Origin of the sequence: Streptomyces europaeiscabiei, assembly GCF_036346855.1 — a bacterium.
GTDB lineage: Bacteria > Actinomycetota > Actinomycetes > Streptomycetales > Streptomycetaceae > Streptomyces > Streptomyces europaeiscabiei.
Window position 1 is genome coordinate 5106607 of the sequence record NZ_CP107841.1, and the last position, 57671, is coordinate 5164277.

The 57671-nt window shown below is 69.7% G+C and carries 47 protein-coding genes, 3 tRNA genes and 1 pseudogene (2 of these 51 only partly in view); 23 read left to right on the forward strand and 28 right to left on the reverse strand.

Going from position 1 to position 57671, the window contains the following annotated elements:
- The 10 genes from OG858_RS22405 to OG858_RS22445 all read right to left on the reverse strand — a co-directional run.
- Positions 1–421, reverse strand: partial view of an ArnT family glycosyltransferase gene (locus OG858_RS22405; protein ID WP_319267928.1) — the beginning only. It extends 1844 nt beyond the left edge of the window; the window shows 421 of its 2265 coding nt (coding positions 1–421); its start codon is at positions 419–421; the stop codon falls past the left edge of the window.
- Positions 418–2058, reverse strand: a complete 1641-nt coding sequence (locus OG858_RS22410) for a bifunctional glycosyltransferase family 2/GtrA family protein (protein ID WP_319068964.1) — start codon at positions 2056–2058, stop codon at positions 418–420. The genes OG858_RS22405 and OG858_RS22410 overlap by 4 nt, the downstream gene beginning before the upstream one ends.
- 26 nt (positions 2059–2084) lie before the next feature.
- Complete coding sequence (locus OG858_RS22415) at positions 2085–3776, reverse strand: sensor histidine kinase (RefSeq protein ID WP_086748091.1); 1692 nt, start codon at positions 3774–3776, stop codon at positions 2085–2087.
- Entirely contained in the window at positions 3773–4513 is a 741-nt protein-coding gene (locus OG858_RS22420; protein WP_020115793.1) for a response regulator transcription factor, read from the reverse strand. Before OG858_RS22420 ends, OG858_RS22415 begins: the two co-directional genes overlap by 4 nt.
- Positions 4514–4765: 252 nt before the next feature.
- Positions 4766–5206 (reverse strand): antibiotic biosynthesis monooxygenase family protein, encoded by a 441-nt coding sequence (locus OG858_RS22425; RefSeq protein ID WP_319068967.1) that lies wholly within the window; start codon positions 5204–5206, stop codon positions 4766–4768.
- A gap of 142 nt (positions 5207–5348) precedes the next feature.
- Positions 5349–6236, reverse strand: a complete 888-nt coding sequence (locus tag OG858_RS22430; RefSeq protein WP_319068968.1) for a DUF2797 domain-containing protein — start codon at positions 6234–6236, stop codon at positions 5349–5351.
- A gap of 229 nt (positions 6237–6465) precedes the next feature.
- Positions 6466–6687, reverse strand: a complete 222-nt coding sequence (locus OG858_RS22435) for a hypothetical protein (RefSeq protein WP_013002359.1) — start codon at positions 6685–6687, stop codon at positions 6466–6468.
- A gap of 479 nt (positions 6688–7166) precedes the next feature.
- A complete protein-coding gene (locus tag OG858_RS22440) occupies positions 7167–7622 on the reverse strand; it encodes a hypothetical protein (RefSeq protein ID WP_256960587.1) in 456 nt (151 codons plus the stop codon).
- A 1754-nt stretch (positions 7623–9376) separates the two neighbouring features.
- On the reverse strand, positions 9377–10384 hold the full coding sequence (locus OG858_RS48525) for a DUF6414 family protein (RefSeq protein ID WP_456243136.1): 1008 nt from the start codon (positions 10382–10384) through the stop codon (positions 9377–9379).
- 464 nt (positions 10385–10848) lie between these two features.
- Complete coding sequence (locus OG858_RS22445) at positions 10849–11838, reverse strand: pentapeptide repeat-containing protein (protein ID WP_328544547.1); 990 nt, start codon at positions 11836–11838, stop codon at positions 10849–10851.
- Positions 11839–12357: 519 nt separating this feature from the next.
- Between OG858_RS22445 and OG858_RS22450 the strand changes: the two genes are divergently transcribed.
- On the forward strand, positions 12358–12891 hold the full coding sequence (locus OG858_RS22450; RefSeq protein WP_060887352.1) for an NUDIX hydrolase: 534 nt from the start codon (positions 12358–12360) through the stop codon (positions 12889–12891).
- Here the strand turns inward: OG858_RS22450 and OG858_RS22455 are convergent.
- Entirely contained in the window at positions 12869–14209 is a 1341-nt protein-coding gene (locus tag OG858_RS22455) for a hypothetical protein (protein ID WP_328544546.1), read from the reverse strand. The genes OG858_RS22450 and OG858_RS22455 overlap by 23 nt on opposite strands.
- A gap of 126 nt (positions 14210–14335) precedes the next feature.
- Between OG858_RS22455 and OG858_RS22460 the strand changes: the two genes are divergently transcribed.
- The 4 genes from OG858_RS22460 (at position 14336) to OG858_RS22475 (ending at position 18814) form a co-directional block, all read left to right on the forward strand.
- On the forward strand, positions 14336–14566 hold the full coding sequence (locus tag OG858_RS22460) for a hypothetical protein (protein WP_328544545.1): 231 nt from the start codon (positions 14336–14338) through the stop codon (positions 14564–14566).
- A 249-nt stretch (positions 14567–14815) separates the two neighbouring features.
- A complete protein-coding gene (locus OG858_RS22465) occupies positions 14816–15259 on the forward strand; it encodes a glycine-rich domain-containing protein (protein WP_328544544.1) in 444 nt (147 codons plus the stop codon).
- Between the two features lie 69 nt (positions 15260–15328).
- A complete protein-coding gene (locus tag OG858_RS22470) occupies positions 15329–16165 on the forward strand; it encodes a protein kinase family protein (RefSeq protein WP_328544543.1) in 837 nt (278 codons plus the stop codon).
- An 804-nt stretch (positions 16166–16969) separates the two neighbouring features.
- Complete coding sequence (locus OG858_RS22475; protein ID WP_328545292.1) at positions 16970–18814, forward strand: IS481 family transposase; 1845 nt, start codon at positions 16970–16972, stop codon at positions 18812–18814.
- Between the two features lie 373 nt (positions 18815–19187).
- Here OG858_RS22475 and OG858_RS22480 read toward each other — a convergent pair whose 3' ends face one another.
- Positions 19188–19670 carry a GntR family transcriptional regulator gene (locus tag OG858_RS22480; RefSeq protein ID WP_328544542.1) on the reverse strand — a complete coding sequence of 161 codons (483 nt, stop codon included), beginning with the start codon at positions 19668–19670 and terminating at the stop codon, positions 19188–19190.
- 170 nt (positions 19671–19840) lie between these two features.
- Here OG858_RS22480 and OG858_RS22485 point away from each other — a divergent pair, with 170 nt between their 5' ends.
- From OG858_RS22485 to OG858_RS22515, 7 genes are all read left to right on the forward strand, one after another.
- Positions 19841–20191 carry an SCO3933 family regulatory protein gene (locus tag OG858_RS22485; protein ID WP_059083831.1) on the forward strand — a complete coding sequence of 117 codons (351 nt, stop codon included), beginning with the start codon at positions 19841–19843 and terminating at the stop codon, positions 20189–20191.
- Positions 20188–20400 (forward strand): hypothetical protein, encoded by a 213-nt coding sequence (locus tag OG858_RS22490; RefSeq protein ID WP_328544541.1) that lies wholly within the window; start codon positions 20188–20190, stop codon positions 20398–20400. The genes OG858_RS22485 and OG858_RS22490 overlap by 4 nt, the downstream gene beginning before the upstream one ends.
- Positions 20397–21803 carry a cell division protein FtsK gene (locus tag OG858_RS22495; protein ID WP_328544540.1) on the forward strand — a complete coding sequence of 469 codons (1407 nt, stop codon included), beginning with the start codon at positions 20397–20399 and terminating at the stop codon, positions 21801–21803. Before OG858_RS22490 ends, OG858_RS22495 begins: the two co-directional genes overlap by 4 nt.
- A 58-nt stretch (positions 21804–21861) precedes the next feature.
- Complete coding sequence (locus OG858_RS22500) at positions 21862–22554, forward strand: DUF2637 domain-containing protein (RefSeq protein WP_328544539.1); 693 nt, start codon at positions 21862–21864, stop codon at positions 22552–22554.
- Positions 22555–22705: 151 nt separating this feature from the next.
- Positions 22706–24169 carry a replication initiator gene (locus OG858_RS22505; protein ID WP_328544538.1) on the forward strand — a complete coding sequence of 488 codons (1464 nt, stop codon included), beginning with the start codon at positions 22706–22708 and terminating at the stop codon, positions 24167–24169.
- The gene (locus OG858_RS22510; RefSeq protein WP_328544537.1) at positions 24166–24348 is read left to right on the forward strand and encodes a helix-turn-helix domain-containing protein; all 183 of its coding nucleotides are present in this window, start codon (positions 24166–24168) and stop codon (positions 24346–24348) included. Before OG858_RS22505 ends, OG858_RS22510 begins: the two co-directional genes overlap by 4 nt.
- Positions 24348–25574: a site-specific integrase gene (locus OG858_RS22515; protein ID WP_328544536.1), complete on the forward strand. Its 1227-nt coding sequence runs from the start codon at positions 24348–24350 to the stop codon at positions 25572–25574. Before OG858_RS22510 ends, OG858_RS22515 begins: the two co-directional genes overlap by 1 nt.
- A 64-nt stretch (positions 25575–25638) precedes the next feature.
- On the opposite strand, the gene OG858_RS22520 is transcribed toward OG858_RS22515, so the two are convergent.
- From OG858_RS22520 to OG858_RS22530, 3 genes are all read right to left on the reverse strand, one after another.
- Positions 25639–26460 (reverse strand): PASTA domain-containing protein, encoded by an 822-nt coding sequence (locus OG858_RS22520; RefSeq protein WP_330346564.1) that lies wholly within the window; start codon positions 26458–26460, stop codon positions 25639–25641.
- 317 nt (positions 26461–26777) lie between these two features.
- Positions 26778–26850, reverse strand: a tRNA-Arg gene (locus OG858_RS22525).
- Positions 26851–27049: 199 nt separating this feature from the next.
- Positions 27050–27140, reverse strand: a tRNA-Ser gene (locus OG858_RS22530).
- Between the two features lie 212 nt (positions 27141–27352).
- Here OG858_RS22530 and OG858_RS22535 point away from each other — a divergent pair.
- Both OG858_RS22535 and OG858_RS22540 read left to right on the forward strand, forming a co-directional pair.
- The gene (locus tag OG858_RS22535) at positions 27353–27919 is read left to right on the forward strand and encodes an SSI family serine proteinase inhibitor (RefSeq protein ID WP_319068983.1); all 567 of its coding nucleotides are present in this window, start codon (positions 27353–27355) and stop codon (positions 27917–27919) included.
- Positions 27920–28288: 369 nt separating this feature from the next.
- Positions 28289–33550 carry a PAS domain-containing protein gene (locus OG858_RS22540; RefSeq protein ID WP_328544534.1) on the forward strand — a complete coding sequence of 1754 codons (5262 nt, stop codon included), beginning with the start codon at positions 28289–28291 and terminating at the stop codon, positions 33548–33550.
- 73 nt (positions 33551–33623) lie between these two features.
- Here OG858_RS22540 and OG858_RS22545 read toward each other — a convergent pair whose 3' ends face one another.
- The 6 genes and pseudogenes from OG858_RS22545 to OG858_RS22570 all read right to left on the reverse strand — a co-directional run bounded on the left by OG858_RS22545 (position 33624) and on the right by OG858_RS22570 (position 39642).
- Positions 33624–35282 (reverse strand): long-chain fatty acid--CoA ligase, encoded by a 1659-nt coding sequence (locus OG858_RS22545; RefSeq protein WP_319267938.1) that lies wholly within the window; start codon positions 35280–35282, stop codon positions 33624–33626.
- 217 nt (positions 35283–35499) lie between these two features.
- Positions 35500–36156 (reverse strand): SigE family RNA polymerase sigma factor, encoded by a 657-nt coding sequence (locus OG858_RS22550; protein ID WP_179201009.1) that lies wholly within the window; start codon positions 36154–36156, stop codon positions 35500–35502.
- 218 nt (positions 36157–36374) lie between these two features.
- Positions 36375–37541, reverse strand: a complete 1167-nt coding sequence (locus OG858_RS22555; protein ID WP_319068988.1) for a lipid-transfer protein — start codon at positions 37539–37541, stop codon at positions 36375–36377.
- Positions 37542–37660: 119 nt separating this feature from the next.
- Positions 37661–38044: pseudogene (locus OG858_RS22560) on the reverse strand (MaoC/PaaZ C-terminal domain-containing protein); the annotation flags it as partial.
- A complete protein-coding gene (locus OG858_RS22565) occupies positions 38041–39072 on the reverse strand; it encodes a bifunctional MaoC family dehydratase N-terminal/OB-fold nucleic acid binding domain-containing protein (RefSeq protein WP_327748685.1) in 1032 nt (343 codons plus the stop codon). The pseudogene OG858_RS22560 and the gene OG858_RS22565, both read right to left, overlap by 4 nt.
- Before the next feature lie 264 nt (positions 39073–39336).
- Positions 39337–39642 carry a hypothetical protein gene (locus tag OG858_RS22570; protein WP_327744324.1) on the reverse strand — a complete coding sequence of 102 codons (306 nt, stop codon included), beginning with the start codon at positions 39640–39642 and terminating at the stop codon, positions 39337–39339.
- A 353-nt stretch (positions 39643–39995) separates the two neighbouring features.
- Here OG858_RS22570 and OG858_RS22575 point away from each other — a divergent pair, with 353 nt between their 5' ends.
- On the forward strand, positions 39996–40856 hold the full coding sequence (locus tag OG858_RS22575) for a bifunctional DNA primase/polymerase (protein ID WP_319267946.1): 861 nt from the start codon (positions 39996–39998) through the stop codon (positions 40854–40856).
- Positions 40857–41153: 297 nt separating this feature from the next.
- On the opposite strand, the gene OG858_RS22580 is transcribed toward OG858_RS22575, so the two are convergent.
- Together OG858_RS22580 and OG858_RS22585 are read right to left on the reverse strand one after the other, a co-directional pair.
- On the reverse strand, positions 41154–41363 hold the full coding sequence (locus tag OG858_RS22580; protein ID WP_319068996.1) for an antitoxin: 210 nt from the start codon (positions 41361–41363) through the stop codon (positions 41154–41156).
- Positions 41364–41599: 236 nt separating this feature from the next.
- Positions 41600–41684: transfer RNA gene (locus tag OG858_RS22585), tRNA-Ser, on the reverse strand.
- Positions 41685–41921: 237 nt separating this feature from the next.
- Between OG858_RS22585 and OG858_RS22590 the strand changes: the two genes are divergently transcribed.
- On the forward strand, positions 41922–42317 hold the full coding sequence (locus OG858_RS22590) for an AAA family ATPase (RefSeq protein WP_256961066.1): 396 nt from the start codon (positions 41922–41924) through the stop codon (positions 42315–42317).
- A 153-nt stretch (positions 42318–42470) separates the two neighbouring features.
- Here OG858_RS22590 and OG858_RS22595 read toward each other — a convergent pair whose 3' ends face one another.
- Positions 42471–44213, reverse strand: coding sequence for a S1C family serine protease (locus OG858_RS22595; RefSeq protein WP_328544533.1), 1743 nt, complete (start codon positions 44211–44213; stop codon positions 42471–42473).
- A gap of 251 nt (positions 44214–44464) precedes the next feature.
- Here OG858_RS22595 and OG858_RS22600 point away from each other — a divergent pair, with 251 nt between their 5' ends.
- The 3 genes from OG858_RS22600 to OG858_RS22610 all read left to right on the forward strand — a co-directional run bounded on the left by OG858_RS22600 (position 44465) and on the right by OG858_RS22610 (position 47395).
- The gene (locus OG858_RS22600) at positions 44465–45274 is read left to right on the forward strand and encodes a glycerophosphodiester phosphodiesterase (protein WP_086753574.1); all 810 of its coding nucleotides are present in this window, start codon (positions 44465–44467) and stop codon (positions 45272–45274) included.
- A gap of 434 nt (positions 45275–45708) precedes the next feature.
- Positions 45709–46251 carry an ATP-binding protein gene (locus OG858_RS22605; RefSeq protein ID WP_234440962.1) on the forward strand — a complete coding sequence of 181 codons (543 nt, stop codon included), beginning with the start codon at positions 45709–45711 and terminating at the stop codon, positions 46249–46251.
- Positions 46252–46405: 154 nt separating this feature from the next.
- Positions 46406–47395, forward strand: coding sequence for a DUF5926 family protein (locus tag OG858_RS22610; RefSeq protein WP_319069000.1), 990 nt, complete (start codon positions 46406–46408; stop codon positions 47393–47395).
- A 254-nt stretch (positions 47396–47649) separates the two neighbouring features.
- Here OG858_RS22610 and OG858_RS22615 read toward each other — a convergent pair whose 3' ends face one another.
- Together OG858_RS22615 and OG858_RS22620 are read right to left on the reverse strand one after the other, a co-directional pair.
- Positions 47650–48327, reverse strand: a complete 678-nt coding sequence (locus tag OG858_RS22615) for a hypothetical protein (protein ID WP_408059482.1) — start codon at positions 48325–48327, stop codon at positions 47650–47652.
- Between the two features lie 184 nt (positions 48328–48511).
- Positions 48512–49177, reverse strand: a complete 666-nt coding sequence (locus tag OG858_RS22620) for a bifunctional DNA primase/polymerase (RefSeq protein ID WP_086749314.1) — start codon at positions 49175–49177, stop codon at positions 48512–48514.
- 512 nt (positions 49178–49689) lie between these two features.
- Between OG858_RS22620 and OG858_RS22625 the strand changes: the two genes are divergently transcribed.
- Both OG858_RS22625 and OG858_RS22630 read left to right on the forward strand, forming a co-directional pair.
- Positions 49690–51213: a PP2C family protein-serine/threonine phosphatase gene (locus OG858_RS22625; RefSeq protein WP_319267954.1), complete on the forward strand. Its 1524-nt coding sequence runs from the start codon at positions 49690–49692 to the stop codon at positions 51211–51213.
- A gap of 369 nt (positions 51214–51582) precedes the next feature.
- Positions 51583–53070, forward strand: a complete 1488-nt coding sequence (locus OG858_RS22630; protein WP_319267957.1) for an aminopeptidase P family protein — start codon at positions 51583–51585, stop codon at positions 53068–53070.
- 252 nt (positions 53071–53322) lie between these two features.
- Here the strand turns inward: OG858_RS22630 and OG858_RS22635 are convergent, their stop codons facing one another.
- Positions 53323–54153, reverse strand: a complete 831-nt coding sequence (locus OG858_RS22635; protein WP_319069005.1) for a triphosphoribosyl-dephospho-CoA synthase — start codon at positions 54151–54153, stop codon at positions 53323–53325.
- A 9-nt stretch (positions 54154–54162) separates the two neighbouring features.
- A complete protein-coding gene (locus OG858_RS22640; protein WP_319267960.1) occupies positions 54163–55113 on the reverse strand; it encodes an intradiol ring-cleavage dioxygenase in 951 nt (316 codons plus the stop codon).
- A gap of 380 nt (positions 55114–55493) precedes the next feature.
- Between OG858_RS22640 and fxsA the strand changes: the two genes are divergently transcribed.
- Positions 55494–55691: an FxSxx-COOH cyclophane-containing RiPP peptide gene (gene fxsA / locus OG858_RS22645; RefSeq protein WP_086747428.1), complete on the forward strand. Its 198-nt coding sequence runs from the start codon at positions 55494–55496 to the stop codon at positions 55689–55691.
- Between the two features lie 26 nt (positions 55692–55717).
- Positions 55718–57671: the 5' portion of an FxsB family cyclophane-forming radical SAM/SPASM peptide maturase gene (locus OG858_RS22650; RefSeq protein ID WP_086747427.1), read on the forward strand. 578 nt of this gene lie beyond the right edge of the window; only the first 1954 of its 2532 coding nucleotides appear in the window; its start codon is at positions 55718–55720; its stop codon lies off the right edge, out of view.

Genomic DNA, 57671 nt, shown 5'->3' on the forward strand with positions numbered 1-57671 from the left:
AGTTGAGGCCGAAGAGCCGCACCGACAGCGCCATCGGCCACAGCGAGGCCGGGGGCTTGTCGACGGTGATGGCGTTGGCGGAGTCGAGCGAGCCGAAGAAGAAGGCCTTCCAGGACTGGCTGCCCGCCTGCACGGCCGCCGAGTAGAAGGAGTTGGCGTAGCCGGAGGCCGTGAGGTTCCAGGTGTAGAGGCCGCCGATGAGCAGGAGGGTGAGGAGGAAGCCGGGGCGGATCCAGCGATTGTCCTCCGGCCGGCCTCTCCACAGCCGCTTCGTGAAGGGCTGCTCGGGTTCACCGGCTCCGGGGGCCGGAGGCTCGGCGGGTGCCTCCGGAACCACCGGTTCCTGGTGTGCCGTCGTCGACGGATCCCATCCGGGACCGGGATCCCCCGGCCGGCTCGTCGTCTCGAACTGCGTGGTCATCGTGCGTTCCTCGAATCCTGATCGTGCGGGCGCACCGGCCGCATCTGCATGGTCGCGTCCCCCCAGGTGCGGTCCGCGGCTTCACCGGCGCGGAACTGGGTCGTGGTGTACGGGGCGTTGGCGTATGGGGCGTTCCCGTACGGGGCGTTCCCGTACGGGGCTCCGGGCGCCGTCGCGTACTCGGCGCGGTCCGTCGCGTACTCGGCGCGGTCGTTCTGGGGCGCCGTCGCGCGCTGCGACATCGGGTGGAACCGGTCCTGGTGGCCGTAGGGGCCGGGCCGGCCGGGACGCACCCCCGTCGACGCCGTGTACGCGGGCGTGGGCGAGGCCGCGTGGGCGGGCTGGTGCGAGGCCACGACGGTCGAGCCCGAAGCGGAAGGAGAGGTGGGCGACCCGTCGCCCCGGTCCGGGAACACCCACGCCCGGAAGAGCAGGAACCGCAGCACCGTCGCCGCGAGGTTGGCGGCGACGAGGACCGCCAGTTCCGTGGAGTGCGCGGGGTCGGAGGTCGCCGCGTTCAGAGCGGCCAGCGAGCCGCTGGTGAGGGCCAGGCCGATGCCGAACACCACCAGGCCCTGCGCCTGGTGCTTGACGGCACCGCTCCGGCCGCGGACACCGAAGGTCAGGCGCCGGTTGGCCGCCGTGTTGGCGACCGCCGAGACCAGCAGGGCGAGCGCGTTGGCGATCTGCGACCCCGAGAAGGTCCGGAAGCCGCTGTAGAGGACCAGGTAGAAGAGGGTGGAGAGGCCGCCGACGACGCAGAAGCCGAGGAGCTGGCGGGCGAGGCCGCGCGGCACGTCCTGGATCTCGCGGTCCCGGGGGTCGTCCCCGAACGGCCGGGCGAGCCGGTCCAGCGTGAGCGATCCGGTGGCGAGTGCCTTGCCGACCCGCCACACACCCTTGAGGTCGTCGGTCGCCGTCTTCACAATGTGCACGGTCGAGTTCGGGTCGTCGACCCAGTCGACGGGCACCTCGTGGATCCGCAGCCCCGCCCGCTCCGCGAGCACCAGCATCTCGGTGTCGAAGAACCACCCGGTGTCCTCGACCAGGGGCAGCAGCACCTGGGCGACGTCCCTGCGTATCGCCTTGAACCCGCACTGCGCGTCCGAGAAGCGGGCCTGGAGCGAGCCGCGCAGAATCAGGTTGTACGCCCGGCTGATGAACTCACGTTTGGTGCCGCGCACCACCCGCGAGGAGCGGGCGAGCCGGGAGCCGATCGCGAGGTCCGAGTGACCGGAGATCAGCGGGGCCACCAGCGGCAGCAGGGCGTTCAGGTCGGTGGACAGATCCACGTCCATGTAGGCGAGGACGGGCGCGTCGGACGCGGACCACACGGTCCGCAGGGCCCGCCCGCGCCCCTTCTGCTCCAGCCGGAAGGACCTGACCTCCGCAAGCTCCGCCTCCAGCCGCGCGGCCACCTGCGGGGTGGTGTCCGTGGACGCGTTGTCCGCGATCGTGATGCGGAAGGCGTACGGGAACGTGCGCGCGAGGTGCTCGTGCAGTCTGAGGACGCACGGCTGGAGGTCCTTCTCCTCGTTGTAGACGGGGATCACTACGTCCAGGACAGGCGTACCGGCGTTTCCGGCCGGGAGGTGCTCCCGCGCCGGCAGGGTGCCGGGAGAAGAGTCGGTTCGCATGACAACCACATTCGCGAGCCGCTCTGTTATGCCCGTGTGCTCACACTGTGCTGTGCCTGTGAGTCCGATTGCCAGTTCGTTGCGTCGCTCACCACGTCGGTTCCGTCGAACTCGCCGTCGTGCTCGCCGTCGTACTGCCCCTCGTCGAGCTGCCAGTTCGCGGCGTCGTCGAGCGGCGGCACATCCCGTCCGAGGGCCGGCAGATGCACCGTGAACACGGTCCTGCCGGGCACGCTGTCGACGGTCACGGCACCGCCGTGCGCGTCGGCCACGGCCTGCACGATGGCGAGCCCGAGCCCGGTCGACCCGGATGCCCTGGACCGCGACGAGTCACCTCGCGCGAACCGCTCGAACACGTGCGGCAGCAACTCCTCCGGAATGCCCTGCCCGTCGTCCTCGACATCGACGCACATCCACGGCCCACGCCGCTGGACACGCGCGGTGACGGTCGTACCCGGCGGAGTATGCGTACGAGCGTTCGCCAGCAGGTTGACGAGCACCTGCTGAAGCCGTGCCGCGTCGGCCGACACGAGCGCGGGCATGTCCGGCAGGTCGAGCCGCCAGTTGTGGCTCCGCCCGGCGACGCGCGCATCGCTGACGGTGTCCACGACGAGGGGGATGAGGTCGGTCTGCTCGAACTGCAGCGGCCGCCCGGCGTCGAGCCTCGCGAGCAGCAGCAGATCCTCCACGAGCATGGTCATCCGCGAGGACTCGGACTCGATCCGCCCGAGCGCGTGCCGGGTGTCGGGCCCGATCTCCTCCCTGCCGCGCCTGGTCAGCTCGGCGTACCCACGAATGGACGCGAGCGGTGTCCGCAGCTCGTGACTGGCGTCCGCGACGAACTGCCGTACGCGCGTCTCGCTCTCCTGCCGCGAGTGCAGGGCGCCGTGGATGTGGTTGAGCATCCGGTTGAGCGCGGCTCCGACCTGCCCGACCTCGGTGTGCGGGTCGGTCTCGGAGGCCGGCACCCGCTCGTTGAGGGTCACTTCACCGGTGTGCAGGGGCAGCTCGGAGACCCGGGTCGCGGTGGAGGCGACCTTGCGCAACGGCCGCAGGGCGACCCCGACGAGGACGGAGCCGGCAATGCCTGCGGCTATGAGGCCGGCGCCGGTGACGCTGAGTTCTACGACGATGAGGGTGTTGAGGGTGCTGGTGACGGAGTCGGTGGGGAGAGCGACGTAGAAGTTGCCCCTGTTGCCCTCTACGTACTTGACCCGGTACTCACCGAGGCCGGGAATCTCCACGGTGTGGATGCCCGTCTTCGACACGTCGGCGAGAGCGGCCACCTTCTCGACGCCGAGTGTGACGGCGCTCATGCCCTGGAAGCCCTCGCTGTCGGAGGTCTGCTCCTTGGCCACCGCTGCGTTGGTGATCCCGCCGGAGGTGTTCACCTGGGCGACGACGGTGTTCTCCTCCGTGCCGCCCTTCGTGACGAACCCGAACGGGCCGTCCGGCGGGGGTTCGCCGATGTCACGGCCCCCGGGCTTCATCGGGCCGCCGGAGGCGCGGCTGGCAACCTCCTCCACCTGGCTGTTCAACTGCTTGTTCAGATGCGTGCTCAGCGCGATCGTGGTCACCGTCCCGATCACCGCACACACCACCGCGATCAACGCCACCGCGGAGACGACGAGCCGCGTACGCAGCGTGCGCGGCTGTCGTCCACGCCCTCGGCCCAGCTTCGGCAGCCTCTGCGTACGCGTCCGTCGTCGCCCGCTCATGACGCGGCGGGCTTGATCAGGTAACCGGCCCCACGCCGGGTGTGGATCATCGGCTCGCGCCCGGCGTCGATCTTCCGCCGCAGGTACGAGATGTACAGCTCGACCACGTTGGCCTGGCCACCGAAGTCGTACGACCACACACGGTCAAGGATCTGCGCCTTGCTGAGCACCCGCCGCGGGTTCCGCATAAGGAACCGCAGCAGTTCGAACTCGGTGGCGGTGAGGTGGATGTTCGCCCCGCCGCGCGACACCTCGTGGCTGTCCTCGTCGAGCATGAGGTCACCGACGACGAGCACGGAGTCGGAGCGGCGGTCGGCCGCACCGGAGCGGCGGATGAGCCCGCGCAGCCGGGCGACGACCTCTTCGAGGCTGAACGGCTTGGTGACGTAGTCGTCGCCGCCGGCGGTGAGCCCGGCGATCCGGTCCTCGACCGCGTCCTTCGCGGTCAGGAAGAGAACCGGCACTTCCGGCAGCTCGCGCCGCAGCCGTCCGAGGACGGTCAGCCCGTCCATGTCGGGCAGCATCATGTCGAGGACGACGGCGTCGGGCCTAAAGTCCCGGGCGGTCTGGAGGGCACCCGTGCCGTCCCCCGCACTCCGGATCTGCCATCCCTCATAGCGCAGGGCCATGGACAGCAGCTCGGTGATCGACAGCTCGTCGTCCACCACAAGCACTCGGACGGGGCTCCCGTCCGGCCTCAGCAGTTCGGTGCGCCCCTGGGGCGAGGTCGTGGTCATGCTGGACACCTTGTCGGGGCCCCCTGAGAACACCCTTTCCGGAACCTGTGATTTTTCTGAGAAACGCACAGGCGCCTCTCAGGCAACCCCTGGGTAGATCCCCGACTTCTCGGACACCAACCCCGCCGACCAGCACGTTTCTGATCGTTCCCACGGCGTTTCCCGGGCCGCCTCACCGCGACCCCACAGCTTCTCGGCCACAGGAAGCCCGCCCCGTACCCTCGCCCTGACCCCGTCTTTATGCAAGCGCCGTCATGCTTCGCCTCCCCCTCTCACGAAGCTGTGACTGCGCTCGACCTTGGCGATGTGCAACGAGTAGCTCTCGTACCACTCGGCCCGCCCCCGCGCCTTCGCCGCACGGTGCTCGACATTGACCCGCCACTCCTCCACGGCTGCGGCATCCCGGAAGTACCCCACGGTGATGGCCGGCCCGCCGGGCGTATGGGCTTGATCCATCCCGAGGAACCCGGGCACACCCTTCACCAGCTCCTCCATCCGCTCGGCGGTCTCCCCGTACCCGCTCTGGTCCGCGGTCCGCGTGGAGGTGAAGACGACGGCGTAGTACGGGGGTTCATGGGCGGGGACGGGCGCGACGACAGCCGCGTCGTCCGCTGCGTCACCAAATGCTTCACCAAATGCGTCGTCACGTGCTCCGCCGGGCGATCCGTCAGGTGCTATCCGCTGATCACTCATGGCATCACTCTCGGGCCAAGCCGTGACCGACGTCCACAGCCTTTCCGAACGGGATCCAAAAGGGATCGAAGTCTTTACCCGCCGCGCCCGTGCAGCGCGCCCCACCGCGCCTGTGCACCGCGCCCCGCCGCCCCAAGGCTTCTCAGAACAGCCCGTCCTGCACGCTTCCGTCCCCCGGGCTCTTCACCTCCCGTACGGGCACGGTGAGGGCGTCATGGGCTCCCTCACCGAAGGGAGCGGTCAGCTCCCAGCCGGTCATGAGCCGCGTATCGAGAACGACGACCCCTCGCCCGGTGGTCAGATGCAGATCGGGCCCGGCGACGGCGAGGACCGCACCGCCCACGGCACCGCCCGCGACCAGCTCACTCACCACACCGTCCGCGGCCGGCAACCCGTCGAGCCCGAACACCTCGAAATGATCGACCGCCTGGAACGGCACAGGCTCCAACGACTCGGGCCACCCCGCGAGCCCCAGGGCCCGCCCGTGCAGCACCGCCAACTCCCCGGCGCGCTCCTCGGCGGGCGGCAGGTCGGCCCGCACGGCCCGCTTCTCGGCATACGGAATCCGATCGGGCACCTTGAGCGCGGCCCGCATTACCTCCTCCGCCCGCCGCGCGGCCATCAGCGGCCCCCGGCCGAGCCACCCGAAGGAGACCGCTCCCTGCTCCAACAGCCGCGCCGGCCCCCGCTCGACCGCTGTGATCCCGACCTTCACCATTCCGGGCCCGAACCACGCGAGGTACACGTGATACGGCCGTGGATCATCGGCGATCGTGTCGGCGGCCACGGAATGCGCCCGGTCGAGCCGCGCGCACTCCTCACACCGGCCCCCGGTGCTCCGCCCCGGCACTCCCGCACGCAGCGGACACGAGTTCCCCCGGGCTCCGGCACACGTCCGCCGCCCCTCGCTCACGACCGCGAAAGCCACCGCCTTCCCCTGCGGCAACGGGCTCCCGCGCCCGCCCGCCCACCCCAGCAGCGGCCCGTCCGCACCCCACCGCAGCCCCGTACATCTCCACACACGTGCCATCCCCCACGACATTAGAGGGCACCACTGACAACGCCTCCGCCCGGCGGTCCGGGGCCTGAAACGAGGTTCGTCGTCGGAGGCGGCGATGCCGCGCCGGCATGGCGGGGCGGGGGCGACGTTGCGGAGCCGGAGGCATGGCAGAGCGCGCCCCCTCCGGAGCGAACCCGCCGTCGGCCCTGGCCCTGGTTCTGGGCCTGGTTCTGGGCCTGGTCCTGGTCTTGTTCTGGTCCTACAGCTTGCTCATCTTGGTGTACGGGCTCAAGATCCGCTGTCGCGCCGATCCGAAATCGACGAGCGCGGCGATCCCGTCCTCGATGCCGATCACCCGGCCGAGGCCGTACATGTCGTGCGTGACCTGGTCGCCCACCGCGAAGTGCTTGGGAGGCGGGGCGACCGGGGCCTTGAAGGGACTGGTGGGCAAATAGCGCTTCGGTGCACCTGGCTTTGTCATCTCGACCAGTATGCGCCCACTCGTATCCGGCCGTCCGCCCCGTTCCGACCCCAGCCCCTCCGCCGACCGCCTCCGAGCCCTCCCGCGGGCCTGCGGTCAGCACCGACGCCGAAGGCCCCGGATCTCTCCGGGGCCTCGGTCGACATGCACTCGTCAGGCTTCGACCGCACCGGCACCATGCTGCGGAACGCGCACGCCGGAGCCCTGTGGGCACGCTTGACCGGACCGCGCGCTTCCTGCTGGTGATCCTCCGTGCCGCCCTCCAGACGCCGTGCGTGAGGACGAGCCACCCCGCGACGTGGCCCGGAACGTGGAGCTGAGCATGGACACGAAGCGCGAGATCGAACCGCTCGCAGCGAAGGAGGAAGGCCGGCTCCTCGCAGCTGTCGGAAGCCATGGGCGGCGCCGGCTGAGCTCCCGGCACCCGTGACCTGCTCCCCGGGAGACCCCGAACTCGGGGTCTCCCGCGCGTCTTTCGCCTACGCGGCATCCACGGTCAGGGAGTAGTCCACACCAACGGAGAAGTCCTGTGCCTGACCGCGAATGGTCAGTGTGTGCTTCCCGGGTTTCAGCGGGGGCAACTGGACCCAGAGGCCGCACCCGGTAGCCGTGAAGCGCTCGTCCGTGCCTGTGACGGGGTTGTCGGCGACACCCTCCACAGAGATCGTCTCTCCTCGGATGGTTTCGTAGTCGGCCTTCTTGCCGTCCAGCACTGCGGACCCCTTGGCCGTGCTCATGAAGTCTGCGCAGTCCGCCGAACCACCCATCAGGTTCACCAGGGGAAACGCGACAGGGACCCCGTCAGGGATGCTGCAAGTGCGCTCGGCCTGAGTGCCGAATGTGCCCGCCAGGAACCACATGTCCTGCGACTGGTTGCGCTCGCAGTCGCTTCCGTCCTCGTCGGCGACCGGGTTGGTGCCTTCAGGCTCCGACATCGCCCATGTCCACCATCGGCTCTGCAGATCCTCGGGAGAGAGACGGGCTTGCGCCGACGCCGGTGCACCTGAAGCAGGAGCTGCCGAGTCCTCTGACCCCCCGGCTGGGCTGCCCCCGCATCCCACCAGTGCCGCCAGGACCATGGTCGTGAGTCCCGCTCCGCCGGTCCTGATCTTCATGGATACCCCTCCCGTGCCGCACACGTGCCACGACCCCCCGGTCGCCGTGCGATATGCGCGGACACCCTATCCGCGAGCCGGCCGAGCCCCTTGGGCCACGGTTGCTGTACTGCGCTGCTGTACGCCCCTGAAACGCAAGAGGCCCCGGATCTCTCCGGGGCCTCTCACCTGTGTGCACTCGGCAGGATTCGAACCTGCAACCTTCTGATCCGTAGGATCGGGCAAGGTCCCAGGTGAGAGGCTGCCATCCTCTGATCTCGCTCGCTCAGGTAAGCGATCATGCGCGACTGTGTGCCGTCGTTGCCGTCAGAGCTGCCGTCAACCTGGACTCCGCCTCCAACTGGCTGTACCCATCGCGCCCCATTGCACCCGTGTGGCTGCCTCGACCTCATCAGTCTTCAGCGGGCGAACCGAGCGGGGCCCTCGTGCGAGTTACGACTTTCTCTGCCGGGGTTCAAGCCCCGGCTGGGCTCCGCTCCGCCGGGCGCGCTTCCCGGCTCTGGCCGCGCCCGCGCTCCTGCCTCCGGCCCGCTCGGCGCCGCCGACGCCGACGCGCGCCCTGGTCAGGGTTGGCCGGCGGCATGGGGTCAGAAAACGTCGTGGCTGGGGCGGTCGGCTCCACGACTTTAGGCAGCCACTTTGGGGCGAGCCTCGAAGATCATGGCCCCAACGTCGTGCTTTACGGGCAGGTCCACTGACTGCCCGACTCGCCATGAGCTTACGGGGCCATGATCACTCGCCCCAAAGCAGCTCCAGCCCAAAGTCGCTACGCCGACCTCGGATCTTCGTCAGACTGTGGTCGTGTCGTATCTCAACAGCCCAGCAGCGGCCGCGCTGGTCGCAGCATTGGCCACTCTCGGTGGAGCAGCTCTCACCGGATGGATGGGGCTCCGCCTGCAAAATCGACAATCGGAGCGCCAAGCTGCTATAGCCGCCGAGGAGCGTGCAGAACTCCTGAGGGAGAGTCGCAGGGAAGAGCGGAAGCTCGCTTACTCAGAGTTCATCACCCAGGCGGTACGCACGGCGAACGCAAGCCTCGCCATGTGTCGGTCGGATGCTGCCGATCCGACTGTCTTCGATCACGCAAGAGCGGAAGCCCAGGCTCATCTGGCCGAACTCTGGCCGATGCTCGCTTTGGTCAACATCCTCGGGCCCACGGACATCGCAGCGTTGGCGGACAAGGTACCGCTCGCACTTCAGCGCGAGATGAGAGCAGCGGAGCGGCACCCAGGGGGCCCGCTCTCAGCCATCGGGAATCTGTCGGACGCGCGTCAACAAGCCCAACGAGCTTTCGCAGTCCGTGCTCGAATGATTATGGAGCACGTCCCCGAACCGAGGCGCGCACAGATGCTCCCCCAAGCACTGAGGCCGGGCCCGTTTGGCTAGCATTCGGGCCGTCTCGGGGCCGTCGAAGGGTGCTCAACGACGACCAACGCTGACAACCACCGACAGCTAAGTCGCAGGTCGCAGCGTTGATCGATTGCACAGCCGCAGGTCAGCGACCCGGCCCCGCACTTCTTCGACTACTGATTGCACTCGACGGCCCTTGACTCGCTCAGCGGGACTCCGCCGACCTATCGCCCAGGCAGCGCGACTGTGCCGGGAATGCGCGGAATGGACCGATAGACGGCGAACGGAATCACTGAGAAACCGGGATGCTGAGGAAGGTCCACGAAACCTAGACCCCCCAAATGCTTCATGAGTGCATTAATCCCTTCAGCGAAACTCCCTCGATTCACGGCCCCATCGGGACGTACAAAGTCCTGGTCCGGCATCGAAGTGTCTTCAGGCCCGTAACTACCGATGCTGCCAACCAATGTCCACTCCTGTCGCTCCATACCGTAGCGGGCGAACAGAATATCGGCCTCGGTGTCTAGGTACTGCCGCCCTTCCTGTAGGCGAGCTCCAATCATTACGCCTCCCGAATCAATCGGGAATAGGTTGAGATGGAGGCCAGGGGAGAATACGCCCCTCGCTATGCGAGTGATCGCGCGAAGCGTCTCCCCATCAGCGCCGATAGGTCCTTTGAAGTCGGGGATAGCATCCTCTAGGTTTCGTTCGCTATCTGCCGTGAAGCCTTTTTTCGAGGGTCGTGGTGCGGAATTATTCGCTTTCCCTTTTCCTCTAGGGGCGGGTGCGACAGCAGTCCCAAAGTCGACTCCCAAGCCCTGTAGGCCGAGAGCGACTGAGGCGAAGCCAGAGAAGACACTCGCCGCGTAGCGAGCGTCGAAGAGTGAACCCATCGCTGTGACGCGAACCAGGGAACCCGGGCGGGCAACTCGCTTCAAGTTTCCAGAAGTCCACTCCGATTGCTCGGCCACTTCCTCCGAGATGTCTCGAAGTAGCCCCTGTGACTCTAATTCGTCTTCGAGGGTGGGGAAAATAGCATCACCCAGGGATTTCTGGGTGTATCTCTCCTCTCCAGTTACGTGCAGGTGTTGCGCAACACTTCTGGGGCCAACCGTATTTCGCTTCTCCTGTCGACTCGTTTCGCGCTCTTCTTCTGCGACCCCTCCGGCGAGTTGGGCCAACATCGCCCTTACCTTATCGGTATCCACATAAAGGAATTCACGCAGGATCAACTGTCCCCCTCAGGCGAGTCTGTAGGGGAGATGATATCTCTCCCGAGGGCACCCTCTCGGTGGTTCACGAAGACTGACACGCGATGCCCACATAGATGCTGGACCGGCACGGCAGACCGCAGTCGAGATATGCCGAAGACCTCGCAGCCACCGCAGCGACTGGCCTGCGTCCCGCCAGCGATCATGTCTGCTTTTTCACAGCAGTGATCACGGCATCCGCGGGCACAGCTGGGCCGTGCGAGGCCGACCAAAGCTGACAGACGCGGCCCACGGGTGACCACCCCCACCCCGCTCTGGCCTGGGCTACCGGAGTTGATCAGCGACACTGGGAGGGTTATGCCTGCACCCGCACGCCACCCGAGTCGCTCCCGTTACCATTCTCACCACATTTCTGTTGTGCCGTTAACAGATGTGCAGGGGGTGCGGGTAGTCACGGTTAAATTCTCAGCTTAAAAAACAATCATTTATCGATCCTGCCTCTTCGAGCGCGCCCTATCCCTACTGAAGACGCGGATATTTTTCACAGGATCTACCTTGACTTGTGGATGGTTCGTTAGATGCAGTGGAAGTTTCGTTGACGCGTCGAACTCGGTCTCAAGGAGTTGCTCGACTGAAATCTGAGCAGCGATCCGGTCGCCAACAAGGTCCGCTGCCCGTAGATCCGCATTCGTCAGACTGGCGCCAGTAAAGTCCGCCCCTGATAGGCATGCGTATGCGAGAACAGAATTAGATAGGTCGGCCCGGTCTAGTGCGGCCCCAATTAGGTTGGCGCCCCGCAGATATCCGCCCGCCAGATCGGCCCTCCTGAGGTCGGTGAACGATAGATCAAGCGACTGCTTCTCTTCTCTGGTGGGACGTCGCATAAGTACCGTCAGGGCAGCCTGTACATCATCCTTCGGCGCCGGCATCGGGACGTCTCGTTCGTCGGGCACTGGAAGCTCTGGGTCTGGAGCAGGCGCATACTTACGAACGAAGGCCGCCAGCACATGAACCGCTGTGTCGTGGTCCTTCTCCGAGTCCCGCATGATTCGTTCGAGGGAGTAGATACCTCCCAGCCGTGCCATCATTCCGTCGTCGCCTTCTGGTGTCGACAGGAGCTTGATAGCCTCGACGTACTGTTCGGTGACCTGACCTTCGCGGGTCAGCTGAGCAAGCTCTTGGTCCTTTTCTCTGGCATACGCGAACTGATCCTGACTGTGCTTATACAGCTTCTCAGCATGGCGGTGCCCACGATGGGTGTAGTACAAGCCGAGAGCTGCGACGACTCCGGCCCCCAGAGCGACTAGGGTGGTTCTGACACCCGTGATGACGACACCATCGGCAGGCTGGAGGTTCTTAGTACGGAGATGGTTCCCGTCGATCCACCACGGGCCCTCCCAGAGGAGGAGAGCATACGCAGCGACTAGAGCCACGGAGGCTACTGCGAGAGCAATCGTCTTCAGCTTCCCATTCATGGGATACAGCCTGGCCTTTCCCACGGTGTTCTACCCAGAGAACATGTTGTTTCAGAGCAGAAGTTGAGGTTCGAGGCACCGCTGGCGGTGAGACAACTACGTGTAACACGAATCTGCACGGGACCTTGGCGGTGCGGTTGATCAGCGGCGGGTGTGCTGGTCACTGCCGAAGCCCGAGTCCAGGCGGCCTCGGCCATTAGCGCGGTGAGCCGCACTGCGGCCACAGAGTTACGTGTCGTGCCAGAACCGTGCCAGATACTGCGGGAAACCACGGGGAACAGCGGTCACCCTCCCAGAGACGCCCTCAGGCCATGACGCCGCTCAGGAGCAGGCCAGCGGGAATGCCAGCCCGTAGAACCCAAGCTTCCCAAGCCGAGGCTTCAGTGACTCCTTCCTGGCGTTCAACCGCTTCAACCGGGACACGAGGCATCTCGTCAATGTGACGCGAAAAACGTCGAACTTGCGCCCACCTCCGGAGCGGTCTGAGATCCTGGAGTCCGATCGAGAGGGGCCGAAGGCATGGAGTGGAAGACCCACGGTGAGCGGCAGATCTACACGAACAAGTGGGTGAACCTGTGTCTGGTCGATGTCCAGCAGCCTGACGGGCGCAGGTGGGAGTACCACGTCGTTCGCCTCCGGCACCTGGCCGTGGCCGCCGTGGTCAACGATCGGCAAGAGGTGCTGATGATGTGGCGGCATCGCTTCATCACGGACTCGTGGGCCTGGGAGTTGCCCATGGGTCTGGTCGAAGAGGGCGAGTCCCCTGAGGAAGCGGCAGCCCGCGAAGTGCTGGAGGAAACGGGCTGGCGGCCTGGCCCCATCAAGCCTCTGATCTACGCCGAGCCGGCCAACGGCATCACCGACTCTCAGCACCACGTCTTCCGCGCGGACGGCGCGACCCACGTGGGACCACCAACCGAGAAGAACGAGTCAGACCGCATCGAGTGGATTCCCCTCAGCGAGGTGCGCGGAATGATCGACCGCCGCGAGATCGTCAGCAGCGGAACCCTCGTTGGTCTCCTCTACGTGCTCATGGATGAAGCGATCCGCTGACCGGCGGGAGGACTGCCCGTAGCCGTGCCTCGAAGGCCAGGGCTACGGGCTCCTGCCTGTGTGGGGCCAACTGGTCGTAGAACTCCCTGAGATGGCCTGACACCCGCTCGGAAGCCACCGCCGACGCGGACTCCAGAGCCTGCGTGGCGGTGCTGCACGCCTGGTCAACCTTCCCTTGTTCCAGCTGCGTACGGGCCAGCCAGAAGGCGTGAAACGCCCGTCCGCGCTGATTGGTGCGGGCCTCCCGACGCAACGCATCCGCGATCAAAGGCTCAGCCGTCGCCGCCTCGCCCAGACGTCCGTGGGCAATGCCCGTGTCCACTATGAGCTTCAGCTCGTCGAAGTAGGTCACCCATGACGGGTCCGGGTCGCTCGCCTGGATCTTCTCGAACTGACGGTGCGCTTCCCCGATCGCCCGGTGCGTCGCCGTATGGCTGCCGAGCGTGGCATGGGCGAATGCCTCTCGCATGGAGAGCATCGACAGGACTCGCGGCGTCGTGCCGAAGGCTGAGCGGGCCTGGTCCTGGGCGGCGGTCACAAGCGCCAGTGAATCCGCGGGCTTGTCCTGGTAGGTCGCCTGCAAGCTCATGCAGGCGAGGACGTTGGCCATGAACTGACGGTCGTCGATCTCCTTGGCCAGGTGCAGAGCCTCGGTGAAGTAGGCGCGGGCCTGGTTGTACTGGCGGGCGTCGAAGTAGGTCCAGCCGGTGAGGCGGGCCAGTTCGGCCGCGATCCCGTACAGGCCGTTCTGGATGGACGGCGGTCGGCTCTCCTTCAGCAGTCCGGCCACGTAGCGGAGCTGGCCGACGACGGCCGGCCGCAACGCCTCGCCGCCGTGCTGGTCGTCCCGTCGCCAGTAGTCCTCGATGGAGGAGCGGAACGCTTCGAGGGTGGCCGCGCTGAGATTGGTCCGCGTGGCCAACGCCAGGATGCTGTCGACGTCCGGGCCCGGCAGGGACGCGGGTGACTGCGCCTGGGGCTCCGATACTTGAGGTGCCTCGCGCTCGGTGACTACGAGGGCCTGCGGCGTCTCCCAGGAACGGCGGGCAAGCCCGAGCATGCCTCCTGGGATGCGCAAGCCGTCCGAGATGCGCTCGATCACATCCATGTGGAGCAACTGGCGTCGCCCTGCGATCACTTCGCCGACCCGGCTCGGAGTCAGGTCGCAACGCCTCGCGATCATCGACGGATAGATGCCCGCACGGGCCTTCACCAGCCGGAAGACTCTGGCAAAGTCCCGCACCCGACACGCATGGATCATCTCGGGGTCGGTCAGCAGCCTGGCAGGTAACTCCTGCGGCCGGTCGGCGTCGGGCATCGGGCCAGCTCCCACACTGCGAGGGCTACGCAACGTCGTGGATTCTCTACTAGCCGCGATGTTACCCAAGTTGGGTAATCAGCCTGGCCTTTTGGCAGGGGTCCCCTGATCGCGATGCTCCTCTGCATGGCGAGCAATCAGCAGACCAGACCAGGCATCGGTGCGCTGGCGAAGGACGGTGCCACCGGGCGTATCGGCGTCGTCATGGGTGAGGTCGGTGGCCGTGTGCAGATGCGGCCGGTCCGTGGCGGCAGGGAGTGGGATGCCATCCGGGACGACGTGGAGGCGCTCAGCGCACGGGAGGAGCTGAGCGTCCGGCTGGCCGCTAGGAACGGCAACAGTCGGGTCGGGCTGTGATGCGCGCCGTCGGCCGTTACGCCGGGGTCCTGTTCATCATCTGCATCAGCGGTTCGTGCGGATTGGTGATCGGTGTGGCCCTCGCCACCGGCCAGTAGACCGGCCGCCCCGAACGGGTGGTGTCGTTACGGCTCCCCCGTCCCCGTTCGGGGCCGGCCTCCAAGCCCGCTCGCGATTGTCTTCGAGCAGTGCTCGCTGATCGCGACGGCAGGTAAGTGCCCTGCACCACCTCACACCAGGAGATTGCAGATGACGGCAACAGCGAACGATCAGAAGAGCGGTCGCACGGTGGCGGGTGAGGAGCTGTTCCAGAGCCTCGCCCACTTCGTGATCACCCACAACGGGCAGTCGCCCGAGCGTGCCGAGCGGATCGCGGACCAGGCGGTCGCGTTCGTCGTCACGGCGGCCACCGCCACGGTCCCCATGGTCCCTTCGGATGACGTGGACCTCGGCCTCCACGCGCTCATCCTGCACACGAAGGAGTACGCCGGGCTGTGCGAGCAGTTCGCGGGGCGCTTCCTCCACCACAACCCGAAGCCGGGCGGGGGAGCGCGCGACCCTGAGAGGGTCGCTGCCTCGGCTCACGCCATGAAGGCGGCCGGATTCATGGTCTTCGACGACCTGTGGACCGTGGACGGCACGAACCTCGCGCAGTGCGACTCGGACTGCGGCCGACCCTACGGTCAGGACTGACCCACCCCACAGCGACGCGACCGGCCACGACTCGTGGCCGGTCGCGTGCGCCCGGAAGGAGAAGAGACGTTGTCCGGCCCAACCCCTGAACTGCCGATCGTGGTGCTCGACGCGCTCATGCCCACGGCTCACCACCTGGTCGTCAACCGCCGGGGCTCCACGGTCTGGGAGCTGGAGAGCCCACGGGGTCACTACGCCGTGAAGCTCGGCCACCCGATCGAGGCCACGGCCGACTGGGCCGCCCAGCCCTGGACCGCGCTCGCACCGGCGCGCGAGGGTGCCGTACTGCATCGTCTCGGCCTCGACGAGATCGCCTACGGCGAGTGGGAGCGCGGTACCTGGAACTTCCAGCCGTGGCACGAAGGCCCGGACCTGTACCGGCTGTGGGAACCCTGCCGTCGACCGGGATCCTCCATCGCGCCCCACACGGATGTTGCCCTGGGGTGCGTCGAAGCACTGGCCGAACTGCACGCGAAGGGCTGGGCCCACGGAGACGTGCAACCCGCCCACTTCATCATCGGGCCCGAACGGACGCACCTGATCGACCTCGCCCTCGCCCGTGGCGGGAGCGTGCCCGAGGGATACGACTTCCCCTTCCGCGGCTGCCTCGTCCACTACGAAGCACCCGAGATCGCCCGCAGCGTGCTCGCCACCGGCGAAGCCGAGCCGACACCCGAAGCCGATATCTACGCCCTCGGCGCGTCCCTGCTCATCTCCGCCACCGGCTGGCGAGCGGTCGAATACCCGGACGACGCTCCTCGACCCGTACAGAGACAAGCCGTGGCGAACGGGCGGCGCCGCCCCGTAAAGGCGCCCGGTGAGCTGGGCGAACTGATCGACGCCATGCTCAGCCACGCTCCCGGAGACCGGCCGACGATCTACGAGGTGGGCAAAGCCCTGAGCTGATCCCGAAGCCCGTGCGCCGCGCCTTGCTCGTGCGGTGGCGGCCGACAACAACAGACCGGACCACCCCTCAGCCTGGACAGCATTCCGGGTGGTCCGGTCGTGGAAGCCCTGATCAGGACCCCGGTGCCGATGGTACCGGGGTGGTCGCCGTGCCCGAATGCGGGTGCGACCACAACCTCGGCTTCCTGTTGTCGAGTTGGAGAAGTCACTGGTGAAGTCCCGTCGAGGAACGCAGTTCTGGCCTCAGCCACCGAAAGTCAGCCACGGCGGCGGGTGCGCCGAACGAGCACCCGTCACGTGTGCCTCCAGCAACCCCGTACGGGCCTCAGCCACGCTGCCCGAATGCGTCACGGACCGCACGCCCTCCAGCCTGGGCGTTGTGTACGTCGGGACGCTGCTCAGGTCGGCTTCGAATCTCTCGGAGCGAATCGGCGGCCGATGGCACGGTGTGGTCGTCACCGGCGCGCTTCGGTCTGGTTCTGGCGCTCGGACTGGTCGGGTTACTTCCTGGTCTGGCTGCCCACCCTGGCGGTGTTGCGCGCTGAGTGGGCGGGGGCCGCCGCAGCGGTGGCGGAGACATGGAGCGGCGGCGGCCCGTGGCCGCCAGCGCGCGCGGCACGCCGTAGGCGGGCCGCCTTGATCCAGTAAAGAAACTCTGAACAGCTCCGTAGGCCAGGGGAGTGTCCGGTCCCGGGAGATGCTTGACACTTCGATCCCAGCTGATGGTTGACGGTGGCCGTGATCGGCTTTTCTGTGCACGTTGTTGTGGCGTGTGGCGGGAGGCCGGGATTGGCTCTGGTGGAGTTGTCGGTTGTCGAGCAGAGATACCGGGCTGTGCTCGCGGTGCTGGCGGGTGCGACGGTGACGGAGATCGCCGCGTCGCTGGGGGTGTCGCGGCAGACGGTGAGCGGGTGGAAGTCGAGGTATGCCGCCTCGGGCCTGGCGGGGCTGGCGGACCGGTCACGCAGGCCGGCCTCGTGTCCGCATCAGGCCTCCGCCGAGGTGGAGACGGCCGTGTGCGAGCTGCGGCGCAAGCACCCTCGCTGGGGTCCGCGGCGGATCGCTCATGCGCTGGAGCGGTCCGGGGCGGTGAGCCCGCTGCCGTCACGGATGACTGTGTATCGGATCCTGGTCCGTCACGGTCTGGTGGAGCCGGGGGTGCGGCGGCGGAAGCGGTCGGATTACAAGCGCTGGCAGCGGGACCGGCCGATGCAGTTGTGGCAGATGGACATCGTCGGCGGCGTGATGCTGGTCAACACGGTGACCGGTGAGCTGACCGAGGCCAAAGTCGTGACCGGGGTGGACGATCATTCCCGGTTCTGCGTGATCGCGTCGGTGGTGGAGCGGGCGACCGGTCGGGCGGTCTGTGCGGCGTTCGCGGGGGCCCTGCGGAGGTTCGGGGTGCCGGAAGAGGTGCTGACCGACAACGGCAAGCAGTTCACCGACCGGTTCGGGCAGGGCGGTGAGGTGTTGTTCGACCGGATCTGCCGGGAGAACGGGATCGCGCATCGGCTGACGCAGCCGGCGTCGCCGACCACGACGGGCAAGGTGGAGCGGTTCCATCAGACGCTGCGGCGTGAACTCCTCGACGACTGCGGCGCGTTCGAGAGCATCGAAGCGGCCCAGGCGGCACTGGATCGTTGGGTGCAGGAATACAACTCGATGCGTCCGCATCAGGCCTTGGACATGCAGTCTCCGGGAGACCGGTTCACCCCGGTGCCCGAGGAGGAGCGGGACATGCTGGGGCTGAAGATTCCCGGAGTGCTGGCGCTGGTGCCGCAGCAGCGGACACCTCCAGCGGACCCGGACCCGGACCCGGACCCGGCTCCGGCTCCGGCTCCGGCTCCGGCTCCGGCTGAAGCCTCGGCTGTGCCCGCCGCCCTGCCTGAGGTGGTCCCGGCCGCGGCGGTGGAGCCCGGTGGGCCGGTGGAGTTCGATCGGGTGGTGCCTGCGAGTGGGAATCTGCAGGTGGCGGGCAAGCAGTTTTGGCTGGGTCCGGCCCGTTCGGGGCTGACGGTGACGTTCTGGGCGGACACGTCGGTGATCCATCTGCTGATCGCTGGGACGCGGATCAAGAGCGTGCGGTCGCACCTGTCGGTGGCTGACCTGGGACGGCTGGCTGTCCGGGGCGGCCGTACGGCCGGACCGGCCCCGCTGCCTGCCGGTGAGGGGATGGCGTTCGAGGTGGACCGGGTCGTGAACAACAGCGGCCTGGTGGGCCTGGCCGGGCGCCAGGTGCTGGCCGCGGAGATCCTCGGCGGCCGCCAGGTGGGCATCCGCCTCGACGACGAGACGCTGTCGTTCTTCGACCCATCCTCGCGAGAACTCCTGCGGGTGCGGCCCAACCCGCTGACCGGAGAGGAAGTGCGTCGGCTGCGGGGCCTGCGTCCGGCCGGACCGCCACCGCGGCCGGGCATCGAGCCGGTGCGGGTGCAGCGGCGGATCAGTGCTGTGGGCACGATCATGGTCTGCCGCCAGAGCGTCTCCCTCGGCCGCCCGTACGCAGGCCAGACGGTGACCGTGCACGTGTCTGAGACGACGATCACCGTCGAGCTGGACGGGCAGGTCCGGGTCATCCGGCGCACGACCGACATTCCCGTCCGCCACGTCAAGGCGAACAAGCCCTACAAGGTTTCCGATGTTGTCTAGGCCCACCGTCAAGCATCATCTGGGACCAGAACGTCAAACATCACCTGGGACTAGACACGTAGGCCAGGGGAGCGGCCGAGCAGCGTGCGAGGAACACATGGGCACCGTGGACCGGCCCCGGACCTGCGAGAGAGGTCGTCGGACAGCCGATCAACCATGCCTCGCCGCTTCGAGCAATCGCGATACGCAACGACGGCACGGCGGCAAGCGGGAGCAATGACCGAGCACATACCGGACAACGAAATGGGGTCGACCAGCATTCACGTCGGGGACACGGAACAGGTGGCCGCGCTGGTCAGAGAGATGCGCGCCATGGTCGGCCGCCTCAGGAGGGAGACGATGGAGTTGCGAGAGGAAGTGGCCCGGCTCAGGACTACGGCTTCGGCTGCTGAGCTGCCTTCAACTCCTCGACCTCACGGCGCAGTTCCTGATGATCAGCGCTGAGTGCGCGGATTTCGTCGCGTAGTGCTGTGAGCGTCTCAGCGAGGGTGGCCCCGGCGGCATCGGCGTCGTCGGGTCCTCCCTCCCCTGGCTCTGCCTGGCCCGGCCTCTCGCCCTTCTTCGACAAGTACCAGGCTGGCGCGGTGTAGTTCGCAGAGAACTCGCCCCCACCGTCATGGTCTGCGACGAAGCTCCCCCGACCATGGATCGTGTAGATCAAGCCCTCGTCGCGCAGCACGTTGAGCGCGGACCTCATGGTCATGTTGGCTACGCCGAAGCGCTCCTGCAGCTCGCGAATGGCCGGCATCTGCTCGCCGGGCTTGATCCGCCCCTGCAAGATGTCGCGCCGAAGCTCGTCGGCAGCGTGCTGATACGGCGGCCGGCGGTCCTGCTTGCTCTCTGGCGCGGGGCTCATGGCCCAAGAGTAGCGATTTCTAGCACCCCTAGCACACCCCACTGACATAGGTGACCCATGTCAGTTGATACCTAGCTCACCCGATTCACTTGACACTGCTAGGTCAGCTATGTTCAATGGTGATCACGCCCACCGCCCCGGTGAAGCGCAATCGAAAGGACCCAACTCTCATGGCACGCATCCGTGTTGGCCTGCTCCCCACCTCCTCGTTCATGGTCGGCACCCTGCCGGTGCCCAAGTACGCGGACCAGGAGAAGACGCAGTTCGCCACCGACCGTGAGACCGGCGCGAAGCTCTACACGATCACCCTCTTCTTCATGGAGGAGGACCGTGCCGAAGCTCTGAAGATCACCGTTCCGGAGACCGGTCTGCCCAACGGCCTCCGGCCCGGTGTCCCGGTCATGCCGGTAGAGCTGTTCGCCACTCCGTGGGCGCGCATCTTCAACGGCTCGCTCTCGGACGGCATCGCCTACCGCGCGGGTCGGCTGGACCTGGTGGCCCCCACCGCTGAGGCGGCGTGAACGACACCGATCTCCGGTCCGGCGCTGAGTGCGGCTACCCGCTGCCTCACGCCGGGCCGGATGCCCGGTTCACCGAATTGCTCGTGCACTCGGCGGCGGCCGTACTCGTCGGCTACGGCTATCCCCGCATCGACGCCCCGCCAGATCGGGCGGCCCTCGAATCGGCCCTCATGGCCTTCCTCTACAACCCGTTGGAGAACCGCACATGAAAGATCCGAACACCCCGGCGGAAGGCGTCCTCGGTCACATCCCGCTCGTCGTCGCCCTGGCGCTCGCCGTGCTGGCCGGATGGTCGATCTGGTGGATGGTCCGCTACGCGTGCGCCGATGCCATGACCCGGCAGTCCATACGGCAGGCCATACGCGTGCGGTGGGGCTGGAAGCGGCTCGCGCCGATGCTCAGGCTGTCGGCCACGGACAAGACCCCGACCGCGCTGGCATCGATGGCGAACGCCAACGGCAAGCCCACCAAACCCCGTGTCCTCATCCCCACCTTGAAGGTGAAGCACGACGCGTACGGGGTGATCGCGCGGGCACAGTGCCTGCCCGGCGTCGGCCTCCAGCAATTCCAGAAGGCGGGCCCGCACCTGGCCGATGCCTGGCGGTGCACACGGGTCGCGGTCACCCAGGACAAGCCTGGGCAGGTGCTCATCCGGGGTGTGCGACTGGACCCACTGAAGTTCCCCACCGAGCACCACCCCACGGGTGAGCCACCGGAGGAGACTGCCCGGTGGGATCTGGGCCTGGACGAGTACGCACAACCGGTGTCCGTGAACCTCACGCAGGTGCCCGGCGTGACCGTGGCCGGCCTTCCCGGCTTCGGCAAAACCAGCCTGATCAACCAGCTTCTCTCCGACTGGGCACCCTCGCCCGCAGTGCAGTTCGCCTGCGCTGACGGCAAGGTGTCGGCAGCGTACGAAGGCGACTACGCCGACTGGGTCCAACGCATGTTCGCCTTCGTCGGCGATGACCTGGAAGAGGCCAACAAGCTGTTCCGGCAGCTGGTGGAGCTGCGCCGCGCCCGCTCGGCCTCGGTGCGCCAGGTGCTCGGAGTGAAGTCCGTGTGGGACGTCGGCCCCTCCGAGAGCTGGCCCCTGGTCGTGCTGATCGTCGACGAAGCCCACACCTACTTCCGCGACCACAAGGGCAGCGACCAGCAGACGAAGAAGCTGGCCGCGCTCGCCGCCGAGAACGCCCGGCTCGTGGAAGACCTGGTGAAAAAGGGCCGGTCCGTGGGACTGCTCGTCATCCTCACCACGCAAAAGTCCACCGGCGACGCGATCCCCACCTTCATCCGCGACGTGTGCCCCGTGGGCCTGAGCTTCGCCCAGAAGACTGCCGAAGCCGCGGTGGCCGCGCTCGGCGACGAGATCCGGGAATGGCCGGACGCCAACCCCATCAACCTCCAGGACCCCACATACGTCGGCGTCGCGTCGATGAACCACCAGTCGCAACCCGGCTTCACCCGCATCCGCACCCCGTACGTACCCGACGCGGAAGCGGCTCGCATCGCCGAAGAGACAGCGAACCTCACCGCCGACCCCTCCGCCCTGCTGGAAGCCTTCCTTGGCCCTCGCGTGGCGGACGTGGATCTCACGAAGCTCGACGCCTGAACAGCGCGCCCCACCGCCCCCGCACGTCCCCGACACCCAGGAGAGGAGGTGAACACTCATGACAGAAGACCGGATCACTCAGCGCACCATCACCGCCGTCATGATCGTCATTGCCGCGCTGGCGTTCGTCTTCTCCTTCGGCAACGTCTGGTCCCTCGCCCTGCGCCTCGGCGTCCCCGGCCCGATCGCACCGCTCATCGCCCCGATGGTGGACCTGTCCGTGGTCGGCCTCCTGGTCGCCCTTCGCTACCTCTCCCTGCGCGGCCTGCCCGCAGACCAGATGACGGCTGCGACCCGCCTCATGCACTTCTCCGGACTGCTGACCCTCGCCCTCAACGTCGCCGAACCGATCGTCGCCGGACACTACGGCCGCGCCGCCGTCGACGCGGTGGCCCCGCTGCTCCTCCTCGGCTGGGGCTCCGTCGGCCCGCAGCTCCTGCGCGCCTTCCACACCGTTGCGCGCCCCGCCGTACCGGCACCGCTGCCGGACGAGATCGAGTCGGAGCCCGCGACTGGCCCCGAAGCCCCCAGCCCTGCGGAGCCGCCCCCGGCCCCGGTCGCTCCTCCGATCGCCCCGGCTCCCGCTCCCGCTTCACCCGTGGTCAAGGTCCCTGAGCCGCTGCTGACCGAAGCACGCTCCATCGCGACATCCCACCGCACCGAGCACGGTGAGCCGATCACGGCGGTCCAGCTCAAGACGCGACTCGGGATCGGCCTGCCCATGGCCACCGCGCTGCACGCCGCTCTGTAGGGCCATCCCTTCCGCCGGCTTTCCCGGCACCCACCACCGCCACCGCCCCCTGGGCCCGACTCGCCATGCCTGCGGGCAGCAGCCCGAGCGCACTGAATCGCTGCTGCCCGCAGGTCCTCACCCTCGCGCCAGAGAGGACACCCCGCCACCCATGCGCCGCCCCCTCGACCTGCGCCACGTCATCAGCCCCGGCCTGCGGGACCTGGTCGAACTGGCCAACACCGACGACTTCGACCGCGTGACGGAACAGGTCCGCGACCTGCGCGGCTGCACCAGCCCCGTCAACCTCCACGGCTGGACGATCACCACCGACCAGACCACCAAGCAAGTCGTCCGCTCCTACCGCTCCGAGGACGAACCCTCCGGCCGCCTCCTCACCACCTGCGGCAACCGCCGCGCCTCCCGCTGCCCGGCCTGCTCCCGCCTCTACGCGGCCGACACCTACCACCTGATCAAGGCCGGACTGTCGGGAGGCAAGAACGTCGCCGAAGCCGTCCGCGACCACCCCCGCGCCTTCGTCACCCTCACCGCCCCGTCCTTCGGCCCCGTCCACAACCGCCCCACGACCGACGCGGTCAAGCCCCGTCCCTGCGCGTGCGGCGAAAGCCACTCCCAGGACGCACGCGAACTCGGCACCCCGCTCCGCCCGGCAAGCTACGACTACACCGGCGCCGTGCTGTGGAACGCCCACGCCGGGGCCCTCTGGGCGCGCTTCACCACCTACCTGCGCCGCGCCCTCGCCGAGCACCTCGGCATGACGCAGAAGGCACTCCACTCGGCCCTCCGCGTCTCCTTCGCCAAAGTCGCCGAGTACCAGCAACGCGGCCTGGTCCACTTCCACGCGGTCGTCCGCTTCGACGGCCCCGACGGCCACACCACCTCGCCCCCGGCCTGGGCCACCTTCGATGCCCTTCGCGTCGCCGTCGGCCTGGCGGTCGAGCGCGCCCGGCTCACGGTCGAGTCGGACGCGGTCGGCGAACGCGTCATCCGCTGGGGCGACCGCTACAAGGTGGACCAGATCTCCGCCCTGGGAGACGGCGAACTCACGGACGCCAAGGTCGCCGGATACGTCGCCAAGTACGCCACCAAGAACGCCGAAGGCGCGGGCACCGTGGACCGCACCCTCGTATGCCGCCCCTGCTCCGGACGCGGCTACGTACGCGGCCCCGACGGCTTCCGCGACCTGTGCGAGGACTGCGACGGCACCGGCCAGGCCGAACCCCTCACCGACCTCCCCGTACAGCAGCACGCCCGCCAGATGATCCGCACCGCGTGGGCGCTCGGCCACCTCCCCGAGTTCGCCGACCTCAAGCTCTGGAAGTGGGCCCACATGCTCGGCTTCCGCGGCCACTTCTCCAGCAAATCCCGCGCCTACTCGACCACCCTCGGCGCACTCCGCGACGTACGCCGAGCCTGGCGCACCGCCCAAGCCGAAGCCGCCCGCATCCGCGCTGGCCTCCCCGTCGACGACGAGACCACCACCCTCGTCACCGCTTCCTCCTGGACCTACCTCAGCAGCGGCTACCGCCCCGGTGAAGAACTCCTCGCCGCCCAGGTCCGCCACGACCTCGCTTGGAGCCAACAGCTCAAGCACGAAAGGGCTATGCCTGCATGACCACCGCCGTGCTCACCGTGGACCAGGTCGCCGAGCGTCTCGGTATCAGCCGCTGGAAGGTCCACGACCTGATCCGCTCCCGCGAACTCGCCTCCTTCAAGATCGGCCGCTGCCGACGTATCAGCGCAACCGCCGTGGACGCCTACATATCCCTCCGCACCAAACAGGAAGCTGCCTGATGGCCCAGTCGAAGAAGAACGCCAACAACGAAGGCACCATCTACCTCCGCAAGGACGGCCGTTGGGAGGGCAGCGCGTACGTCCTCGCGACAGACGGCACGTACAGGCGGCGCAGTGTCTACGGCAAGACCTGGGACGACGCCCACGAGAAGCTCACCAAGCTCAAGGCCAATTCCCTCAGCGGCCTCCCGGTCGCTACCAACAAGATGACCATCGCCGAGTACCTGACGTACTGGCTGACGAACGTCGCACAGAGCAAGGTCCGCAGAACGACCTACGTCAACTACGAGTCCCTCGTCCGCAACTACGTCACCCCAGATTTCGGCAAGAAGAAGCTCGTCCGGCTCACCGCTCGGGAGATACGCGCCTTCTTGGCGAAGACGGCCGCCACCTGCCAGTGCTGCGCCCAGGCTAAGGACAAGAAGCGCGCGGAGCACAAGCGGCGATGCTGCGCCCTCGGCAGGTGCTGCAAGAAGCTCCCCTCTGACCGGACCGTGCGCTTCCTGCTGGTGATCCTTCGTGCATCCCTCCAGCACGCCGTGCGTGAGGACGAGCTGCCCCGCAACGTGGCCCGAAACGTGGAGCTGAGCATGGGGACGAAGCGCGAGATCGAACCGCTCACGGCCAAGGAAGGACGTCAGCTCCTCGCAGCTGCTCGGGAGAATCGGCTGTGGGCCGCGTACGAGCTGGCGGTCCGCATCGGCCTACGACGCGGTGAGCTGCTCGGGCTGCGCTGGTCGGACGTGGATCTCCACGAAGGCGTCCTCACCGTCCGGCAGGCTCTACAGCGGGTCGGCGGCGAGCTGTTGATCGTCGCACCGAAGACCCAGCGCTCGGCCCGCCGCGTGGCCCTGCCTGCCGAGTGCGTGACGGCGCTCCGGGCTCAGCGCGCGCAACAGATCGCCGACCGGAAGGCGGCGGGCAACAACTGGAAGGGGACGGGGCAGGGGCTCGTCTTCACCACGCGGAACGGAACCCCCGTCGAGCCGCGCAACCTGAACCGCTCCTTCGAGGCGCTGTCTGTTCGGGCCGGCGTACGCAAGGTCCGCTTTCACGACCTGCGGCACACCTGTGCGTCCCTCCTCCACGAGCAAGGAGCCGACGCCCGCATGATCATGGAAGTCCTCGGCCACAGCTCGATCCGAGTGACCATGGACATCTACACCTTCGTGCGACTCGACTCCCAGCGCTTGGCATTCGACCGCGTCGGGGACGCCCTGAGGTGATTTGGACAGCTCACCCCGCCTACGAGGGCCCGCGCCAGAGCAACATTGGCGCGGGCTTTGCGTTCTACCGGCAGCCTCCGGGCGGACACGGGTTGTAGCAACCGCCAGGCGGGCATCCACCCTTGTCACCGGGGTAGTAGTCCTCCTCGCTGCTACCGCCGCCCCCGCTGCTGCTGTCGTCCCCAGACCCTCCGTCGTCGGGGTCGACGTAATCGGGGTCGACGTAGTCCGGATCGTTCGTGGGGTCCTTGTAGAGCCCCTTCGATGACGGACACGCCTCACCCTTCTCCACGGCATGCAGGGTGACATCTGGTTCATACGGCAGGGCAGTCCCAGCCTTGACGCTCTGGAAGCACACCTTCCAGTTCGCGTAGTCACCATCTTCGTTGTCCGTGTCGTAGGCCACCTCGTCCTTGTAGGCGGCCTCGATGTCTACGTCACCGACGGCATCTCGCAGCTTCTCCACGGCCTTGGCATACGTGGTGCCCTTCACGTTCGGCATCTTGGGCCAGGGAAGGCGTCGACCATCCTTCTTCGGGCACGGCGCCCCGTCTGGCACGGCAGCGAAGTCGACCTTGCTCAAGGTCGCTTTCTCGAAGCACACCGTCCAGTCCCCGCCTGGAGCCTCGTCCTGATTGCTGGCGTCGTGGACCGCAACGCTCAACCCGCTCTGCCGTGCTCTCTCCGATGCACTGTCGACGCTCTTCCCGACCTGACTCCCAGCCGGGCCCGGAGTGGCCGTGACAGTGGCCGTGACAGTGACCGTCGCACCCGGCGCCGCCGCCACGTCCTCACAGTCGTCGCCACACGAGCTGAGTAGCAGCAGGAGCAGCACCACAGCCAAAGCGCTTACGCCGCTGAACCATCCCTTTTCACCTCTAGTCATTGCCAATGCGGTGATACCCCCCTGGTTCACATGATCGATCCCCGGGAGCCCCACCGGGGGTGCGGGACTGCCGTCCAGCCGAGGCATCCGCCAGAAGGACGACGTGCGCACGCCACCTTCAGCAGCGGCCAGGCCATGATGATCCGCGCGTATCGGGTTCTATCGGAATGAGAGAGGTGATGGCAACAGATGGGACGAAAGGCGACGGTCCGAGCGCTTGCCCTGTCACCGTGCGATCCAGGGTTGCCGTCAAACACTGCCGTCAACGCAAAAGCCAGAGGCCCTGTGGATCACTCCACAGGGCCTCTGGTCTGCTGTGCACTCGGCAGGATTCGAACCTGCAACCTTCTGATCCGTAGTCAGATGCTCTATCCGTTAAGCTACGAGTGCTTGTTTTGTTTTCTGCTGCTCCCGGCCCTTTCGGCCCGCTCGCGGCGACAGGAAGAACATTACATGACTGCCGTCGTCCTGTGAAATCCGTTATCCATAGCCCTTGTGACCTGGGAAAAGACCCTGTGGGGGCACTCTCGGGGCGGGGCGGGAACGACGAAGCCCCGGTCGGGTGGACCGGGGCTTCGGTGATCAAGCGCGGAGGCGGAGGGATTTGAACCCTCGATGGGATTGAAGTCCCAAACCGCATTAGCAGTGCGGCGCCATAGACCGGACTAGGCGACGCCTCCAGCACAACCGCCCGCGCGAGCGCGAATGGTGCGTGCAGATGATGACACAGCCGAGTGGGCTGTCACCAATCGGCTCCCACGGTACTAGGCGGAGAGGCCGCAGGGCAAAGCCGTATGGCACGTCGGAAGCGGTGCGTCGGGCTGACGGGACGAGGGGGAGACGGGGCGCCGCGGCGCCGCAACCGTGGGCCGGGCGTGGCGTTAGTCAGGTCATGTCGCAGACTCCTCCCGCCGCACGCCCGCAGTCTCCCGCCCGCACCCCGGCCGCACGCCCGCTCCCTCTCACTTCGCCCCCCGGCCGCCCCGCCGCCCTGGGTCGGCTGATCCTCGGCGCCGTCGCCTCGCTCGCCGCGGCCGCCGCCGGCACGCTCGCGCCGGTGGCGCCGGACGCGTACGCCGCCGAGGCGGTGTCGCGGGCGTCGCTGCCCACATCCGTCGCCGCCGTCGAGCCCGGGGACCGGTTGACCGTGACCGTGCGGGATGCCGGCGGCGGAGCGGACGGCACGTTCGAGCTGCGGTGCCATCCTCAGGGGGGCAGCCACCCGGACGCGCGTGAGGCGTGCGGGCGGCTCGACCGGCGGACGACGTGGGGGACCGATCCGTTCGCGCCGGTCGGATCCGGGACCGTGTGCACGATGCAGTACGGCGGACCGGCCACCGCCCACGTCACCGGGACCTGGGCCGGGCGTCGCGTCGACGCCCGCTTCGACCGCGGGAACGGCTGCGAGATCGCCCGCTGGGACGAGCTGGTGCCCGTACTGCCGGACGTCCACGCGTAAGTAGAGAGAACGCACGCAAGAGGGAGAACGCGCGTAAGAGGGAGAAGAGGATCCGCGCGTAGGAGAAGGCGAAGGCGACAAGGGAAACCAGCCATCCGACCGGCGGCGCGGACAGGCCTCTCGCGGAGTGTGCACAGCCCGTACATATGTGCCGCAGGCAAGGCCCTCCGGCAAAACGCACGGTCACGGCATCCCCGTCCGCACAGTCACCGCATCTCCAGATGTTCGGTGTGCGACCTCCCTCTCATCCGGCGTCGCGAGCGCAACCTCTGCCCGTAGACTCCCTCGCGTGACACGTTGCGGACCGGTTGGCAAGATGGCCACGGGCCCGGCGGTCGGCAAGGTGCGGTAACAGGGAGGAAGCGTCTCGTGAGCAGCAGGCCATCCCGAGGCGCTGCTCGCCTCGCAGCCATACTGGACGCGCTGCCCGATGCGTTGGTGCTGGTCAACGCCAATGGGACCGTCGTCAACGCCAACACGATCGCGCTGGAGGCCTTCGAGGCCCCCGGGACCGCGTTGGTCGGGCGCGGGTTGTTGGACCTGCTGCCGGAGTTCGACTCCCGGCTCATCCCGGGCTCCATGCGGCGGCCCGACACCATGGACCCGACGGGACGGACCAAGCCGACCCGTATGACCGCCCGTCGCACCGACGGCAGCGAGTTCCCGGTCGAGGTCACAAGCGCGAATCTGGAGAACGGTCAGCAGGCGTACGACGGTTACGGCTCGGCCAATGACGAGCTGCTCATGCTGGTCGTACGAGATCTTTCGGGCACCGTCGACACCGAGGCCGAACTCGCGCGTTCGCAACGGCAGACCGAGATGATCCTGCGGGCCGCGTCCGAGGGTGTGGTCGGGACCGACACGGACGGGCGGATCGTTCTCGTCAATCCGGCCGCCGCCCAGATACTGGGTTATCGGGCCAGTGACCTCGGTGGACGCGAGCTGCACACGCTCGTGCTGCACTCGCGCGAGGACGGCGCTCCCTTCCCGTACGGCGAGTCGCCGCTCGCGGACACCCTGCGCTCCGGGCGCAAGCACCGGGTGCGCGGGCAGGTGCTGTGGTCGAAGAACGGCGAGAAGGTGTCGGTCGACCTGACGACCGCGCCGGTGCGTGACGGGGATCAGCTCGTCGGTGCCGTGATGACGTTCACCGACCGGCGGCCGTACGACAAGCTCGCCGAGGAGAAGGACACCGAGGCCGAGACGCACGCGGAGGAGCTGGAGCGGCTCGCCAAGGAGCACGCGGCGGAGCTGGCGGGCGTCCGGGAGGAGCACGCAGCCGAGCTGGCCGAGCTGAGCGAGCAGCACGTCGAGGAACTCGCTGCCGGGGACGAGCGGTACGCGGCGCTCGGGGAGCGCGAGAAGGACCGGTACGAGGCGCTGGCCGCGCGGCACGAGCAGCTGCTCGCCGTGCTGGGCACCTCGCTGCGCGGCCCGCTGGACCAACTCCGCAGTGAGCTGGGCACGCTCGCGGCCGACGACGCCGGGCAGCTGTGGCCCGAGGCCAACCAGGTGCTGCATCACCTGACCGCCGGGTACTCGCGGATCACGACGCTCATCGACAACGTCCTCGGCTACCAGCGGATCGACGCGGGCGAGGACGGCCTCGTGCGTACGGCCGTCATGCTCGACGCGGTCGTCGCGGCCGGTGTCGACGGGGCCGTGGAGCTGGTCGGGCCCGGGCGGGTGCAGTTCGCCGTGCACGCGCCGCCCATCGAGGCCGAGGTGGACCAGGTGCGGCTCGCGACCGCGCTCGCGCATCTCGTCGCGGACGTCGCCGGCGTCGACGCGACGGGCAACGCGCCCATGTCCACCGGCGGCTACATGGACAACACCGTCGTCGTGGCGGCCGCGCAGCGCGGTGAGGTCGTCCGCATCGAGGTGCGCGGGCCGTACGCCGGGGGAGACCCGGTGCACCAGCCGATCGTCCAGGGGATCGTGCGGGCGCACGGCGGTGTGCTCCAGACGGTCGAGGTTCCGGGGATGAGCGGCAGCGCGTACGTGCTGGAGGTGCCGCTGGGTGGCGGTGCCGGGGCCGTGCCCGCCGCTGCGCCGCCCGCCGTGACGGGCGCCGGCACCGACTCCGGGCCCATGGCCACCGGTGCGGAGGTCGCCCTGCCCGAGCAGGCCCCCGTCGGCGGCGGGCGGAGGCGTGCGCGGCGGTCGTCGGTGGACGCGTTCCTGGAGAGCGAGGACGCTCCCGAGGGCCAGGAGGTCGAGGCCGGTGTCGCCCCCACCGGGCGGCGCAGGCGGAGGGCTGAGGACACGGCGGTCGCGGCTGGTGCGGCTGGTGCGGCTGGTGCGGCTGGTGCGGCTGGTGCGGCTGGTGCGGCTGGTGCGGCTAACGGGGTCTCGGCCGCTGCCGGTGCGGGTCCCGTGCCCGTGCAGGGCGTCGAAGCCGAAGACGCCGGGGGTGCCGGGCGGCGGCGCGGGCAGGTCACCTCCGCCGGAGCCGCCGGTGAGCCCGTGGCCACCGAGGGCGCGGTCGTCATGGCGGCCGAGCACGCGGCGGGTGCCGCTGCCGCCGCCAACGGACTGGGCGGAACGGTGCCGCCGCAGGGCGTGCCCGCGCCCAGCGGGCGTCGGGCGCGCCGGGAACCCGCCGCACAGAACGCTCTGCCACCGGCGCTGCCCGCGGGGCCGAGCCCGGCCGGCGAGGCGACCGCCGACGACGCCGGCTCCGGCGGGGCGTCCGGCGCCCAGCCCACGGGACGCCGTCGTCGCGCCCTCGCCAGTGCGGAGGAACGACCCACCGCGCCCGAGCCGGGCGCGCGCCCCGTCTTCGCCCTGCCGCCTGCCGAGGCCGACCGGGGACCCGAGTACGCGCAGGCGGCCGGACTCGGTCCTGTGCCCCTGCCCGCGGGGCCGGGTGCGCCCGGCGCTCCCCTGCCGATGCCTCTGCCCGCCGGTAACACCGCAGCCTCCGTGCCCGCCGCACCCGGCGTTGCCGACGTGCCGGTGCAGGGCGGGGAAGGGTACGACGGTGCCGGCAGCCAGGGTGCGGTCGGCACGGGCGGGGGCCTGGTCCCTGCCGCTGGAGGGCAGCCGGTTCCCACTGGGCAGCCGGTTCCCGCCGGGGGGCCCGTGCAGGCAGGGGGAGTTGTGCCCGCCGGAGGGCCCGCGCTCGCCGGAGGGCCGGTGCCTGCCGCCGGCATCGGGCAGCAGGTCGCCGGGGTCGGACAGCAGATCCCGCAGGGCGGCGCGGTGGCGCCGGGTGGCATCGCCGGTCCGGGTGCGGCCCAGGTGGTCGGTGCGGGTCAGGCGGTCGGTGCGGCCCAGGTGGTCGGCGCCGGTCAAGCCGCCGGCGCCGCGCAGGACCTCGGCGCTGGTCAGGCCGTCGGCGCCGGGCAGATCCCCGGCGTGGGTCAAGTGGCCGCCGCCGGCCAGACGTCGGGTGCCCCCGCCGGTGGTGTCGACGACGGTCGTCATGACGCCGCGCCGCACCATCCCGCCGACGACCACACACCGCCGCAGCCGCACCCGGTGCCCACGCCGACGGGCCGCCGCCGGGCAGTACGGCAGCCCGCTCCCCAGCAGGGTGACGGCGTGGCCACGATGGCGCCCGCGCAAGGGGTGTCGGCCCAGGGTGCTCCCGCGCAGGGGATTCCCCCACAGGGAGGCCCGGGTCAGTCGGCGCTTGCGCAGGGCGCAGCGGTGGCCGCCGCTCAGCCCGTGTCCGCCCAGGGTGTCCCGGGCGGCCCGCAGCAGGCGCCCACACAGGCCGTTGCCGCTGCCCCCGGTCAGCCCGTCCCGGCCGGGGTCGCGGCCGGACAGCCCGTCGCTCCGCAGGGGGTTCCAGGGGGCGCCGTCCAAACACAAGCAGCCGTCGGACAACCCGTCGTTCCCCAGGGCGCCGTCCCGCCGCCAGGGGTCCCCGGTAACCCGCAGCAGGCGCCCGCGCAGGTCGGAGCCCTCGGCCAGTCCGTCCTCGTACCAGGAGTTCAGGGCGTACAAGGGGTTCAGGCCGTGCAGGGCGTACAGAGCGCGCAGCCGGTGCAGGGCACCGCCCAGCCCGTGCCCGCCCAAGGCGTGCCCGGCGCACAGCAGCCCGTCCCCGCTCAGGCCGCGCCCCAGCCCCAGACCTGGCCGGACCCCCGCCACGAGACCTTCGGCGCCGGCATCCCCGTAACGGCTCCGCAGGCGCCGCTGCCCCCGCAGTCCACCCCCTCCTCGGGCACCCCCCTGCCGCCGGAGGTCGCTGTACAGCAGCAGCCACGCGTCGCGCAGCCGCTACCCGCCGAAGCCACGGCCCCTGCCCCTGCCCCTGCCCCTGCCCCTGCCCCTGCGCAGGTCGCCCCGGCTACCCCGGCCCCCTCCCCCGTCGACCCCAACTCCACCCACGGACGGGCGATCAGCGTGCGGACGCTCGGCCAGGGCGTCCCGTTCTCCCGCCAGGGCGGCCCTCAGGCCCAAGCTCAGGCAGGCGCACAGACGCAGACGCAGACCGGAGCCACGCCCGCCCCGAACCAGCCCGGTGGTTCCGGCAGGCGCCGCAAGCTCGGGACACCGCCCCAAGCGACCGGCGACCGCCCCGAGACCGGCGCGCGCCCCCACCCGCAGTCCACCCCGACCAGCGGCACCGGCCTCCGTATCGGCACCGGCCAGACCACGCCCTCCGCCCAGGCGGCGGCCCAGCTCCAGCAGGCACCGGCGCAGGTGTCGGGGCCCTCACTCGCCGGGCAGGCCCCGTTGCCCGCGCAGCCCTCGCTCGCCGGGCAGGTTCCGCTCCCGCCGCAGCCGTCCCTCGCCGGGCAGTCCCGGCTGACGGGCCGTACGGAGGGTGCCGGCCGCTCGTACGCCATAGGGGCGCCCGACGAGAACGCGGCCGAAGGTCCCGAGCCGCTCGACGGGCCCGGCGGTGCGGTGGAGGTCCCCGACCGGCCGCATCCACAGCCGATGGACGACGAGTTGCCCCCGGAGCCGCTGGACAACCCGCGCCGGCTGCTGGTGTGGCCCGCGCCGGACGCGGCGACCCACCAGGCGCTGAGCGACCGCGGCTACCGGCCCGTCATCGTGAACTCCCGCGAGGATGTGGACGCGCAGATCGCGGCCTACCCGGCCGCCCTGTTCGTCGACCCGCTGACCGGCCCCATCACCCGCACGGCACTGCAGTCGCTGCGCCAGGCCGCCGTGGCCGCCGAGGTCCCCGTCCTCGTGACGGCGGGGCTCGGCCAGGCGACGCGGGAGGCGGCGTACGGTGCCGACCCGGCCATCCTGTTGAAGGCGCTCGCGCCGCGCGATTCCGAGCAGCACCCGCCGCGCGTCCTGCTCATCGAGGAGCACGCGGAGATCGCGCTCGCCCTCACCGCGACGCTGGAACGGCGTGGCATGCAGGTCGCGCGGGCCGCGTCCGACGCGGACGGCGTCACGCTGGCCGCGCAGATGCGGCCCAACCTCGTGGTGATGGATCTGCTCCAGGTGCACCGCCGCCAGGCCGGAATCATCGACTGGCTGCGTACGAACGGCCAGTTGAACCGCACCCCGCTCGTCGTCTACACCGCCGCCGTCGACCAGTCCGAACTCCCGCGCCTGGCCTCGGGGGAGACGGTCCTCTTCCTCGCGGAACGCTCGACGAGCACCGAGGTACAGACCCGCATCGTGGACCTGCTGGCACGAGTCGGCACGAACTGAGCCCACAAGGCATGGATGTGGGGCGGTGTTTCACGTGAAACACCGCCCCATCATCACGTGACCACGACGCGTCCTAGATCTGCGTCACGTCCAGCGTGCCCTCCGCGTACTGCCTCCGCAGCACCTTCTTGTCGAACTTGCCCACGCTTGTCTTCGGCACCGACTCGATGATCGTCCAGCGCTCGGGCAGCTGCCACTTGGCGATGTGGCCCTCGTCGGCGAGGAAGGCGCGCAGGGCGGCGAAGTCGGTGGTGGCGCCCTCCTTCAACACCACCGTGGCGAGGGGGCGTTCGCCCCACTTCTCGTCCGGTACGGCGACGACGGCGGCCTCGGCGACGTCCGGGTGGGCCATGAGGGCGTTCTCCAGCTCGACGGAGGAGATCCACTCGCCGCCGGACTTGATGACGTCCTTGGCGCGGTCGGTGAGGGTCAGGAAGCCGTCGGGGCTGATCGTGCCGACGTCGCCCGTCTTCAGCCAGCCGTCCTCGCTGAACTTGTCGTCGGGACGTACGGGTTCGGCGCCCTGACCGCCGAAGTACGCGCCCGCGATCCAGGGGCCGCGGACCTCCAGCTCACCGGCGGACTCGCCGTCCCAGGGGAGGCGTTCTCCGCCGGGCCCGGTGAGGCGGGCCTCGACGGAGGCGGGAAAGCGGCCCTGGGTGAGGCGGTAGGCAAGCTCCTCCTCCGAGCCGGCCTCGACATGGGCCGGCGGCCGGGCGATCGTGCCGAGCGGGGAGGTCTCCGTCATGCCCCAGGCGTGGCAGACACGCATGCCCAGCTTGTCGAAGGCCTCCATGAGGGAGGGCGGGCAGGCCGAGCCGCCGATGGTGACCTGGGTGAGCGAGGCGACCTCACGCGGGCGGGCGGACAGCTCCGCGAGCAGGCCCTGCCAGATGGTGGGAACGGCGGCGGCATGCGTCGGCTTCTGCGTCTCGATCATCTCGGCGAGCGGACCGGGCTGCAGGAACCGGTCCGGCATCAGCATGTTGACGCCGGTCATGAAGGTCGCGTGCGGCAGGCCCCAGGCGTTGACGTGGAACTGCGGGACGACGACGAGCGAGAGGTCCGCGTCCGTCAGACCCATGGACTGGGCCATGTTGACCTGCATGGAGTGCAGGTAGATCGAGCGGTGGGAGTAGACGACGCCCTTGGGGTCGCCGGTGGTGCCGGAGGTGTAACACATCGCCGCGGCGGAGCGCTCGTCCAGCTCGGGCCAGTCGTACGTGGTCGGCTTGCCGGCGATCAGGTCCTCGTACTCATGCACCTGGACGCTCGCTCCGGCGAGCAGTGACCGGTCGCCGGGCCCGGCCACGACGACGTGCTCCACCGGCTTGAGGTGCGGGAGGAGCGGCGCGAGGAGGGGCAGCAGCGAACCGTTGGCGATGATCACGCGGTCGGCGGCGTGGTTGACGATCCAGGCGAGCTGCTCGGGGGGCAGGCGCAGGTTGAGGGTGTGGAGGACGGCCCCCATGGAGGGGATCGCGAAGTACGCCTCCACGTGTTCCGAGTTGTTCCACATGAGAGTCGCGACCCGCTCGTCGCCGTCGACTCCGAGGTCCTCGCGCAGGGCGTGGGCCAGCTGCGCGGTGCGGGCGCCGATCTCGGCGTAGGAGCGGCGTTCGGGCTCGCCCTCGCCGGTCCAGGTGATCACCTGCGACGTCCCGTGGATGCTCGACCCGTGGGTCAGGATCCTGGAGATCAACAGCGGTACGTCCTGCATGGTGCTCAGCACGGCGTCCTCCCGGGGCGGCTCTGCCTACGCGGTGGTAACGGTCGCGCCGATTCTGCTCACATACCGATCGGTATGTCACTAGGGGACAGGATGATCGATCAGACAGAGTCGCCCGCCGAGCCCAAGTCCGAGACGTACAGAACCGAGACGTACGAGTCCGAGACGTACGAGTCCTGGTCCGGGCAGACGGGAACCACCTGACAGGCCAACGAACGAGTCAGCGCACCGGTTCCAGTTCGGGGTCCTCGCGCAGCTTGCCCAGCGCACGCGACACCGCTGACTTCACCGTGCCGACCGAGACGCCGAGGACCTCGGCCGTCTGGATCTCGCTCAGGTCCTCGTAGTACCTGAGGACTACCATGGCCCGCTGCCGCGCCGGCAGCTTCATGATCGCCCGCCACATCGCGTCGTGCAGCACCTGCTGCTCGGCCGGGTCGGCGGCCTGGACCCCGTCGGGCTCCGGCAGTTCGTCGCACGCGAACTCGTCGACCTTGCGCTTGCGCCACTGGGACGTGCGGGTGTTCAGCAACGCCCGGCGTACATAGCCGTCGAGGGCCCGGTGGTCCTCGATGCGCTCCCAGGCGACATACGTCTTGGCCAGCGCGGTCTGCAGCAGGTCCTCGGCGTCGCACGGGTTCGCCGTGAGCGACCGGGCGGTCCGCAGCAGCACCGGCTGGCGGGCCTTCACGTACGCCGAGAACGACGGGTACGACAGGTTCGTCAGGCCCGACAGGGCCGGCCGGGTCGAGGCCGAACGGACCGGGGTCGATCGCGCCGAGGTCGACAGGGCCGAGCTCGACCGCGGCGAGGTCGACAGGGTCCGCGTCACGGGTGCAGCGGCCTTCGAAGCGCTGGTGCAGACGGGTGTGGTCATGGCTCCACGCTAGGAGCGGGCCCTGCCCGGCGGATCGGCCGCAGGTCCCGAAGACGAATCCCCCTCAGGTTGTAGAAGTGGGGCAGGCCCCACCTACTGGAGGTGGATGAACAGCCCCCAAGTACTGAGGGTGTACCCCTGAGAAACACCTGCCCGGGTTGTACGGCATCGGGCCCCAGAGTGCCCGAAACCCCCCTCAGACACCACATCCGGACCGCTCACCCGTCCGTCCCCAGCACCAACCCCGAGGTCGGTACCCCGGTCCCCGCGGTGACGAGCGCCCGCTCGGCGCCGGGAACCTGGTTCACGGAGGTGCCCCGCAGCTGCCGTACCGCCTCCGCGATGCCGTTCATCCCGTGCAGATACGCCTCGCCGAGCTGCCCGCCATGGGTGTTGAGCGGCAGCCGCTCCTCGGCGACGAAGTCCGCCGCCTCTCCCGGCCCGCAGAACCCGAACTCCTCCAGCTGCATCAGCACGAACGGCGTGAAGTGGTCGTACAGGATGCCCACGTCGATGTCGTCCGGCCGCAGCCCCGAGGTCCGCCGCAGCTGCCGGGCGACGACGCCCATCTCCGGCAGCCCGGTGAGATCGCTGTCGTAGAAGCCGGTCATCTGCTGCTGCGCCCGGCCCGCGCCCTGGGCGGCCGCCACGACCACGGCGGGCGGCTTCGGGAGATCCCGCGCGCGCTCCAGGGAGGTCACGACGAGCGCCTGGCCACCGTCCGTCTCCTGGCAGCAGTCCAGCAGCCGCAGCGGCTCGACGATCCAGCGCGACGCCGCGTGCTCGTCGAGGGTGATGGGGCGGTTGTGGAAGTACGCAGCCGGGTTCGTCGCCGCGTGTTTCCGGTCGACCACGGCCACGTGCCCGAACGCCTCGGGGGTCAGCCCATAGGCGTACAGGTAGCGCTGCGCCGCCATCGCCACCCAGGACGCGGGCGTGAGCAGCCCGAACGGCAGCGTCCAGCCCAGCGCCACGCCCTCCGCCGACGGCTCCCGGTGGCGTACGCCCGACCCGAACCGCCGCCCCGAGCGCTCGTTGAACGCCCGATAGCAGACCACGACCTCCGCCACACCGGTCGCGACCGCGAGCGCCGCCTGCTGCACCGTCGCGCACGCGGCGCCGCCGCCGTAGTGGACGCGCGAGAAGAAGGACAGCTCGCCGATGCCGGCCGCCTGCGCGACCGTGATCTCCGGGCTCGTGTCCATCGTGAACGTGACCATTCCGTCCACGTCCGCCGGGGCCAGCCCCGCGTCGTCGAGCGCCGCCCGCACCGCCTCCACGGCCAGCCGCAGCTCGCTGCGTCCCGAGTCCTTGGAGAAGTCGGTCGCGCCGATCCCGACGATCGCGGCACGGCCGCCGAGCCGGTCCTTGGTTCGTACGCTCATTCGACGTCCCCTGTCGTGCGGGCGGGGACGCTCCCGACCGCGTCCTCGACCGACGACGATGCGGCGCCCTGTGCTTGTGCGTGTGCTTCTGCGTCCACGTCCACGTCCACGTCCACGTCCGGCAGCGTGACCGTGACCGTTCCGGTGACGTGTCTGCCGATGCCGTTCTCGCCGATGATCCTGACCGTGACCGTGCGGCCGTCGGCCGTCTCGACCGTGCCGGTCAACACCATCGTGTCGCCCGGGTAGTTGGGCGCGCCGAGCCTGATGGCCACCTTGCGAAGGACGGCAGCCGACCCGAAGTGGTCGGTGACATACCGCCCCACCAGCCCGTTCGTCGTCAGGATGTTCATGAAGACATCCGGTGACCCGCGCCACCGCGCCAGCTCCGGATCGTGGTGCACGTCCTGGTAGTCGCGCGAGGCGATCGCCCCCGCGACGACGAGCGTGCGGGTGATCTCGATCTCCAGCGGCGCCAGCACGTCACCGGCCCGGGTCCTCATACGTGCGTCGCCTCCTCCTCCACTCGGAACACCGGCAACTCCAACCCCTCGTCGTAGCGCGCGAATTCGAGCCGTACGGACATTCCGATCCGTACCTTGTCGTACGGCACCCCGATGATGTTGCTGACGATCCGCACCCCTTCCGCCAGCTCGACCAGCCCGACGGCGTACGGCGGCTCGAAGGCGGGGAAGGGCGGGTGGTGCATGACGACGTAGGAGTAGACCGTGCCGTCGCCGCTCGCCTCGACCGTGTCCCACTCCGGCGAGCCGCAGGCGTTGCAGCCCGGCAGCCAGGGGAGGCGGAGTGTGGCGCAGTCGGAACAGCGCTGGATGAGAAGGCGGTGGAGCGCGACGCCTTCCCAGAACCCGGCGTTGTCACGGTTGACGACGGGGCGGGGGCGCTGCGGCTGTTGCTCCCGGGGCCGTTGTTCGCGAGGTTGCCCTTCCCGAGGTTGCCCTTCCCGAGGTTGCCGTTCCCGAGGTCGGGGCGCGCGCTCGCCGTGATCGTCGGCCGGGGCGCGCTTCCCTGGGACGTCGACCGGGGCGTACTTGAGGATCCGGAAGCGATGGGTGCCGACGAGTCCGTCGTCTCCCTCACCGACCCGCACGTCCATACGGGTCGTGACGAAGTGCCCCGTACCGAGCCTGGTGGTCTTCCGCTCCGACACCGACTCGATGACCGAGTCGAACGTGATCTGGTCCCCCGGCCGCAGCGCCCGCAGATACTCCTGCTCGCAGTCGGTGGCGACGACGGAGGTGTAGCCGGCGCCATCGAGCAACGCGAGGAGTTCGTCGTACGCCGCCGAGCGGGTCTCATGCCCGCTCAGCCCGCCCATCGTCCACACCTGGAGCATGGTGGGCGGGGCGATCCCGTCCGGTCCGGTGTACGCGGGGTTGGTGTCCCCCATTGCCTCGCACCAGTGCCGGATCATCGGCGAGTTGACGGGATCCTTGCCACGGCCGCCGATGACGGCCGCCCTCCCCTCGTAGGCCTTGAGCCGTGCGGACAGGTCCTCGGTCACCGCCACCGTTCCCCCTCCGAAGATTTCTGACTACCCGTCAGATTGAAGGAACTGATGCCGGAACTGTCAAGGTTGCCGAGGCACCCCGTACGCATACGCGCGAGATCACCGAAAACGCCTGTGCGGCGGTGCCGAAGCACCGCCGCACAGGCGTGTCACACCCCACAAACATGTCCCACACGTCCCACACCCGAGGGTCGGACCCCGGGGCCTCAGGGCCGGGCGACCTCATCCGCCCACCCTCGGACCCCTGGCCCGCCCTCGATCGGCTCACCAGAGGTCGGCGAAGCCGACGACGGCGTTCTTCTGGTCCACGGCCGTGAAGCCGGAGCCGTCGACCTGCGCGGTGTTGTTCTGGTTCGAGGCACCCGAGCCGTTCGCCTGCTGCTGCGAGGTCGACGAGTTGCCGTTGTTGTCACGGCCGACACCGCTGCCGACGATGTTCGCCACGCCGGCGTTCGACGAGTCGTCCGCGAAGGAGCCGTTGTCGGCCGCCGCCACGCCGGTGAAGAGGGCAGCGGCGAGCGGGAGCGCCGAGACGGCGGCGAGAAGGCGGGCGGTATGGCTGCTTGCCATGTGCATTTCCTCCAGGGCTTTCACACAAGTACGGGTTGCCCCGAGGCAGTTGGCCGACCGCCTCGCTGCTGGTCTTCGACGTCGCGAAGCAAGAGTTGCCCACCGAATCCCCGGCGAACCACCGCGGAAGCTCTCATTCCCCCTGAAGCGTGATGACAAGTCGATAAACCCCTTTGGATCAAGGAACTCCCAGCTCAGCCGCGATAAGCCCAGCCAGCGGCAGCAAGATCAGGTGAGACAAGGGGCGAAGCGTTCCGGCACGTTTCCAACCAACCCGCGAACAGACCCTCGACGGCCGAAAGCACACCCCGAACCCCCTTCCCTTTATCGAACACGCGTACGAACATGGAGGCATGGCCACCACAGACCGGCAGACCGGCACCCTGGCCCTGGCACACGCCCTCTCCGCCGCCGAACGTGGACTGGCGGTGATCCCCCTCTCCCGCGCGAAGCTCCCGGCCCTGCGCTCCCCCCACCGTGACGAGCCCACGCCCCGCCCCTGTCACGGCGAGTGCGGCCGCTTCGGCCACGGCGTCCACGACGCCTCCACCGACCCCCGCCGCGTCCGCGAACTCTTCGCCGCCGCCCCCTGGGCCACCGGCTACGGCATCGCCTGCGGCCTCCGCCCCCACCATCTGATCGGCGTCGACCTCGACACGAAATCCGGTACGGACTCCTCGGCGGCCCTGCGCGAACTGGCCCTGCGCCACCTCTTCACGATCCCCGAGACGGTCGTCGTACTGACCCCCAGCGGCGGACGCCACCTCTGGCTCACCGGCCCGCCCGACGTCGTCGTCCCCAACTCCGCCAGCCGACTCGCCCCCGGCATCGACATCCGCGGCGCCGGCGGCTATCTCGTCGGCCCCGGCTCCCGCACCGACCACGGCGTCTACGGCACGGCCCCCGGCACCTCCCACCTCCCCCCGGCCCCCTGCCCACCGGCCCTGCTCCGCCTCCTGCTGCCACCGGCCCGCACGAACCCCTCGGGCTCGACCGGCGGCCACGGCCACGGCCTGGTCCACTTCGTCCTGACCGCCCAGGAGGGCCAACGCAACACTCGCCTCTTCTGGGCCGCTTGCCGCGCGTACGAGAACGGCCTCGGCCCCGACCTCACGAACGCGCTGGTCGAGGCAGCCGTACGCACCGGCCTCACGGAACGGGAGGCCCGGTCGACGGTGGCTTCGGCGGCACGGATGTCGGGCCGGGGGGCGTGAGGCCGAGGCCCGCCCCTCACACGGACGACCGGCCGGCGCCCGCGTTTCCGGGCGCCGGCCGTGGGAGCTGGCTCGCGGACCGTCATGGCGGATCGGGCTGGGCCGGTCGTCGACTGGTCGTGCACCGGTCACGGAGACCACCGCCGACGAGCACGCCACGCCGCGCCACGCCACGTCTCGGAACCCGCTGTCGTGCCCTACCTGAACCGTGGCGCGATCGTCGACCGAGGACGAGGACGAGGACGAGGACGAGTTGGACTGACGGATCCCGCAGGCCGCGGCGTCACCACGGCACCCCTACCGGGGCGGGTCCTCGCGGCCGGGGTCGCCCTGCCCTCTCTGCTCCGAGCCCATCTGCCGCCTGAGCCTCTCCTGCGCGGAGTCGACCTGACCGCTGTACTTCCCCTGCGTCCTGTCGTCGGCGTAGTCGCCTGCCTTGTCGACGCCCTGCCCGGCCTTGTCCTCATGGCCCTTCAGCATCTGCTTGAGCTTGTCCATCACAGACATGGCGGCTCCTTCCGCTGGCTAAACCGTCCCCACCAGAATCAGCGCCCCTCCCACAGACCGCATCTCGTAGCCCCGCCGAACACGACAAAGGCCACCCCACAACACCCACGAACAGCGATGCCGACCACGCCCAGAGACGAACACCGACACCGGCCCGCACCACCGTCAACTCACCCCACCAGCCGTCAACACAACGACCCCTGACCGTCTTGCCTGGTCAGGGGTCGTTGCACTTGCGGTGGGTGTGGGATTTGAACCCACGGTGACTCGCGCCACGACGGTTTTCAAGACCGTTCCCTTAGGCCGCTCGGGCAACCCACCTACGCCCCTGCCCACCAGGGACGGAGCGGCTACAGACTACCGGCTGCGGTCATGATCATGGGATGGCGGTCCGCAACAGGTCCACGGTGGCGCGGTGACCGGCTACAACTGTGGTCGAGGGAGGGGCCCATGAAGCCGGAGACCGTGATTTCTGTGTCGGCGACCGTGATCGCACTCGCTTCGCTCTGGGTGAGTTTCACGGAATCGCGAAGCATCCGGTCGCACAATCGTCAGTCGGTGAGACCGCTCCTGCAGATCCGGCGGGTGCTGAACTTCGAAGGGACGAGGACGGGGATCCAGCTCGTCAACGCCGGTCTCGGTCCGGCCATAGTCACCACCAGCGTCGTACGGGTGGACGGCGAAGTGGTGGGTGAGTGGGACCTGAGGACCTACAGGCGCCTGACGCAGGGGCACTCGCTCCACCCGAAGGTGTCGACGCTGCAGCCAGGTGTCCCCGTGCTCGCCGGCCAAGTCGTGCACCTGCTGTTCTTCGACGACTTCGACCGCGCTGAGCACGCCTGGTTCTGGACGCTCGTCAGCGAGCGCCTGATGGTCGAGATCTTCTACGAGTCGATGTACGGAGGCGAGAACTTCAGGGCCGTGTTGATTCCGCCCTGGGAGACCCCGACCTGATGGCCACGGTGGCGCTGCCCACCGAGGAGCCGATGGGCTGCCGACATGCCGACCCGCCCCAATTCTCAGATGCCGACCCGTCCCCGTCCCCCCGAGAAGAGGCTGAGGGGACGGGGACAGCGGAGCGGCGGTGGGGCTGCGGGGAGGGCGGGGTCAGCTGTCGCCCTGGCGTTCGCCGAGGGTGACGTCCGCCGTGCGGGTCTTGCCGTCGCGGGTGTAGGTCAGGGTGACCTTGTCACCGGGGAGGTGGGTCCAGATCTCGCCGATGAGGGTGGGGCCGCTGTCGATGACGTGGTCGTCGAGCTTGGTGATCACGTCGCCGGGCTTGAGGCCGGCCTTGGCGGCGGGGCCGCCCGCGGTGATGGAGTCCGCGCCGCCCTCACCCGAATCCGTGATCTTCGCTCCGCCCGTGCCCTCCTCCAGGGAGACCGATGCGCCGATCACCGGGTACACCGGCTTGCCCGTCCTGATCAGCTGCTGGGCCACGTTCTTGGCCTGGTTGATCGGGATGGCGAAGCCGAGGCCGATGGAGCCCGCCTGGCCGGAGCCGAAGCTGCCGTTGCTGGCGGACTGGATGGCCGAGTTGATGCCGATGACATTGCCGCGGGCGTCGAGGAGGGGGCCGCCGGAGTTGCCCGGGTTGATGGACGCGTCGGTCTGCAGGGCGCTCATGTAGGAGGCCTTGCTGCCGGAGGAGCCGTCGCTGGAGGCCACCGGGCGGTTCTTGGCGCTGATGATGCCCGTCGTGACCGTGTTGGAGAGGCCGAAGGGCGCGCCGATCGCGATCGTCGAGTCGCCCACCGCGACCTTGTCGGAGTCGCCGAGCGTCAGCGGCTGCAGGTTCGGCGGGGCGTTCTTCAGCTTGATGACCGCCACGTCGTAGCCCTGCGCGTGGCCGACGACCTCGGCGTCGTACTTCTTGCCGTCCGGGAAGCTGGCCGTCACCTTGCCGCCGTCGACGGCCTCCGCCACCACGTGGTTGTTGGTGACGATGTGGCCTTCCTTGTCGAACACGAAGCCGGTGCCCGTGCCGCCGTCGCCGTCGCCGTTCGACGCCTCGATGGTGACCGTGCTCGGCAGCGCGGAGGAGGCCACGGCGGCGACCGTACCGGCCGCGCGCTTGACGTCTCCGCCGTTCTGGGAGGCCGAGATGGTCGTGGAACCGGTGGAGTTGTCGTTGCGGTCGGCCAGCGTGTAGCCGATGCCGCCGCCGACCCCGCCCGCGACCAGCGCGGCCACGAGGATCGCGGCGATCAGACCGCCCCGCTTGTTGCCCGCCGGCTTGGGGGCCGGCTGCTGCGTCTGCTGCCACGAGGAGCCCCAGCCGCCGTCGCCGGGGCCACCGGAAGCGCCGGGGCCACCGGCTCCTCCGGCCGCGCCCGCGTCGCCGTACGCGCCGGCGCCCGCGTACGCGCCGGTGCCGTTGTCCGCGTACGACGGGACGGCGGGCGGTGCCGGAGGCGGCCAGGCGGCGTCGGGCGCGGAGGATCCGGCGCCACCGGGAGCCTGTCCGTAACCCCCGCCGGGCGCCTGGCCCATGCCGTATCCCTGCCCCTGGCCCGCGGCCGCCGCGTATCCGGGTGCCCCGGCGGACACCAGCTCCGGGTGCGGCTGGTGGGCCGTCGGCTGCTGTGCCGTCGGCTGCTCCGTGTGCGGAACCCGCGGCTGCACCGCGGTCGCGCCCGTCTCCGGGGCCGTCGGCGGGACCGGCGGGAGCTGGGTCGTCGGCGCGTTGTCGGCGGTCGTTCCGGCCGGGGTCGCCGGGGCGGTGGACTCCGCCGGGGCCGCGCTCGGCTCGTGCGCCGGGGCCGGCGCGGAGGCAGCGGGAGTTTCCACCGGCACGGGAGGTGCGGACGGGGCCGGGGGTACCGCGGTGCCCTCGTTCTCGGTGCTCACAGCTTTTCTCCTCGGTCCACGGCTTCACCTTGTCGGCGGTCGACTGTTCTTGGTCGCACATCGGGCTGTGCAGTTTTGTATGAGGTCAGCTTTTCCCACGAGCCGTCAGGGCACCATAAGCGGTGCCTGTGGGTCCGGGACCATCCTTTATATAGGACCTATTGGACTAATGGTGCATACTGTGCGTACGAACCCGGTCGTCCACGGTCACCACCCCCACGCGTACCCCGTCACGGTGGCACCATGACGCGGTGACCCACGTACGACAGCTCCCGATTCAGGTCGTTGCCCACCGGGGAGCCTCCGAGGCGGCCCCCGAGCACACCCTGGCCGCGTACAAGAAGGCGATCGAGGACGGCGCGGACGCCCTCGAATGCGATGTCCGACTGACGGCTGACGGCCACCTCGTCTGCGTTCACGACCGACGCGTCAACCGTACGTCGAACGGCCGGGGCGCGGTCTCCGCGCTGGAGCTCGCCGACCTGGCCGCCCTGGACTTCGGCTCCTGGAAGAGCGGCGACGAGGCCCCCGACTGGGAGGTCACCCCCGAGGACCGGGCGGACACCTCCGTCCTCACCCTTGAACGTCTGCTCGAACTCGTGGCCGACGCGGGGCGCCGGGTGGAGCTGGCCATCGAGACCAAACACCCCACACGCTGGGCGGGCCAGGTCGAGGAGCGGCTGCTGGTCCTGCTGAAGCGGTTCGGCCTGGACGCTCCGGAGACGGCCGCCGAATCGCCGGTACGGATCATGAGCTTCTCGGCGCGCTCGCTGCACCGCGTCCGCGCCGCGTCCCCGACGCTGCCGACGGTCTATCTGATGCAGTTCGTCTCGCCCCGGCTGCGCGACGGGCGGCTGCCGAGCGGCGTCCGGATCGCGGGCCCCTCGATCCGGATCGTGCGCAACCACCCCGCGTACATCGAGCGCCTGAAGAGCGCGGGACACCAGGTGCACGTGTGGACCGTGAACGAGCCCGAGGACGTCGACCTCTGTGTCGAGTTGGGCATCGACGCCATCATCACCAACCGCCCCCGCGCGGTGCTCCACCAACTCAGCCGCTGACCGCGCCCCCTCCGGCACCCTCCGGCACCAACGGACGCACAGTCTCCGCCACCACCGACGCACGGCCTCCGACACCACCGAGCGCACGGCCTCCGACAACTTCGAACACACCGATTCCGACAGCTTCCAACACGCCGTCCGCGACAGCTTCGAACACGCCTCTCTTCACACCTGTGACCATCACGCCGACCCCCGTCGGCGCGCTCGCGCGGCCCTTTACGGAGGTAAGAATTCCGCCAAGGCGGCTGGACCACACCCGAGGACAAGTCGGTATATCGAGGACGAAATTCAGCCACTCGGCTACAAGGAGTGCACCGGCGCGTTCGTTCCGTGTTCGATCGTTGCGAGTGCGTCAGAGCACGTGTTCCGGCCGGTTTCCAGTCCAGTCCAATGGGGCATTCACACCGTGGCGTGGGGCGAAGGAGGTCTCGGGGGTGGCGTTGGTGGTGGCACAGGAGGTGCCCACGTCGTCGAGCATGGCCGTACCCCATGGCCCTGCGGGCGTGGGTGAAGCGAGGCACCGGGTGCGCGATCAGTTGCGCGACGGTGGAGTGGCGGAATCGGTCATCGACGACGCCCTACTGATCCTTTCCGAACTGCTCAGCAATGCCTGCAAACACGGCAGGCCGCTCGGCGACGCGCTGGCCGGTGACGGCGATGTGCGCTGCGCCTGGCGCATGGATCCCACCGGGCGGCTCACTGTCGAGGTCACGGACGGCGGTGGTCCGACCCGCCCGCTTCCGTCCACGCCCTCGGTCACCGCACACGGCGGCCGCGGGCTGAACATCGTCACGGCACTGGCCGACGACTGGGGCGTGCGCGACGACGCCCGCGGTGAGGTCACGGTGTGGGTCGTCGTCCAGGACGACGTCTACCGAGCCCACCGACGGGACGACTTCGCGAGCCGTGTGGTCGCTCCCTCGGTCTCCACCGTTCCCGACCTGGACTTCGCGGACGCGTTCGAAGACATGGACTGACCCGACGGTGGTTCGGGCCAGGCGTGCACAACCTGGCCTGAACCACCGGTTACGGGACGACTCGGGTGCGTTGCCCACAGGGTCCCGTCGGGCGTCGTACGAGCGGCTAGGCTCGCGCGAGTACGAGACGAGCCGTGATCGGGAGACACCCACGATGGCCAAGAAGCGACCCCAAACGAAGGCCAAGCGCCCGCAGGGCACCGGCGGAGTCGGTGCCGCAGGCGCCGATGGGCAGGTTCCGGTTGTCGGCGCGCGCGAGCAATGCCCCTGCGGCAGCGGCCGCCGCTACAAGGCCTGTCACGGCCGGGCCGCCGCCCAGGCGGTGACCGAGCTGGTGCAGCGCCCCTTCGAGGGCCTGCCGGGCGAGTGCCACTGGATCGCGCTGCGCGAACTGGTGCCCGCCGCGACCGTCGAGCTGAAGCTGAAGGACGCGCTCCCCGAGGGCGTCCCGTCGGTGACGCTCGCCACCGTCCTGCCCATGGCGTGGCCCGCGCTGCGCCGTGACGACGGCTCGGTGCTGCTCGGCCTGCAGAACGACACGGCGTCCGGCGACATCAGCCGCGACCTCGCCGACACCCTCCAGCGTGCCCTCGTCGCCGAGCCGGGCACTCCGGTTCAGGGCCGGCGCGCGCCGGCCGACGGTCCACGCCTGCAGGACCTGCTCGACCCCGAAGGTGAGTTCGAGCCAGTTGTGCACACGGGCTTCGAGTTCTGGGTCCCGGACACGGAGGGCACGACCCCGGAGGTGACCGCCTCCCTGGAGCGCGCCAACTCCGCGGCGATCCCGACTGTGAAGCTCGCGGGCGTCGACGCGGCGTACTGGTGCGAGACCCCCGAGAAGAACCATTTGCGATGGGTCATGCCGCACGCCGAGGAGCGGCTTCTGGACGCTCTCGCGCGACTGCACGCGGCGGGGCGCTCCAGCCTCGGCGAGGGCACCCGTCTCGTGGGCTCCTTCCGTGCTCACGGCCTCACCGTGCCGGTCTGGGACCTTCCCAGCGGAATGGGCGCGGACGACATCGAGAAGCCGGCGGCCGAGTTCGCCGAGCGGCTCGCCGCCGCCCTGGCCGACGAGTCCCCGCTCACCCCGGACGAGCGCCGGGCGCGCGGCGGGCTCACCAACCGGCAGGTCACGCTCAGCTGACCGTGCGCGCCGGGCTGACCGGACGGTCAGCTGATCGAGTGCGTTCGAAATGTGGTGACTCCTGTCACAACTCCCCTACGTGACAGGCAAATTCGTGTCCGAATAGCCGAGATCGAATTTGCGAAGCGCCGATCTCTTGTTACGGTTTCATTAGCCCGGTTGCTGGTGCATCCCCCGTCGCCAGCAACCGGGTTTCTTCATGCCCGGGATCCGGGGCGCCTCCGCTGTACCGATCCCGCTCGGCGCCAACACCCTTACGAACGGCCTGAGTTGCTCCCTGAGCGCAGCAACAGCGGCCCACCGCCGTCCGGTGCCGCGAACTCCGCCACGGCCGTGTACGCCCCCATTGCGCCCCGCGTGCGCCCCCTGGGCGTCTCGCACACCCCAGGCTCGTCGTGCGCGCCCACGGCGCACCGCATCCGTACGGTGTGCTCGCCGGGCGCCATCATGCTGAGGACCGAACTGAGTTCCCGCCCGGTGGCGTTGCGGTAGTACGTGCGGGCCCAGGTCTGCTCGCCCTGCGTGAGGACACACGTCTGCGCCTCGATGCCGTCGGGGGAGGTGAGTTCGGGGCCGCAGCGGGCGGCGGTGGCGAGACCGAGACCGAGCGGCCGCCGCGGGGAGCGCGCCGCGTCGTCCGCCGCGTCGGCGCCGCCGCCCACTGTCCTCCCGTCCGACCCGCCCGCCTTCGGATCGACGTGCCCGGAGGACTTCTCGGTGAGCTCACCGGCCCCGTCCGCACGCCCGTCCGCCCGCCCGTCGGCTCCGCTGCCGAGTCCGGCGACTTCACCGGCGCGGTCGACGCCACGGTCGAGGTCGGAGGTGAGAACCCGCTCGGACATGGGGGCGCGTTCGGACGTACGTACGTTGCCGAGCGGGCCGGCGGAGGCGGCGAGGGGCAGGCCCAGCGCGACCGCGACCGCGGCCGTCAGCCCCGCGAGGCGGAGCCGACGTGGATCCGGCCCGCCGCGCTCCGACTTGGGTGCTCTACGGCTCCGGGGCGGGGGAGCGCTGTGGCGGCCGCGCGATGGGGCCCCGTGGCCCCCGGGAAGACGCTGCATGTGCGGAAGATAACGACCGACCGGGGGCGCCCGGCCCCCCGCGCGCCGGGCGGACTCAGAACTCGGGCGCGCTCACACCCGTACGAGTGAGGGCGTCGACGACCGCGTCCACGACCGCCTCGACGTCGGGCACCCACGGCGCGGCCGAACCGGGCAGCGGTGCCCGCTCCCAGCGGATCAGGCCGTGACCGGTCTCGGAGGGGGGCAGAGCCAGATAGCCGCCCTCGCTGTGGAAGCGGAGCGAGCCGGGGACGAAGTCCTTGGCGTAGAGCAGCTCGCCCAGCTGCTCCATGGAGTACGGCGCGACGAGGATCGCCCAGCGGTGCGGGGCCGCGACCACGGGGCCGAGGCGCATGCCGGTGCGGTCGAGCGCGGCGAGGGCACGGGAGGCGGCCAGGGCCGGCAGGCTCACCGCGCAGGGGGCGGTACCGCCGGTGGCCAGCACGATCGGTGCCGTCGGCCGGTTGCCCCACCACCAGCGGACCATGCGCTCGTCGGTGGTGGCGGCCAGCAGGCCGGGGTCGAAGGGGTGAGCGCCGGGCACCACGCACTCCGGGTCCGGGCATCCGCAGCGGGCACTCCCCTGCGGGTCCGGCGCCACCCCCGGGAGTACGGGCCACTGCCATTCCGTCGCGAACGTCAGGGCCTGCTCAAGAAGCTCGGGCCTCCCGCCGTTGCGCCTGGACAGGAGCCTGCGTCGCTTTCCGGGGATCTCGCGCATGAGCGCTCGTCCTTTCCGTTGCACGCATGGCAACACCGTGGGTCACATCACAACATGTGTCGTTCACTGCACTGTGCGTACCTGCTGGCGCATCACACCCCTGTCACGAACAAGGGGAACCCTGCGGGCCGAGCTCGGTTACGTCCGCGTCCATCGCTTGCGTCGACTTGCGTCTGTCAAAAGCATGGGCATGGCGTAGGGGTGGCGGCGCCTGGCGTTTTGCTGTCCCGCATGTGCTCGCCGCCTCCGCCACGGGAGGATGGGGCTCGGTCGTCGGTGGATAGGACGCCCGGTTCCGTCGCCAGGTTCCGGGCGGCCTCCGCCGCCCCTGGTCTTCACCGAGTACGTACCCATCACGACCGCTGTGACGCTCTGTTGAACAAGGCCAGTCGACCTCAATACACCGTTCACCACAACACTTTTAAGTCAACTTTCCTGTTTCCGAAGGACTGGACAAGAAGTTGACAGGTGTCCAACAGGGCCGCACGGACACCAGATGTCCCAGCAGGACAATGCTGGACATCCCCTCACGAGTGCGTGTACATGTGGAGAGACTGCTAGCGGCGCAGAATGACATGGGGGTTTGCGATGCTTTTGAGCAATACGCACCGGTCGGAAAGCCGGAAACCATGAACGCCCCTCACCCTCCGAAAGTGGCTGGAATCGATTCAACGGTTCCCTCCCCCGCACACACTGTCGCGCCCGCGCCCGTCGCCTCGGGTGCCTCACCGGCCCCTTCCGCCACAGGAGCGGGCACCGCTCCCGGGACCGTTCTGCAGGACAGACTCGCGGGCTGGGTCTCGGATCTCACGACGCTGCACGAACTCACCGAACGTCTGACCCGCACGGACTCACTCGACAGCGCGCTGAAGGAGACCCTGCACGCCGGAGCCGCCCTGGTCGGCGCCCGCCGCGGTCTGCTCGTCCTGGAACCGGGCGACGGACTCGGCCCGGACACGACCATCGGCCTCGGCCTCGGCCGCGCCGACCTCGGGCACATCGAGACCGTGCCGCGCAGTTCCCTGCCGTACGGCCGCATCCTCGACGGACTGCCGGGCGGTGACGGCGAGATCGCCCAGCCCGACCTGTTCGCCGAGGACGGACTCGATCCCCGCCACCGCGAGGTCGCCGCCCGGCTCGGATACGCGGCGAGCTACGCGCTCCCTCTGTCCACCGAGGGAGCCGGCCCGCTCGGCGCCGCCGTCTGGCTGTACGACGAGCCCGCGGAGCCGGTCGAGCGGCAGCGGCACCTCGCCGGGCTGTACACGCGGTACGCCGCCGAGCATCTGGCCCGGCTCGTCGAGGTCGAGCGCACGCGCGCGTGCATGGCCACCATCGCCGAGGAACTGCTCCCCTCCCGGCTGCCCCGCGTCGCCGGCGTCCAGCTCGCCGCCCGGCACCGCACCGGACCGCGCGGCGGCGGCGACTGGTACGACGCGCTGCCGCTGCCGGACGCCGCGCTCGGCCTCGCGGTCGGCTCGGTCACGGGGTCGGGCCCCAGCGCGATCGCCGCGATGGGGCGGCTGCGGGCCTCGCTGCGGGCGTACGCCGTGATGGAGGGGGAGGACCCCGTCGCCGTCCTCTCCGACCTGGAGCTGCTGCTACGCCTGACCGAGCCGGCCCGCTCCGCCACCGCGCTCTTCGCCTACGTCGAGCCCGCGCTGCGCAAGATCACGCTGGCCGGGGCCGGACACAGCCCGCCGCTGGTGATCGGCGAGCGGCGCACCGAGTTCGTGGAGACGTCCCTGTCGGCGCCGCTGGGCATGCTCGCCTGCTGGGAGGCGCCGAGCGTCGAGCTGACCGCCGAGCGAGGAGAAACCGTCCTGCTCTACACCGACGGCCTCCTCCAGCGCACCGGCGAACCCGTCGACCGCGCCTTCGCCCGCCTCCATGCGGCCGCGGCCTGCGTCCCCCGGGCCCTGCGCACCGACCCCGGCGCCATCGCCGACCACGTCCTGCGCACCGTCCTGCCGGACAGCCTCGGCGAGGGCGACGGCACGGAGGACGTGGTGCTGCTGGCGGCACGGTTCGAGTAGGACCGGCAGCCGGGCTCCGGTGGACCGCCGCGCCGGGCTCCGGGCTCGCGGCACGTGCGTCGCCGCGCCGGGCGCCGTGTGTCGTGGCACGTGCATCGCCGCGCCGGGCGCCGTGTGTCGTGGGCGGCCGCGGGCTGGCCCGCCCGGCGTCTACGGCCCTGCCACCTGCCACCTGCCACCTGCCGAGCATGCGCCGGTGGTTTCGCGCGCCGAGGGCCAGCCGCTTCGCGTGCCGGGTGCCGGGTGCCGCGCCTTCGCGGCTGCTTCTCGTAAGGGATCGGTGACCCGTCGTAAGGGGTGTTTCAAGGCCCCCTGGTCCCCTGCGGGACGACCGTACGATGGACGCGGTCCAGTGCCGTACCTAGGAGGATGACCGTGGCGGACGAGCTCGAGCCGGCGACCCCGGAGACCGAGGCGACCGAAGCCGAGGAGCCGATCAAGCAGCGCAAGAACGGCCTGTACCCGGGCGTGTCCGACGAGCTGGCCGAGAGCATGAAGTCGGACTGGGCCGACACCGAGCTGCACGGCCTGGAGCCGATCGCCCAGGCCGCCGAGACCGCCGCGCGCCGCGCCGCGCTCTCCGCGCGCTTCCCGGGCGACCGCCTGGTGATCCCCTCGGGCAACCTGAAGACCCGCTCGAACGACACCGAGTACCCGTTCCGGGCGTCGGTCGAGTACGCGTACCTCACCGGCAACCAGACCGAGGACGGCGTCCTGGTCCTGGAGCCGACCGGCGCCGAGGGCCACGAGGCGACGATCTATCTGCTGCCTCGCTCCGACCGGGAGAACGGCGAGTTCTGGCTCTCCGGCCAGGGCGAGCTGTGGGTCGGGCGGCGGCATTCGCTGACCGAATCGGCGGAGCTGTACGGCCTCCCTGCCGCCGACGTGCGCGCACTCGCCGACAAGCTGCGCGAGGCCGCCGGCCCGGTGCGGGTCGTCCGCGGGTACGACGCCGGCATCGAGGCGGCGCTCCACGACAAGGTCACCGCCGAGCGCGACAACGAGCTGCGGGTCTTCCTCTCCGAGGCACGGCTGGTCAAGGACGAGTTCGAGATCGGTGAGCTGCAGAAGGCGGTCGACTCGACCGTGCGCGGCTTCGAGGACGTCGTACGCGTGCTGGACAAGGCCGAGGCCACCTCGGAGCGCTACATCGAGGGAACGTTCTTCCTGCGCGCCCGGGTCGAGGGCAACGATGTCGGCTACGGCTCCATCTGTGCCGCCGGCCCGCACGCCACCACGCTGCACTGGGTCCGCAACGACGGCCCGGTCCGCTCCGGCGACCTCCTGCTGCTGGACGCGGGCGTCGAGACACACACGTACTACACGGCCGACGTCACGCGCACCCTGCCGGTCAACGGCACGTTCAGCGAGATCCAGAAGAAGATCTACGACGCCGTGTACGACTCCCAGGAGGCCGGTATCGCCGCCGTGCGGCCCGGCGGCAAGTACCGCGACTTCCACGACGCCGCGCAGCACGTACTGGCCGAACGGCTGGTCGAGTGGGGGCTCGTCGAGGGCCCGGTGGAGCGGGTTCTGGAGCTGGGCCTCCAGCGCCGCTGGACCCTGCACGGCACGGGTCACATGCTCGGCATGGATGTCCACGACTGTGCGGCCGCACGCGTCGAGTCTTACGTCGACGGGACGTTGGAGCCGGGGATGGTGCTGACGGTCGAGCCCGGCCTGTACTTCCAGGCGGACGACCTCGCCGTCCCCGAGGAGTACCGGGGCATCGGCATCCGGATCGAGGACGACATCCTGGTGACGGAGGACGGCAACCGGAACCTGAGCGCCGGGCTGCCTCGCCGCTCCGACGAGGTCGAGGCGTGGATGGCTTCTTTGAGGGGCGCGCGGGGGTGAGGCGGGGCGGGTTCGTCCGCGGGTGAGTGGGGGCTTGCCGCGCCCCTCAGAAAGCACGGGATGCGCCCGTGCTCTTTGCCTTCAGGGGCGCGGCGAACCCCACGGGGGAGACCACGCACCACCCGCACCCGCACCCGCACCCGCACCCGCACTCAGAACGACCCGAGCCACCGAGCCCTCAGGCGCCCGAGGGGGATCGAAGGGGCACAGCCCCTGGGGACGGGAAGGGTGGAGGTGGCGGGAGCGGAACCCTTACCCGGGCACCCGCGCGGTGAGCGGCAGGGCATCCACGAACAGCGCCCCCGCAAGCAGCGACCCACTCCCACGAGGACTCCACCCCCGCCCCTGCAGATCCGTGTCGAACGCGGTCAGAGCCTCCCGCCCCGCATCGGTCGCCGTACCCCCCGCGTCGATCACGCCCCGCGCCCCCGCCTGTACGTGCCGCAGCCCATGGGGCCCGGCGGTGTAGAGCAACTCGGTGTCCTGCAGCGTCGACATGACCGTGAGCAGCGCGTCGAGGCGGGCGTCCGGCTCAGGCGTGCCGGCGGTGCGTGCCTTGGCCAGGACATCCAACGCCCTGCGTACATGGGGGAAGCCCGCGCGGGCCTCGCCCCGGGCGCCGGCCGCCCCGTACTTGGCGGAGACCGACGACCCCCGGGAGGGGCGCCTGGGTGCCCGGCGGTCGGGATGTGCGGCGATCTTCTTGGCGGTGGCGGCGAGTTCGCGCCCCCGGGCGCCGGGTTCCATGGCCGCCGCGGCGACCAGGAGGCCCAGCACCCAGGTGGCGCCGCGATGGCCGCCCCCGGCGAGTTGCATGGAGTGTTCGGTGCAGCGCCCGATCGCGCCGAGTTCGGCGCGGAGTTCGGGGGTCGCCGCACCGTTGCGGCGGGCGCAGGCCGCCATCGCCGCGAGGCCGGGCACCAGTGACTTCGCCGACCAGCGCAGGGCTCGGTGGTCCTGCCGGGTGACGCGGGCGCCGAGGTCACGCGGGTCGGGCAGGCCGGGCTTGGGCGTCATTTCCAACTGCCGGGTGAGCGCGGCCACCGCAGCCTGCGCCAGCGTCTCGTCCTCACGGCTGCTCATGCGCGTACCCTACGAGGCCGACTCGGAGCCGGTGGCGCTGTCGGTCGGAGCGTCCGTCGGGGGCTCGCCCGTCGGAGGCTCGCCCGACGGGGGTGTACCGCCCTCGCCGCCACCGCCGCCGGCGCCCGTGTTCTCGGCGTCGGGGTCGATGCCGAGGGTGAGGAAACCCTTGTAGCCGCGGGCCGGGTCGGCCTTCTTCACGGCCTTGAGGGTGAGCAGGCCGCTGGAGGCGCCGCCGCCGTCGTAGACCATGTCGTTGTCGAGGGTGGTGTAGCTGCCGCTGTGCTGGGAGTAGGGCTCAAGCGTGAAGATCTCCTGGGCGATCTCGTCGTCGAAGAAGAACTGGCCGGTGTAGTTGACCTTGCCGCCCTCGTAGGTGCCGTCCTCCTTCTCGCCGCCGGTGTGCACCTTCACGTGGATGTGGCAGGTGCGGGGGGTGTACCAACCGGGGAAGATGGTCTCGAACTTGACGACCCCGTTCGCATTCGCGATCTGGTAGCCGCGGAGGTATGTGGCGTCGTCGGCGGTCGAGCCGTCCTCGCTCTCGGCCGGCGCCGAACCGCCGGGATTCGCGGTGGTGTAGCCGGAGTAGTAGCCCCAGGCATCGCAGTGCCAGATCTCCACGGCCGCGCCGGGGACCGGGGTGCAGCCGTCGGTGGCATCCACGACGGTGAGGCGCAGTGTCAGCGGAACACCGCTCTTGCCTTCGGTGATGTCCTTCCGGACCAGGGCGCCGTCCAGATAGTAGGGGCCCTCGGTGACGCTCGACATCAGTGTCATGCACGCGCTGTCGGTGCTCGTCGCGGACGCCGTGGCCGTCGTCTCGGTGCTGCCCGTCGCCTCGTCCGCGAACGCCGACTGGTACCCGGCGACCGCCAGACCACCGGCGGCGACCGTTCCACCGGTCACCACGAGAGCGCGGCGCCGCGTGATCGTTTTGCTTGTGTGGTTTCCCGTCATGGCAGCGAAGTTAGGGACGCAGTCCGTCAGCGGGCTGGGGTGTGGCTGTGAGCGGGCTGAGAGTGCTGAGAAGGCTGAAGCCGCCCGGAACGGGGCCTTCCCCGCTCAACCGCCGTGATCCGACCGGTCGATGAGACGGTTCTCACGTTTGCCGCCCCGAATACGGACGAGGCTTGTGTTGCCGTCCGAAGCACTCCTCGGCGTCGGCTATGTTCTGGTCGCGACCAGCAGCTGACCGAAGATTCGGCGTCGTCAGTCCGGTCGGCCGCTAACTTCTTCTGCGGCCGGCGCTTGAGTGAGAAATTCCTGTCGGCATCTGCTTCGTCGAGCCGCAAGACCGCAACCCCGTCAGTTTCCACGCACAGATTGATGAGGTCTCCATGAACGCATCCCTCGACCCCACGGCCGAAGAGTCAGGAACTGCGGCCGCCGTCGGTCCGGAGCGGGTGTCCTTGGTGCAGTTGGCGGCGCGGGGCCGCGGCGCGCTGTCGCCCGCTCTGACCCGTGCCGTGTCGAACGGCGTCGAACGGACCGGTCCGGGAAGGGTCGCGGTGGCGGCCTTCCAGTCCTCCGTCTGACAGCCGCCCGTACCTGGCGACATCAGATGAACGTCATGGGCCGACCGCTCCTTCCTCTACGTCAGTTCGTGCTGAAGATGCACAGTCGCTGCGATCTCGCGTGCGACCACTGCTACGTGTACGAACACGCGGACCAGAGCTGGCGCGGTCGGCCCAGGGTGGTGTCGGACGAAGTCCTGCGCACCACGGCCGAGCGCATCGCCGAGCATGCGAAGAGCCATGAACTGACCGCCGTCCACGTGGTGCTGCACGGCGGCGAACCTCTCCTCGCGGGCCGGACCCGGCTGCGCAGGGCCGCCGCGGAACTGACGGCCGCCCTCGGCGGCGTGTGCGAGCTGGACCTGCGGATCCACACGAACGCCGTCACGCTCGACGAACGGTTCCTGGACCTGTTCGACGAGTTCGGCATCAAGGTGGGCGTCTCGCTGGACGGCGACAGGGCCGCGAACGACCTGCACCGGCGCTACGCCGACGGGCGCAGCAGCCACGACCGGGTCCTCAGAGCCGTCGCGCTGCTCAACCGGCCCCGCTATCGCCACCTCTTCGCAGGCATCCTCTGCACCATCGACCTGCGCAACGACCCGGTCGCCGTCCACGACGCGCTCGCCGAACTCACCCCGCCCCGCGTCGACTTCCTCCTCCCGCACGCCACCTGGGACGAACCTCCGGTGCGCCCGGCCGAGGACATCGACGCCACGGCGTACGCGCGCTGGCTGCTGACCGTCCACGACCGCTGGGCCGCGACCGGACGCTCCATGGACGTCCGTGTCTTCGACTCGGTCCTGCGGACCCTGCGCGGCGAGAGCAGCCTGACGGAGTCGCTGGGGCTGGCCCCGGCCGACCTCGCCGTGATCGAGACCGACGGGACCTTCGAACAGGCCGACTCCCTGAAGACCGCGCACGACGGAGCCCCCGCCACCGGCCTGGACGTGTTCGCGCACTCCCTGGACGAGGTGGCCGCGCATCCGGGCATCGTGGCCCGGCAGCAGGGCGTCGAAGGACTGGCCGCGCAGTGCCGTGCCTGCCCGGTGGTGCGCTCCTGCGGGGGCGGCCTCTACGCCCATCGATACCGGTCCGACGGCAGCGGATTCCTCAACCCGTCGGTGTACTGCTCCGACCTGCTGTCCTTCATCACCGATCTCCGGGACCGTCACATGGCCGACCAGTCCGTACAGCCCGCGCTCGCCGAACACCACTTGGCCGAGCTGGCCACCGGTCGCGGCACGGACACCACGGTGAACCTGCTGGCCCGTCACCAACTCGCCCTGGTCCGCGAGCTGCTGGGCCATGTGCGGCACGGGGCGACGCACACCCCGCCGGGCGGGGACGCCGAGGAGGCCGAATACCGCGGAGACGGCAGAGATGGCAGAGATGGCAGAGACGGCGGAGACGGCGAGGACGGCGAGGACGCCTGGAACACGCTGACCGTCCTCGACAGCGAGGCCCCCGAATCCGTGGATACGGTCCTGGCCCACCCCTATGTACGGTCCTGGGCGCTCGGCTGCCTCGGGTCCGGTCCGCAGGCGGGACAGGCCGGGGGCGACGCGGAGTCCGCCGCCGCGACAGCCACGCGCGGGATCGCGGAGATCACCGCTGCCGCCGCGGTGCGCGCCGGGCGCCCGGCAGCGGTCGTCGTCCCGGTCCACGAAGGGCTGCTGCGGCTGCCCTCGCTCGGGACGCTGACGGTGGGAGCGGGCGCCGAGCGCGTCGTCGTCCGCACGGATGCCGACGGCTTCACGGTCCACGCGGACGACCGGATGTACACCATGCCCCGCAACGGCCCCGAGGACCCCGCCTGGCGAGGAAGCCGACGGTTCGAACTGGACGGCTGGACCGTGACTTTGGAGGACACCGACCCCTCGCGGGCCTGCCACGGCCATCCGGCGCACCCCCGGCTCACCGAGGAGGAGGCCGAGGCGTGGCGGGCCGACCTGGCCGGGGCCTGGGCCTGGATCCGCCGCGAACTGCCCGAGTACGCGC

Excerpts from the sequence above, each read along its gene's own strand:
- OG858_RS22410 (WP_319068964.1), bottom strand. The coding sequence starts at position 2,058 with ATGCGAACCGACTCTTCTCCCGGCACCCTGCCGGCGCGGGAGCACCTC.
- OG858_RS22415 (WP_086748091.1), bottom strand. The coding sequence starts at position 3,776 with ATGAGCGGGCGACGACGGACGCGTACGCAGAGGCTGCCGAAGCTGGGC.
- OG858_RS22420 (WP_020115793.1), bottom strand. The coding sequence starts at position 4,513 with ATGACCACGACCTCGCCCCAGGGGCGCACCGAACTGCTGAGGCCGGAC.
- OG858_RS22425 (WP_319068967.1), bottom strand. The coding sequence starts at position 5,206 with ATGAGTGATCAGCGGATAGCACCTGACGGATCGCCCGGCGGAGCACGT.
- OG858_RS22430 (WP_319068968.1), bottom strand. The coding sequence starts at position 6,236 with ATGGCACGTGTGTGGAGATGTACGGGGCTGCGGTGGGGTGCGGACGGG.
- OG858_RS22435 (WP_013002359.1), bottom strand. The coding sequence starts at position 6,687 with ATGACAAAGCCAGGTGCACCGAAGCGCTATTTGCCCACCAGTCCCTTC.
- OG858_RS22440 (WP_256960587.1), bottom strand. The coding sequence starts at position 7,622 with ATGTCGGAGCCTGAAGGCACCAACCCGGTCGCCGACGAGGACGGAAGC.
- OG858_RS22445 (WP_328544547.1), bottom strand. The coding sequence starts at position 11,838 with ATGAATGGGAAGCTGAAGACGATTGCTCTCGCAGTAGCCTCCGTGGCT.
- OG858_RS22450 (WP_060887352.1), top strand. The coding sequence starts at position 12,358 with ATGGAGTGGAAGACCCACGGTGAGCGGCAGATCTACACGAACAAGTGG.
- OG858_RS22455 (WP_328544546.1), bottom strand. The coding sequence starts at position 14,209 with ATGCCCGACGCCGACCGGCCGCAGGAGTTACCTGCCAGGCTGCTGACC.
- OG858_RS22460 (WP_328544545.1), top strand. The coding sequence starts at position 14,336 with ATGGCGAGCAATCAGCAGACCAGACCAGGCATCGGTGCGCTGGCGAAG.
- OG858_RS22465 (WP_328544544.1), top strand. The coding sequence starts at position 14,816 with ATGACGGCAACAGCGAACGATCAGAAGAGCGGTCGCACGGTGGCGGGT.
- OG858_RS22480 (WP_328544542.1), bottom strand. The coding sequence starts at position 19,670 with ATGAGCCCCGCGCCAGAGAGCAAGCAGGACCGCCGGCCGCCGTATCAG.
- OG858_RS22485 (WP_059083831.1), top strand. The coding sequence starts at position 19,841 with ATGGCACGCATCCGTGTTGGCCTGCTCCCCACCTCCTCGTTCATGGTC.
- OG858_RS22495 (WP_328544540.1), top strand. The coding sequence starts at position 20,397 with ATGAAAGATCCGAACACCCCGGCGGAAGGCGTCCTCGGTCACATCCCG.
- OG858_RS22500 (WP_328544539.1), top strand. The coding sequence starts at position 21,862 with ATGACAGAAGACCGGATCACTCAGCGCACCATCACCGCCGTCATGATC.
- OG858_RS22505 (WP_328544538.1), top strand. The coding sequence starts at position 22,706 with ATGCGCCGCCCCCTCGACCTGCGCCACGTCATCAGCCCCGGCCTGCGG.
- OG858_RS22510 (WP_328544537.1), top strand. The coding sequence starts at position 24,166 with ATGACCACCGCCGTGCTCACCGTGGACCAGGTCGCCGAGCGTCTCGGT.
- OG858_RS22515 (WP_328544536.1), top strand. The coding sequence starts at position 24,348 with ATGGCCCAGTCGAAGAAGAACGCCAACAACGAAGGCACCATCTACCTC.
- OG858_RS22520 (WP_330346564.1), bottom strand. The coding sequence starts at position 26,460 with ATGACTAGAGGTGAAAAGGGATGGTTCAGCGGCGTAAGCGCTTTGGCT.
- OG858_RS22535 (WP_319068983.1), top strand. The coding sequence starts at position 27,353 with ATGTCGCAGACTCCTCCCGCCGCACGCCCGCAGTCTCCCGCCCGCACC.
- OG858_RS22550 (WP_179201009.1), bottom strand. The coding sequence starts at position 36,156 with ATGACCACACCCGTCTGCACCAGCGCTTCGAAGGCCGCTGCACCCGTG.
- OG858_RS22555 (WP_319068988.1), bottom strand. The coding sequence starts at position 37,541 with ATGAGCGTACGAACCAAGGACCGGCTCGGCGGCCGTGCCGCGATCGTC.
- OG858_RS22570 (WP_327744324.1), bottom strand. The coding sequence starts at position 39,642 with ATGGCAAGCAGCCATACCGCCCGCCTTCTCGCCGCCGTCTCGGCGCTC.
- OG858_RS22575 (WP_319267946.1), top strand. The coding sequence starts at position 39,996 with ATGGCCACCACAGACCGGCAGACCGGCACCCTGGCCCTGGCACACGCC.
- OG858_RS22580 (WP_319068996.1), bottom strand. The coding sequence starts at position 41,363 with ATGTCTGTGATGGACAAGCTCAAGCAGATGCTGAAGGGCCATGAGGAC.
- OG858_RS22610 (WP_319069000.1), top strand. The coding sequence starts at position 46,406 with ATGGCCAAGAAGCGACCCCAAACGAAGGCCAAGCGCCCGCAGGGCACC.
- OG858_RS22620 (WP_086749314.1), bottom strand. The coding sequence starts at position 49,177 with ATGCGCGAGATCCCCGGAAAGCGACGCAGGCTCCTGTCCAGGCGCAAC.
- OG858_RS22625 (WP_319267954.1), top strand. The coding sequence starts at position 49,690 with ATGCTGGACATCCCCTCACGAGTGCGTGTACATGTGGAGAGACTGCTA.
- OG858_RS22630 (WP_319267957.1), top strand. The coding sequence starts at position 51,583 with ATGACCGTGGCGGACGAGCTCGAGCCGGCGACCCCGGAGACCGAGGCG.
- OG858_RS22635 (WP_319069005.1), bottom strand. The coding sequence starts at position 54,153 with ATGAGCAGCCGTGAGGACGAGACGCTGGCGCAGGCTGCGGTGGCCGCG.
- OG858_RS22640 (WP_319267960.1), bottom strand. The coding sequence starts at position 55,113 with ATGACGGGAAACCACACAAGCAAAACGATCACGCGGCGCCGCGCTCTC.
- fxsA (WP_086747428.1), top strand. The coding sequence starts at position 55,494 with ATGAACGCATCCCTCGACCCCACGGCCGAAGAGTCAGGAACTGCGGCC.